This window comes from Microbacterium sp. NPDC057741, assembly GCF_042798735.1.
Classification (GTDB): Bacteria; Actinomycetota; Actinomycetes; order Actinomycetales; family Microbacteriaceae; genus Microbacterium.
Genome location: NZ_JBHVJW010000007.1, coordinates 110,804 through 166,959 on the forward strand (window position 1 = coordinate 110,804; position 56,156 = coordinate 166,959).

At 68.5% G+C, this 56,156-nt stretch carries 53 protein-coding genes and 1 tRNA gene (2 of these 54 running past the window's edge); 25 read left to right on the forward strand and 29 right to left on the reverse strand.

The window, feature by feature from the left end; translation table 11 throughout:
• The 4 genes in view from crtI to idi are tightly spaced (each overlapping or abutting the next) and all read right to left on the reverse strand, a layout consistent with a single transcriptional unit that may run on beyond the window.
• Positions 1–1,016: the 5' portion of a phytoene desaturase family protein gene (gene crtI / locus ACFVDO_RS18285; protein ID WP_378859046.1), read on the reverse strand. Its footprint begins 529 nt before the window's first position; the window shows 1,016 of its 1,545 coding nt (coding positions 1–1,016); the start codon lies at positions 1,014–1,016; the stop codon falls past the left edge of the window.
• Complete coding sequence (locus ACFVDO_RS18290) at positions 1,013–1,882, reverse strand: phytoene/squalene synthase family protein (protein ID WP_378859047.1); 870 nt, start codon at positions 1,880–1,882, stop codon at positions 1,013–1,015. The genes crtI and ACFVDO_RS18290 overlap by 4 nt, the downstream gene beginning before the upstream one ends.
• Entirely contained in the window at positions 1,879–2,922 is a 1,044-nt protein-coding gene (locus tag ACFVDO_RS18295; RefSeq protein WP_378859048.1) for a polyprenyl synthetase family protein, read from the reverse strand. Before ACFVDO_RS18295 ends, ACFVDO_RS18290 begins: the two co-directional genes overlap by 4 nt.
• Complete coding sequence (gene idi / locus ACFVDO_RS18300; protein ID WP_378859049.1) at positions 2,919–3,479, reverse strand: isopentenyl-diphosphate Delta-isomerase; 561 nt, start codon at positions 3,477–3,479, stop codon at positions 2,919–2,921. The genes ACFVDO_RS18295 and idi overlap by 4 nt, the downstream gene beginning before the upstream one ends.
• 79 nt (positions 3,480–3,558) lie before the next feature.
• Between idi and ACFVDO_RS18305 the strand changes: the two genes are divergently transcribed.
• The 4 genes from ACFVDO_RS18305 (at position 3,559) to ACFVDO_RS18320 (ending at position 10,577) form a co-directional block, all read left to right on the forward strand.
• Entirely contained in the window at positions 3,559–4,122 is a 564-nt protein-coding gene (locus ACFVDO_RS18305) for a MarR family winged helix-turn-helix transcriptional regulator (protein WP_378859050.1), read from the forward strand.
• A 105-nt stretch (positions 4,123–4,227) separates the two neighbouring features.
• Complete coding sequence (locus tag ACFVDO_RS18310) at positions 4,228–5,949, forward strand: Na+/H+ antiporter (protein WP_378859051.1); 1,722 nt, start codon at positions 4,228–4,230, stop codon at positions 5,947–5,949.
• Between the two features lie 1,861 nt (positions 5,950–7,810).
• Complete coding sequence (locus tag ACFVDO_RS18315) at positions 7,811–8,854, forward strand: hypothetical protein (RefSeq protein WP_378859052.1); 1,044 nt, start codon at positions 7,811–7,813, stop codon at positions 8,852–8,854.
• Between the two features lie 541 nt (positions 8,855–9,395).
• Positions 9,396–10,577: a MarP family serine protease gene (locus ACFVDO_RS18320; protein WP_378859053.1), complete on the forward strand. Its 1,182-nt coding sequence runs from the start codon at positions 9,396–9,398 to the stop codon at positions 10,575–10,577.
• A gap of 6 nt (positions 10,578–10,583) precedes the next feature.
• Here ACFVDO_RS18320 and ACFVDO_RS18325 read toward each other — a convergent pair whose 3' ends face one another.
• The 3 genes from ACFVDO_RS18325 to ACFVDO_RS18335 are packed head-to-tail and all read right to left on the reverse strand — an operon-like array spanning position 10,584 to position 12,805.
• Positions 10,584–11,516: a pseudouridine synthase gene (locus ACFVDO_RS18325; RefSeq protein WP_378859054.1), complete on the reverse strand. Its 933-nt coding sequence runs from the start codon at positions 11,514–11,516 to the stop codon at positions 10,584–10,586.
• Positions 11,517–11,521: 5 nt separating this feature from the next.
• Entirely contained in the window at positions 11,522–12,271 is a 750-nt protein-coding gene (locus ACFVDO_RS18330; RefSeq protein ID WP_378859055.1) for an SDR family oxidoreductase, read from the reverse strand.
• 39 nt (positions 12,272–12,310) lie between these two features.
• The gene (locus ACFVDO_RS18335; RefSeq protein WP_378859056.1) at positions 12,311–12,805 is read right to left on the reverse strand and encodes a MarR family winged helix-turn-helix transcriptional regulator; all 495 of its coding nucleotides are present in this window, start codon (positions 12,803–12,805) and stop codon (positions 12,311–12,313) included.
• Between the two features lie 78 nt (positions 12,806–12,883).
• Here ACFVDO_RS18335 and ACFVDO_RS18340 point away from each other — a divergent pair.
• From ACFVDO_RS18340 to ACFVDO_RS18365, 6 genes are all read left to right on the forward strand, one after another.
• Positions 12,884–12,955 (forward strand) — tRNA-Gln (locus ACFVDO_RS18340).
• A 1-nt stretch (position 12,956) separates the two neighbouring features.
• Positions 12,957–14,387, forward strand: a complete 1,431-nt coding sequence (gene glmU / locus ACFVDO_RS18345) for a bifunctional UDP-N-acetylglucosamine diphosphorylase/glucosamine-1-phosphate N-acetyltransferase GlmU (protein ID WP_378859057.1) — start codon at positions 12,957–12,959, stop codon at positions 14,385–14,387.
• Between the two features lie 8 nt (positions 14,388–14,395).
• Positions 14,396–15,430: a ribose-phosphate diphosphokinase gene (locus tag ACFVDO_RS18350; protein ID WP_378859058.1), complete on the forward strand. Its 1,035-nt coding sequence runs from the start codon at positions 14,396–14,398 to the stop codon at positions 15,428–15,430.
• A 62-nt stretch (positions 15,431–15,492) separates the two neighbouring features.
• Positions 15,493–15,906 (forward strand): hypothetical protein, encoded by a 414-nt coding sequence (locus ACFVDO_RS18355; RefSeq protein WP_378859059.1) that lies wholly within the window; start codon positions 15,493–15,495, stop codon positions 15,904–15,906.
• 14 nt (positions 15,907–15,920) lie between these two features.
• Entirely contained in the window at positions 15,921–16,781 is an 861-nt protein-coding gene (locus tag ACFVDO_RS18360) for an FAD:protein FMN transferase (protein WP_378859060.1), read from the forward strand.
• 107 nt (positions 16,782–16,888) lie between these two features.
• Positions 16,889–18,439 (forward strand): flavodoxin reductase, encoded by a 1,551-nt coding sequence (locus ACFVDO_RS18365; protein WP_378859061.1) that lies wholly within the window; start codon positions 16,889–16,891, stop codon positions 18,437–18,439.
• 55 nt (positions 18,440–18,494) lie between these two features.
• On the opposite strand, the gene ACFVDO_RS18370 is transcribed toward ACFVDO_RS18365, so the two are convergent.
• Both ACFVDO_RS18370 and ACFVDO_RS18375 read right to left on the reverse strand, forming a co-directional pair.
• Positions 18,495–19,970, reverse strand: a complete 1,476-nt coding sequence (locus tag ACFVDO_RS18370; protein ID WP_378859062.1) for a sensor histidine kinase — start codon at positions 19,968–19,970, stop codon at positions 18,495–18,497.
• Between the two features lie 28 nt (positions 19,971–19,998).
• Positions 19,999–20,727 carry a response regulator transcription factor gene (locus ACFVDO_RS18375; protein WP_378859063.1) on the reverse strand — a complete coding sequence of 243 codons (729 nt, stop codon included), beginning with the start codon at positions 20,725–20,727 and terminating at the stop codon, positions 19,999–20,001.
• A gap of 150 nt (positions 20,728–20,877) precedes the next feature.
• Between ACFVDO_RS18375 and ACFVDO_RS18380 the strand changes: the two genes are divergently transcribed.
• Entirely contained in the window at positions 20,878–22,104 is a 1,227-nt protein-coding gene (locus tag ACFVDO_RS18380; RefSeq protein ID WP_378859064.1) for an FAD-binding oxidoreductase, read from the forward strand.
• 76 nt (positions 22,105–22,180) lie between these two features.
• On the opposite strand, the gene gndA is transcribed toward ACFVDO_RS18380, so the two are convergent.
• Both gndA and ACFVDO_RS18390 read right to left on the reverse strand, forming a co-directional pair.
• Positions 22,181–23,629 carry an NADP-dependent phosphogluconate dehydrogenase gene (gndA, locus tag ACFVDO_RS18385; protein WP_378857353.1) on the reverse strand — a complete coding sequence of 483 codons (1,449 nt, stop codon included), beginning with the start codon at positions 23,627–23,629 and terminating at the stop codon, positions 22,181–22,183.
• Between the two features lie 82 nt (positions 23,630–23,711).
• A complete protein-coding gene (locus tag ACFVDO_RS18390; protein ID WP_378857355.1) occupies positions 23,712–23,837 on the reverse strand; it encodes a hypothetical protein in 126 nt (41 codons plus the stop codon).
• A gap of 235 nt (positions 23,838–24,072) precedes the next feature.
• Between ACFVDO_RS18390 and ACFVDO_RS18395 the strand changes: the two genes are divergently transcribed.
• Positions 24,073–24,684, forward strand: a complete 612-nt coding sequence (locus ACFVDO_RS18395; RefSeq protein WP_378857357.1) for a 50S ribosomal protein L25/general stress protein Ctc — start codon at positions 24,073–24,075, stop codon at positions 24,682–24,684.
• Positions 24,685–24,774: 90 nt separating this feature from the next.
• The gene (pth, locus tag ACFVDO_RS18400; protein ID WP_378857359.1) at positions 24,775–25,356 is read left to right on the forward strand and encodes an aminoacyl-tRNA hydrolase; all 582 of its coding nucleotides are present in this window, start codon (positions 24,775–24,777) and stop codon (positions 25,354–25,356) included.
• 24 nt (positions 25,357–25,380) lie between these two features.
• On the opposite strand, the gene ACFVDO_RS18405 is transcribed toward pth, so the two are convergent.
• The 4 genes from ACFVDO_RS18405 to ACFVDO_RS18420 form a co-directional block, all read right to left on the reverse strand.
• Entirely contained in the window at positions 25,381–25,956 is a 576-nt protein-coding gene (locus ACFVDO_RS18405; protein ID WP_378857361.1) for a hypothetical protein, read from the reverse strand.
• A gap of 32 nt (positions 25,957–25,988) precedes the next feature.
• Positions 25,989–26,921 carry a carbon-nitrogen hydrolase family protein gene (locus tag ACFVDO_RS18410; RefSeq protein WP_378857363.1) on the reverse strand — a complete coding sequence of 311 codons (933 nt, stop codon included), beginning with the start codon at positions 26,919–26,921 and terminating at the stop codon, positions 25,989–25,991.
• Between the two features lie 199 nt (positions 26,922–27,120).
• The gene (gene trpS / locus ACFVDO_RS18415) at positions 27,121–28,125 is read right to left on the reverse strand and encodes a tryptophan--tRNA ligase (RefSeq protein WP_378857365.1); all 1,005 of its coding nucleotides are present in this window, start codon (positions 28,123–28,125) and stop codon (positions 27,121–27,123) included.
• Positions 28,126–28,135: 10 nt separating this feature from the next.
• A complete protein-coding gene (locus ACFVDO_RS18420) occupies positions 28,136–28,678 on the reverse strand; it encodes a hypothetical protein (protein WP_378857367.1) in 543 nt (180 codons plus the stop codon).
• 155 nt (positions 28,679–28,833) lie between these two features.
• On the opposite strand from ACFVDO_RS18420, the gene ACFVDO_RS18425 reads away from it, so the two are divergent.
• Positions 28,834–29,160, forward strand: coding sequence for a hypothetical protein (locus ACFVDO_RS18425; RefSeq protein WP_378857369.1), 327 nt, complete (start codon positions 28,834–28,836; stop codon positions 29,158–29,160).
• Here the strand turns inward: ACFVDO_RS18425 and ACFVDO_RS18430 are convergent, their stop codons facing one another.
• From ACFVDO_RS18430 to sdhC, 6 genes are read right to left on the reverse strand one after another with little or no spacing between them, the layout of a single operon-like run.
• Positions 29,161–30,054 (reverse strand): exodeoxyribonuclease III, encoded by an 894-nt coding sequence (locus ACFVDO_RS18430; RefSeq protein WP_378857371.1) that lies wholly within the window; start codon positions 30,052–30,054, stop codon positions 29,161–29,163.
• Between the two features lie 9 nt (positions 30,055–30,063).
• Positions 30,064–31,374, reverse strand: a complete 1,311-nt coding sequence (locus ACFVDO_RS18435) for a YihY/virulence factor BrkB family protein (protein ID WP_378857373.1) — start codon at positions 31,372–31,374, stop codon at positions 30,064–30,066.
• A 21-nt stretch (positions 31,375–31,395) separates the two neighbouring features.
• Positions 31,396–32,184: a succinate dehydrogenase iron-sulfur subunit gene (locus ACFVDO_RS18440; protein WP_378857375.1), complete on the reverse strand. Its 789-nt coding sequence runs from the start codon at positions 32,182–32,184 to the stop codon at positions 31,396–31,398.
• Complete coding sequence (gene sdhA / locus ACFVDO_RS18445) at positions 32,184–34,010, reverse strand: succinate dehydrogenase flavoprotein subunit (RefSeq protein ID WP_378857377.1); 1,827 nt, start codon at positions 34,008–34,010, stop codon at positions 32,184–32,186. Before sdhA ends, ACFVDO_RS18440 begins: the two co-directional genes overlap by 1 nt.
• 16 nt (positions 34,011–34,026) lie before the next feature.
• Positions 34,027–34,470: a succinate dehydrogenase hydrophobic membrane anchor subunit gene (locus ACFVDO_RS18450; protein ID WP_378857378.1), complete on the reverse strand. Its 444-nt coding sequence runs from the start codon at positions 34,468–34,470 to the stop codon at positions 34,027–34,029.
• On the reverse strand, positions 34,470–34,892 hold the full coding sequence (gene sdhC / locus ACFVDO_RS18455) for a succinate dehydrogenase, cytochrome b556 subunit (protein WP_378857380.1): 423 nt from the start codon (positions 34,890–34,892) through the stop codon (positions 34,470–34,472). Before sdhC ends, ACFVDO_RS18450 begins: the two co-directional genes overlap by 1 nt.
• A 160-nt stretch (positions 34,893–35,052) precedes the next feature.
• Between sdhC and ACFVDO_RS18460 the strand changes: the two genes are divergently transcribed.
• The 9 genes from ACFVDO_RS18460 (at position 35,053) to ACFVDO_RS18500 (ending at position 45,478) form a co-directional block, all read left to right on the forward strand.
• Positions 35,053–36,168, forward strand: a complete 1,116-nt coding sequence (locus ACFVDO_RS18460) for a mannose-1-phosphate guanylyltransferase (RefSeq protein ID WP_378857382.1) — start codon at positions 35,053–35,055, stop codon at positions 36,166–36,168.
• A 137-nt stretch (positions 36,169–36,305) separates the two neighbouring features.
• Entirely contained in the window at positions 36,306–37,427 is a 1,122-nt protein-coding gene (locus ACFVDO_RS18465; RefSeq protein ID WP_378857384.1) for a BMP family protein, read from the forward strand.
• Between the two features lie 80 nt (positions 37,428–37,507).
• The gene (locus tag ACFVDO_RS18470; RefSeq protein WP_378857386.1) at positions 37,508–39,037 is read left to right on the forward strand and encodes an ABC transporter ATP-binding protein; all 1,530 of its coding nucleotides are present in this window, start codon (positions 37,508–37,510) and stop codon (positions 39,035–39,037) included.
• On the forward strand, positions 39,034–40,428 hold the full coding sequence (locus tag ACFVDO_RS18475; protein ID WP_378857388.1) for an ABC transporter permease: 1,395 nt from the start codon (positions 39,034–39,036) through the stop codon (positions 40,426–40,428). The genes ACFVDO_RS18470 and ACFVDO_RS18475 overlap by 4 nt, the downstream gene beginning before the upstream one ends.
• A complete protein-coding gene (locus tag ACFVDO_RS18480) occupies positions 40,425–41,705 on the forward strand; it encodes an ABC transporter permease (RefSeq protein ID WP_378857390.1) in 1,281 nt (426 codons plus the stop codon). Before ACFVDO_RS18475 ends, ACFVDO_RS18480 begins: the two co-directional genes overlap by 4 nt.
• 14 nt (positions 41,706–41,719) lie before the next feature.
• A complete protein-coding gene (locus ACFVDO_RS18485; protein ID WP_378857392.1) occupies positions 41,720–42,118 on the forward strand; it encodes a cytidine deaminase in 399 nt (132 codons plus the stop codon).
• Positions 42,115–43,428: a thymidine phosphorylase gene (locus tag ACFVDO_RS18490; RefSeq protein WP_378857394.1), complete on the forward strand. Its 1,314-nt coding sequence runs from the start codon at positions 42,115–42,117 to the stop codon at positions 43,426–43,428. Before ACFVDO_RS18485 ends, ACFVDO_RS18490 begins: the two co-directional genes overlap by 4 nt.
• Positions 43,429–43,491: 63 nt before the next feature.
• Complete coding sequence (locus ACFVDO_RS18495; protein WP_378857396.1) at positions 43,492–44,607, forward strand: adenosine deaminase; 1,116 nt, start codon at positions 43,492–43,494, stop codon at positions 44,605–44,607.
• Positions 44,608–44,626: 19 nt separating this feature from the next.
• Positions 44,627–45,478 (forward strand): carbohydrate kinase family protein, encoded by an 852-nt coding sequence (locus ACFVDO_RS18500; RefSeq protein ID WP_378857398.1) that lies wholly within the window; start codon positions 44,627–44,629, stop codon positions 45,476–45,478.
• A gap of 22 nt (positions 45,479–45,500) precedes the next feature.
• Here ACFVDO_RS18500 and ACFVDO_RS18505 read toward each other — a convergent pair whose 3' ends face one another.
• The 7 genes from ACFVDO_RS18505 to ACFVDO_RS18535 form a co-directional block, all read right to left on the reverse strand.
• A complete protein-coding gene (locus ACFVDO_RS18505; RefSeq protein ID WP_378857400.1) occupies positions 45,501–46,250 on the reverse strand; it encodes an alpha/beta hydrolase in 750 nt (249 codons plus the stop codon).
• 9 nt (positions 46,251–46,259) lie between these two features.
• Positions 46,260–47,207: an SDR family oxidoreductase gene (locus ACFVDO_RS18510; protein WP_378857402.1), complete on the reverse strand. Its 948-nt coding sequence runs from the start codon at positions 47,205–47,207 to the stop codon at positions 46,260–46,262.
• Positions 47,204–48,172 carry a bile acid:sodium symporter family protein gene (locus ACFVDO_RS18515; RefSeq protein WP_378857404.1) on the reverse strand — a complete coding sequence of 323 codons (969 nt, stop codon included), beginning with the start codon at positions 48,170–48,172 and terminating at the stop codon, positions 47,204–47,206. The genes ACFVDO_RS18510 and ACFVDO_RS18515 overlap by 4 nt, the downstream gene beginning before the upstream one ends.
• Positions 48,169–49,452, reverse strand: coding sequence for a flavin-containing monooxygenase (locus ACFVDO_RS18520; RefSeq protein WP_378857406.1), 1,284 nt, complete (start codon positions 49,450–49,452; stop codon positions 48,169–48,171). Before ACFVDO_RS18520 ends, ACFVDO_RS18515 begins: the two co-directional genes overlap by 4 nt.
• A 101-nt stretch (positions 49,453–49,553) precedes the next feature.
• Positions 49,554–50,276: a TSUP family transporter gene (locus ACFVDO_RS18525; protein WP_378857408.1), complete on the reverse strand. Its 723-nt coding sequence runs from the start codon at positions 50,274–50,276 to the stop codon at positions 49,554–49,556.
• Positions 50,276–51,943, reverse strand: a complete 1,668-nt coding sequence (locus tag ACFVDO_RS18530; RefSeq protein WP_378857410.1) for a phospho-sugar mutase — start codon at positions 51,941–51,943, stop codon at positions 50,276–50,278. The genes ACFVDO_RS18525 and ACFVDO_RS18530 overlap by 1 nt, the downstream gene beginning before the upstream one ends.
• Positions 51,940–52,773: a purine-nucleoside phosphorylase gene (locus tag ACFVDO_RS18535; RefSeq protein WP_378857412.1), complete on the reverse strand. Its 834-nt coding sequence runs from the start codon at positions 52,771–52,773 to the stop codon at positions 51,940–51,942. Before ACFVDO_RS18535 ends, ACFVDO_RS18530 begins: the two co-directional genes overlap by 4 nt.
• An 84-nt stretch (positions 52,774–52,857) precedes the next feature.
• Between ACFVDO_RS18535 and ACFVDO_RS18540 the strand changes: the two genes are divergently transcribed.
• Both ACFVDO_RS18540 and ACFVDO_RS18545 read left to right on the forward strand, forming a co-directional pair.
• Complete coding sequence (locus ACFVDO_RS18540) at positions 52,858–54,297, forward strand: NAD(P)H-quinone dehydrogenase (protein WP_378857414.1); 1,440 nt, start codon at positions 52,858–52,860, stop codon at positions 54,295–54,297.
• A 73-nt stretch (positions 54,298–54,370) separates the two neighbouring features.
• Positions 54,371–55,663: an amino acid permease gene (locus ACFVDO_RS18545; protein ID WP_378857416.1), complete on the forward strand. Its 1,293-nt coding sequence runs from the start codon at positions 54,371–54,373 to the stop codon at positions 55,661–55,663.
• Here ACFVDO_RS18545 and ACFVDO_RS18550 read toward each other — a convergent pair.
• A protein-coding gene (locus ACFVDO_RS18550; RefSeq protein WP_378857418.1) for an acetyl/propionyl/methylcrotonyl-CoA carboxylase subunit alpha crosses the window boundary here: on the reverse strand, positions 55,656–56,156 show its 3' portion. Its footprint extends 1,266 nt past the window's final position; only the last 501 of its 1,767 coding nucleotides appear in the window; its start codon lies beyond the right edge, outside the window — the gene reads right to left on this strand; its stop codon occupies positions 55,656–55,658. The two genes, ACFVDO_RS18545 and ACFVDO_RS18550, sit on opposite strands and share 8 nt — an antisense overlap.

The following is a 56,156-nucleotide window of genomic DNA, read 5'->3' on the forward strand; positions in this document are numbered from 1 at the left end:
CAGTCCTCCGCGAAGAGCAGGGTGTGGTGAGCGAGCTCCGGGAGTTCGCCACGGACGCCGAGCATCGCCAGTACCGCACCGGGACCCGGATCCCTGCGGCGCCACCAGCTCTCGGAACGGCTGCGGTGCGCCGGCGCGAGCAGCTGCCGCTCCGTGACGCGGAGATCGGCGGTCGAGACCACGACGTCGGCGGGGAGGACCTCGATCCCCTCGGGGCTCTCCACCTCCACGCCGACGGCGGCACCGTCCCTGACGATGATCTGTCGCGCCCTTGTCCCGGTCGTCAGCGTCGCGCCATGGTCGACGGCGAGACCGGCGATCGCGTCGATGACGGCGCTGAAGCCCCCGCGGGGATAGAGCACGCCCTGTCCGATGTCCAGATGGCTCATCAGGTGGTACATGCTCGGTGCCCGGGACGGTGACGTGCCGAGGAAGACCGCGGGGTATCCGAGGACGCGCTGCACGCGGGGATCGCGGGAGCTCCGCCGGATCATCCTGTCGAGAGGCTCTCCGAGAAGGCGGGCGAGTCGGGGGAGCCTCGCCAGGAGCGCGGGGTCGAGGAACGGCCGGAGGGACTCGTAGCTGCTGTAGAGGAACGAGGATGTGGCCAGCGAATACGTGTCCGCGGCCGAGGTCAGATACCGGTCGAGGCTCTCGGCCGACGCGGGGTCCAATTCGGTCAGCGCGGCGACGGCGTTCTCCGCAGGCAGGTCGAAGGGCGTCGGATCGCCCTCGAAGAAGACCCGGTATGCAGGATCGAGGCGGAGCAGGTCGAGCTGCTCGGCGGCGGAAGTGCCGAGCAGCCGGAAGAAGTGGTCGAAGACCTCCGGCATCAGATACCAGGACGGCCCGGTGTCGAAGACGAAGCCCCGGGACTCCCAGCGTCCTGCTCTGCCGCCGAGCTCGTCGCGGGCCTCCACGAGGACGACGTCCAGCCCCTCGTTCGCGAGCAGGGCTGCGGTGGCGAGCCCGGAGATGCCGCCGCCGATCACGACGGCGCGTTCGGCGGTGCTCACCCGATCACCCGCCCGAGGGCCGCTCCGGAGACGAGCCGCAGCTTGACGGACGTCGGCACGGATACGCGTCGTCGCCTCAGCTGTTCGACCGGGGTCGCTCTGAGTTGTTCGTTCAGGCGGCCGAACAGCGCGGCGGCGGCGGCGGTCGCTCGCCGGGAGCCCGGAGGCAGTCGTCGTATGGCGGAGCGCGCCGCCGTCAGATCATCGTCGATCTCGTCCACCATCGCGTTCTTGTCCGCCTCGGTGAGACGCCCTCCCCGCGTACCCGGGATGTACTGCCGTCCGAGGGAGTCGACGTCATCCGCGAGGTCGCGGAGGAAGTTCACCTTCTGGAAGGCGGCGCCGAGGCGACGAGCGCCCTCTTCGAGATGATCGTCGATCGGCGTCCCCGGCGACTCGGAGGCGAAGACGCGCAGGCACATCGACCCGACGACCTCGGCAGAACCGTGGATGTAGCGCCGGAAGGTCTCGCGGTCGTACTCGATGGGATCCAGGTCCATCCGCATCGATGCGAAGAACGGCCGCAGCAGCTCGGCGGTGATCCCGGTCTGGCGCGCGGTGACGGCGAACGCGTGCACGACGAGATTCGCACTGAAGCCGCGCGCGATGGCGGCGATCGTCTCCTGCTCGAGCTCGTCCAGGATGCTGCGCGTCGTGCCTGGATCGAGACCGGCCTCGAGGGCGGGACCGTCGACGATCTCATCGGCGACCCTGACCAGTGCGTAGACATCGGCGATGCCCTGTCTGACGTCGCGGGGGAGCAGACGGCTCGCCAGCCCGAACGACGTCGAGTAGGCATCGATGATGCGTCGTGAGGACGTGCGCGCCGTCGTCGTGTACAGGGCGAGCCCCTCCGCTCTGCTCATGACTGCCGCTCCGCGCACATCGCCGCGATGTCTGCCAGAGCGTCCTTCAGCGCGGACGGCAACGGCGCGGTATCGATCGCCCGGCGGGCTCTCGCGAACTGTTCCTCGACGGCACACTGCATACGTGCCGATGCGCCGGAGGCTGTCAGGGCACCGCGCATCCGTGCCGCGTCGCCCTCTTCGAGCGGCGCGCGCCCGAAGAGATGCTGCACGTCGCGCCATTCCGCGGTCTCCTCGGCGAAGGCGATCAGCAGCGTCCGCTTGCCCTCACGCAGATCACCGCTGACCGACTTGCCGGTGCGATCTTCTGCGCCGAACACCCCCAGCACGTCGTCGCGCAGCTGATAGAGCACGCCGAGTTCGCGCCCGATCCGCTCCACGGCGGTGACGCGTGCCGCTTCGGCTCCGGCGATGATCGCCCCCGTGCGCAGAGGGGCGGCACAGGAATACGTCGCGGTCTTCTGCGCCATCGTCTCGAGGATCTCGGCGGGCGACGGGGAGGCCATCCCTCGGCCTGCGGCCACGTCGGCGTGCTCGCCGGCGACGGCGTCGAACAGAGCGTCGTCGATCATGCGGTGCATCTCTCCGGCGACGCCGTGCGGCAGATCGGAGACGAGCGCGTGAGCACCGCTGATGAGGAGGTCTCCTGCGAGCATCGCCGACGCCGTGCCCCACGCGGTCGCGTCGTCCAGAGGTCGCCCGGCGTCGATCGCATCCGCGGTGAACAGTCCGGCGAGGTTGGGTCGACCACGGCGGACGAGGTCCCCGTCGAGGACGTCGTCGTGGAGGAGGAGCGCGGTGTGCAGGATCTCGAAGGCGGCACCGGCGACCTCGGCGGAGCGGCGGTCCGCGCCGCCGAGATGGTCGTGGGACAGCAGCACCAGCCTCGACCGCAGGCGCTTGCCACCATCGGCCGCCTCACGGGTTCTCCGCCAGAGAAGCGCGTGACCCTCGCTCCGCGTCCTCGCGCGCTCCTCGCGCTCCGCGAAGAAGCGGCGGATCGTCGCCTCGACGCCGGTCCTCTCCATCGTGGAGCTCATGCCGCCCGCTGCCATGCTGCGGCGCGGATCTCGCCGTCTGCACGTGAGAGCTCTGCGGCCTGGCTCACGAGCCAGGGGCTGAAGGCCCACGGGGCGGCCGTGAGCGCGATCGCGAGATTCCGGGGGTCGACCCAGCGCAGCTCCATCGCCTCCGCCGCCACGAGGACGGGGTCGCCGAGGGCACGGGCCGTGTACACGGGGCAGACCTCGTTCTCCACGGTGCCCGAGGCGTCCACCGCGCGGTAGCGGAAGTCGGGGAGCTCCAGGCGGATGTCTGCGAGTTCCAGCCCCAGCTCCTCGCGCGCCCTGCGCATCACCGCGTCGGGTATCGGCTCGAACGGCTGGGGGTGGCCGCAGAAGGCGTTGGTCCAGGTGCCGGGCCACGTGCGCTTGCCCAGAGCGCGTCTGGTGATCAGGACCCGGCCGTGCTCGTCGAGGACGTGACACGAGAATGCGAGGTGCAGCGGGGTGCGGTCGTGGTGCACCTCCGCCTTCTGGGCGACGCCGCAGGGCGTGCCGTCGTCATTGAGGAGCACGACGCGTTCCTGAGCCGTCATCATTTCTCTCTCCTGTCTAGTTGCTAGCCAGGCTAGCTTTCTCCGAATCATATAGCTTCGGTGAGCTAAAGTCATGGTCATGGCGAAGCCGATCCCGCCCAGAGCCGCGCCGGTCGCGCTGCACGACCCACGTCGTCTGGATCCGGACGAGGAGATCGTGCGACGGTCGCATCTCTCCGACGACGAGCTCGCGCAGGTCGTCCGGGTGCTCGATGCGATGCACCGGTGGCGTGAGGCGGAGCGCGCCATGAGCGAGGAATCGCAGCGGTACATGAAGCTGGGTGAGACCGACATGAGGGCCCTTCGGCTGCTCATCGCCGCGCAGCGGCAGGATGCCGTCGTGACACCCGGCGACATCGCCGCGCACCTCGGCGTGTCCACGGCGTCGGTGACAAAACTGCTCGACCGCCTCGAGAAGGGCGGGCATATCCGCCGCCGACCTCATCCGACGGATCGACGCCGTCTGTCGATCGAGGTGACGGCGCGGACGCGGCGGGCCGCCAGGGAGAGCGTGGGGCGCTCGCACGCGCGGCGCTTCGACGTCATCGCCGCTCTCTCGGCCGAGCAGCGTGCCGTCGTCGAGGGCTTCTTCGACGACCTTGCCGCGACCGCAGACCCTGACGGGGAGCGCGAAGGGCACTGAACGGCTGCGCCATCCGCGACGCGGGAATACTCTGATCGGGACGGCGCTTGGCACACTCAGCGGTCCGCTCCTGCGCGTCCCGTCGTCGTTCTCCCAGGAGGTGTCATGGAAGGTCTCGAGGTCACCGTCCTGCTGGGCGCGACCATCGTCGTCGGTGCGATCATCGCGCCGCGGATACGGCTCGCGCTGCCGCTCGTGCTCGTCGTGCTCGGACTGCTGCTCGGCTTCGTCCCTGCGATGCGCGAGATCCAGCTGCCGCCCGAGACGGTGCTGCTGCTGTTCCTGCCGGTCATGCTGTTCTGGGAGAGCCTGACCACCTCGCTGCGATCCATCCGCCGCGACTTCCGGTACATCCTGCCGATGAGCACCGTGCTCGTCGTCGCGAGCGCCTTCGCGGTCGCCGGCGTCGCCGTGCTGTTCGGACTGCCGTGGGAGGCCGCGCTGATCCTGGGCGCCGCCGTCGCGCCGCCGGATGCCACGGCTGTGGCTGCGCTCGGCCGCCTGCTGCCACGGCGGATGTTCATGAAGCTGAAGGCGGAGAGCCTCACCAACGACGGCACGGCCCTCGTGCTCTACGCGATCGCCGTGTCACTCGCGATGGGTTCGCAGATCACTCCGCTGTCGGTGACCTGGATGGTCGTCGTCTCCTATGCGGGCGGCATCGCCGCGGGCGTCGCGGTCGCCGGCCTCGGCTATCTGGTGCTGCGCCGCATGACCTCGACGATCGTGATCAACGTCACGCTGCTGCTCCTGCCGTTCACGGCGTTCCTGATGGCCGAGCTGGTCGAGGCGTCCGGCGTGCTCGCCGTGGTCGTCGCCGGACTCATCGTCGCGGCGATCGCACCGAGCATGACGACCGCCGCGTCGCGCAGGCAGGCGGATGCCGCCTGGCCGTTCGGTGTGTACCTGCTCAACGGCGCGCTGTTCGTGCTGATCGGCATCGAGGTGCAGTACGTCGTGCACGAGATCTCGGCGGCGATGATCGGATGGCTCGCTCTGGTGACGGTCGCGGTGTGGCTCGTGCTGCTGGGCGTGCGACTGCTGTTCCAGCTGCTCACCGCGCCGTTCAGCAGACACGCATCGACGCTTCCGCCGCGCACTCGGGCGCGAGCCTGGATCGTCAGCACGGTCGCGGGGATGCGCGGTGCGGTGTCGCTGGCGATCGCGCTGTCCGTGCCGCTGGCGACGGGCGCTGGGGATGCCGTCGAGGGGCGGGACTCGGTCATCTTCGTCACCGCCGGCGTCATCCTGCTCAGCCTGCTGGTGCAGGGCCCGCTGCTGCCCGCGATCGTGCGGTGGGCGAAGATCCCGGTCGACCATGTCGAGGACGAGGAGTACGAGATGGCCGAGCGCGCCATCTCGGGTGCGGCGCTGGCCGCACTGGACGAACTCGCCGCCGAGCACGGGGTCAGCGAGGAGGTGCGCGATCGCGCCCGCCGCGAGGGCTATGAGGCGCTCGAGCTCGCCAACGCCCGCACCCTGGAGCGCGAGCGCGCCCTCATCGACGCCGAGGTCGGCGAGATGGAGGCCATGCTCGACGAGCCGGACCCGCTCGCCCTGGAGTCGGCCGTCGATCCAACGATCACCGGCCCCGCGGCGCCACTGCAGATGCTCGCCGTCTCCACCGACGTCGACGTGCTGCAGCGGTCGCCGCTGGTGCGCCATGACGAGGCCACCCGTCTGAAGCTCGCCCTCATCGAGCGCAAGCGCACGGTGCTGCACGGGCTGCGCCGCTCCGGCACGGTGGACGACCTCATCGTGCGCCGGATCGCCGCGCGGATGGACCTCGAGGAGGTGCGCCTGCGCGGCATCGAGGAACTCGGCTGACCCAGGCTGTGACGTCGTGTGACGGGCTTACTCGGACGAGATCGGATGCCGCACGTTGTGTGCCCATGGGTCCCGATCCCAGACACCTTCAGCCGCAGTTGGGCACGTTCGCATCCACAGGTTCCCGAGCGGATGACGGATACGATCTGGATGCCCCGCCGGCTGAACGCCGGTACCGTCGAACACCACGACCCGAGGGCCGGAGACCCGCCACAGCAGCGCAACACCATGACTGTCGCACCCTAATGCCAGAATCAACACCGACACCCCGGCAACGACGGCGAACGATCCGTCGAGCGATAAAAGATCGAGGTTGGCGGACGTGGCGACAACAGTAATCGTGCTGGCGTGAGAATTATATCAATTATCCTTGTTGGAGTGGGGCTGGCGCCGTCAGATCAAACAGGGAGACACGGGAATGCATCTAAAAGGTCGCGCAACGCTAGGCGCGGCAATCAAGGTATCCATGGTTTCGGTGGGAGCTCTCTTGGCTTCAACTCTGACCTACAACGTCGTTTGCGAAATCCTCGCCAACTTGAATCGTCGTGAGTTTGCGAGCCGGCCTGAAGTGGAAAACTGGGCGCTCCCGTACTATGGAACGGAAGGCCCCGCATTGCTTGCGGCAGTGCTCTGCTCTCTCGTAATCGTGGTCACATGGGCCGTGGTCATTCTTGCCGCAAAACATAGTAAGGTTGGTCGGATAGGTGGTCAGGCCTGGGAGTCTCCTCGTTAGTAAGGACTATTGTATTCGTGTTGGCGAACAATCAGACCACGCCAGCGGAACAGGATAACTCAAGTGTTTCAAATCAGGAGCAGTACCGCATGGACGGATCTGGGCGCGATTCTCGGACAGTCAAGAGGAACCGCTCCTCGCGATTGCGAAGTGCGGTTCCTCTTGACGAATTAGGTTCCTCTTGACGAATCACATGTAGCCAGGCAGCCGCCTCCACGTTCCGCTAGGACATGACTTCGGACCCGTGTAGGCACCATACATGTAGTACGCGATCCCATCTGGACCCATTTTGCGCAGGTTCATGTTCCACCCGAGCTTGACGATGCAAGCATTCGGATTGAACGTGGTGGGAACCGTCGAAGTGGCGGCCGCGGGAGCCGCAACCGCCGCAGGCGCCGTCCCAACAAGAGCCCCGACGGCAAGCGCACCGACCAGAGTCAGGTTTGCCATCTTCACTGAGAGCCTCATATACATTCCCCCTGGGAAGTTAGTCACAATCAACAGGTTGATCGACAACGTAGCATAGATCGTAGCGCCCCCGCCCACCCCTGAACCTCAGGGGATGAGGCTCGCTAGGCGGGGACGAGATGTGCTCCGCAAACGGTCTGATGCGCCCCTCGGGCAGGGCTCGCGTAACAAGTAGCCCGTCACGAGGCATCCTGCTATAGAGTCGCGTGGAATCAAGTTCGGCTTCGAAGGAAACAACATGGGACATCCGATCAGGGAAGATAGCCCCAGGTCAGCGGGGTCGGCGTTTAGAGCGCACCGTACATTTGCAGCGACAATCCTTGCAGCGGTTTCCCTGCTGACCGTAGCGTGCTCCGCCGAGACTGAGAATCCATCTTTCAGTTGCGCCAACGAGTCGATCCGAACGCAGGCATCTAAGCTACTCGATCTCGAGAGCGACGGCGTTCTGGTGACACCGACCGAGATGAGGAGGCTCGGGGGCAACGAGGCGGACATTGACGCACTCGAGGAGAAATGGGATTCGCTCACGCAGCAGGAAAGAAGCATTCAAGAGTGCGCAAACCACTTGATGGAGGATCTCTCAGAGTAGTCAAATCGGACCAGATGAACCAACGACGTATTTTGGGGATCGACGCATCGCGAACGCTAGCAGTGTTTGGGATGATCGTTCTGCACTCGCTGCCGGGTGATTTAATAGCGAGCATTCCAGTACTCGACCTCATCACCTCGCAGAACCGTCCACAACTTCTCTTCGCAATCCTGGACGGGGTGTCGCTCGGAATAATTTCTCAGGGGTTACTGCCGGACCCAAACAGGAGCGCCGTCAAGAGGCAAGTCGCTTCAAGGGGTGTTTTTCTGATCGCGCTCGGACTCTTCCTGAGTTCTCTAAACTCCGGCGTAGTCATCATTCTCGACTACTATGGCATCTTCTTCATTCTGGCTCTGCCGTTGCTTTTCGCTCCCCTGAAAGTGGTCGCAACCTGTGCAGTATTTCTAGCGATCTTCGGTCCAGTGGTAGTGGGTCTCATTTCCCATCTTCTCGACGGAAGGATGATTCCATTTGTTCTGCAACAAACGATGTCCTGGCTATTCACGGGTCAGTACCCGGCGGTAACCTGGATGGCGTTTGTGCTCGCGGGGCTTTGGATGATACGTTTTGGCGTTTCCAGAATGCGCCCTTACGCTGCGCTTGGTATGGCGGTGTGCGCGCTTGCGATCCAGGTGGTTCTCAGCACAGATCCTCAAGAGCTGCACCCTATCGCGAGAGAAATAGGTGAGAACTCTTCTTCTGGCATGCTCGCAATGGTGTTGCTCTGGGCGCTAGTTGCTGCTCTTAGGCCAGCGCAGGGGCGAAAGTGGTCCTTGCGGATGTTTCGCTCCATCTCAGCAATGGGGATTATGCCATTAACGACGTACTCGCTGCACGTCGTTGCGATGTCTATGCTCGGTCTCGTATGGGGCATTGGCTCCCTCCAAGGGTGGCAATCGTTCTGGATCATCCTGAGCTCATCCGTGATATTGGCGTTTGTCTTCGAGCTTCTTCTAGATCGGGGCCCGCTAGAGATGTTGACGAGGTGGCTATCTTCGGGAGCGGCCCTGGAACGTTCGATGGATGTACCTGCGCCCGTTGACGGTCTCCTCCCTGTCGACGCGACCGGCTTCCTCCGGGAATCTCCGATTAACGATAATCAGCCTCGTTCGTGATACGACGCATCGATTTTGATTCAGAGATCCCGCTTGAATAGTGCGGTGTTTGGTGGCGCCGGGTGGCTTCTTCCGAATATACGAATCATTGTTTTCGTTTCGTTGGTGGCGGGGAGCGGTCTCGCATAGTTGAAGACCGGACATTCCGAAAGGCATCACAATCGGTCTGGCTGTCGCATTGGATGGTTTGAGCGAAGCCATATTCGCGTGATTGCGCGCCCATTCATGGCGAGCTGGAAGCCCGATGCGCTGTCCTGCTCCTCCGCCGTCGAGGCGATGATGGCGGTAGTTGGTCAGGTCATACCTCGGCTCGTGGGAGGCGTTCCCAAGTATCGTGCACGATTCCGGCGCTGGTCTGCCTGAAGGGTCCGCAAAGAGAGGCGATCCGCTTCGAGCCGGTCGTGATGTGGGCGGCGATCATCCTCATCGTCGTGTTCGTGCATCTGGTGCAGCTTCTCGGCACGAAACTGGCCCGCAAGGTCATGCGCCGCTGAGCGGTCCCTCGGGTTCCGCATAGCGACGTCGCGTAGCGTCCTGTGACATGAACGTGGTCGACGTGATCGTCGTGGTGCTGCTGATCGTGGCGCTCCTCAGTGGCATCCGTGCCGGCCTGTTCGCCGTGCTCGGCATGCTCTGCGGCCTGGTCGCCGCGGGGCTCGCCGCGCCCTGGGTGCTGCCCTGGGCCTCCGGTCTGACAGCGACGAGCGACTGGCACGGGTTCTCCGTCGTCGGCGCCGCGGTGCTGCTGCTCGCGCTCGGCGCGGGCATCGGCTCTGCGATCGGGGCCGTGATCAGAAACGGTGCCGACAAGCTCAAGCTGCGCGGCATCGAGCGTCTGCTCGGCGGAGTGCTCGCCGTGGTCACGGCGGCGCTGGCGCTCACCCTGACCGGAGCGGGCATCGCCGCCGCCGGTATCCCCATGGTGTCGTCCGCCGTCGCGTCTTCACTCGTGCTCCGCACGATCGAGGACACCACCCCGCCGCCGGTCGCCGACGCGATGGCTCGGCTGCAGTCGGCGGTGCTCGGCGACACCACGCTGCCGACGATCAATGGACTGCTCGACGAGAGTGACCTGGCGAAGGCCCCGGACCCCGCCGAGATCGACACGAACGATCCGGCGCTCGCATCGGCCGCGCGTTCCGTCGCCAGGGTCTCCGGCATGGCACCCGCGTGCGGCATCGTCTCCAGCGGCTCAGGGTTCGTCGTCGCCGACGACCTGATCGTCACCAACGCGCACGTCGTGGCCGGCGCGGACTCGCCGATCGTCGAGCTGCCGGGCGAGCCGGCGCGAGATGGCCGTGTCGTGTACTTCGACCCGGTCGACGACCTCGCCGTCGTCGCCGCCGACGTCACCGCCCGCCCGCTGAAGCTGGCGGATGCGCTGAAGCCCGGTGACGGCGCCGTCGTGCAGGGGTATCCGCACGGCGGCCCGTTCCGCACGGTTCCCGCAGGCGTCATCAGCTCGAGCACACCGCTGATCGACGACATCTACGGCGCGAACGCCACCGAGCGCTCGGTGTACACGCTGCGCGCGGACGTGCAGCCGGGCAACTCCGGCGGTCCGCTGCTCACCCAGGGCGGTGCAGTCGCCGGCGTGGTCTTCGCCCGCGACGAGGTGCAGCCGCAGGTGGGATACGCGATGACGAATGCCGAGCTGCTGCCCGTGCTCGCCCGGCTCGACCCGGCCGCTCGCGCCGTGACGACCGGCAGCTGCCGGACCTGACCGCGGCTAGGGACGCTCCTGCAGCGTGCGCTTCGTCACGAACTCGCGCGGCACACCGCTGAGCGGGTCGACGAACCGCAGTTCCCGTGCGAGCAGCTTCAGCGGCTTCGTGAAGTCGTCGGGCGCCTCCGGCAGCAGATCCGGATAGAACCCGTCGTTCAGGATGCCCGCGCCGAGGGCGGACAGGTGCACACGCAGCTGATGCATCTTGCCGCTGTGCGGCCGCAGCATCGTGTGCACGACGCGGTCGTCGAAGTCGATCAGCTCGATCAGCGTCTCGGAGTTCGGCGCGCGCTCCGGGTCCACGCGCACACACACGTGCGCGCGCAGCTTCTCGATGTGGTTGCGGTACACGATCGGGAATCGGATGCCGGTGAGTGCCGGTGCTGCGGCATCCCAGTCCGCAGGCCTGGCGGAGACGGCCTCATAGACCTTCTCGACCGTCCGCCTCTCGAACAGCAGCTGGTAGGCGCCGCGGGTCTCGGGTCGCGTCGAGAACATCAGCAGGCCGGCGGTCGCGCGATCCAGCCGGTGGATCGGCGTGAGATCGGGGTTGTCCAGCAGGTTGCGCAGCCGCACCAGCGCGGAGTTCTGCAGGTACTTTCCGCCAGGCGTCGTGGGCAGGAAATGTGGCTTGTCGACGACGACGAGGTCGCGGTCCTGATGCAGGATCTCGACGTCGAACGGGATGTCGCGCTCCTCGGGCGGCTCGCGGTAGTACCAGACGAACTCCTCGGCGCCCAGGGGCGTGTGTCGCGTGAGCGTGGAACCATCGATCGCGACGATCTCTCCGCGGTCGAACCGCTGCAGCAGGCGTTCGGGATCGAGGTGTGAGAACCGCTCGGCCATGTACTGCGAGACCGTGCTCCACGGTCCCTCCAGCGGCACGTGCAGCCGCGTCGCCCCGACGCCGTCGCGCACCGGGAGCGGTGACGCCATCGCCATCAGCGTGCGCCCGCGGCGAGCCAGGCGTCGAACGACGTCCGCGCGATCCTGGCGTCGGCCGGCGGCAGCAGCACCTCGCCGGCGAAGTCGAGTCCGAGCGCGGCTCCGGCCCAGGACGCGCGGATCGCGTGATCCGCACCTCGGGCGGCGAAAGTGCGGCGCGCCATGTCCACGGCATCCTCGGTGCGGGGTCCTGCGATGACGAGCCCCTCCGGGCGCGGCGCCCCGAGGGCAGTCTCGACCAGCACGGATGCCACATCGGCGGGAGCGATCGGCTGCAGCAGGAGCGGCGGCACCACGGCCTCTCCGCCTGACACCGCCCGCTCCGCGATCATCGCCGGGAAGTCATGGAACTGCGTGGCGCGCACGATGGTGTGCGGAACGGCGCCGGCGCGGATCGCGCGCTCCTGGGCCCGCTTGCCGAAGTAGTGCGGTCCGCCCTGCACTGCGTCGATGGCAGCGATCGAGAGCGCGACATGGTGCCCGATACCCGCGGCGATCTCTGCCGCGAGCAGGTTCTCCGAGACGACCGTGTAGACGCGTTCGGCCTCCGCGGCGTCGGCCGAGGGCGGGTTCGAGACGTCGATGACCACGTCGACGCCGGTGAGCAGCCCTTCCAGGCCAGCACCGCTGACCAGATCGACGCCCTCGCCGCGACTCAGCGAGATCGCCTCATGGCCGCTCTGCGCGACCAGCGCGACGACCAGTCGTCCGATCCGTCCGGTCCCGCCGGCCACCGCGATGCGCATGGGTCCTCTGTCTCCGTCCGTCGTCTCTCCGGCGCCCTGTCAGACGTCGAAGCTCAGGCTCAGCTTGCGCAGCAGACCGGCCAGCCGTTCCCGGTCGGCACGGGGGAGCGCCGAGAGCAGCGTGGCCTCCGCGTCGACCAGGCGGGTGATCGCGGCGTCCACTCGCACCTTGCCGTCGTCGGTCATCGTGACCAGCACGCTTCGACCGTCGGCGGGATCGGCCTCGCGACGCACCAGGCGCCGGCCGACCAGCCGGTCGATCCGGTTCGTCATCGTCCCGCTGGAGACGAGGGTCTGCTGCAGCAGCTGCTTCGGCGAGAGCTGGAACGGCGCGCCCGCGCGGCGCAGGGCGGACAGCACGTCCCATTCCCACGACTCCAGATCGCTGCGCCGGAACACCTCCCGGCGCGCGCGATCGAGGTGCCGGGAGAGGCGGTCGACGCGCGAGAGCACCTCGAGCGGGGAGAAGTCGAGGTCGGGTCGCTGCGTCGTCCACGCGCCGACGATCCGGTCGACCTCATCCGCTTCGCTCATCCGACCATTATCGCGTGCTTCGGGTACCCAGCCGCGAGGTGGCAGACTTGACGGGCGGCCCGCACCGGTGGGCCGCGGTCCGCCGTGGTGTAATGGCAGCACGACAGCCTTTGGAGCTGTGAGGTTCAGGTTCGAGTCCTGGCGGCGGAGCATGACGCAGAACAATCTCGCCATCATCGTCCTGGCCGCAGGGCAGGGCACCCGCATGAAGTCCCGCCGGCCCAAGGTGCTGCACGAGATCGGCGGACGCCCGCTGGTCGGCCACGTGCTCACCCAGGCGGCCGCGCTGGACGCGTCGTACGTCGAGGTCGTCGTGCGCCACGAGCGCGACCAGGTCGTCTCGGCGCTTACCGCGCAGTACCCCGACGCCCTGATCGTCGACCAGGACGAAGTCCCCGGCACCGGCCGTGCCGTGCAGGTCGCGCTGGACGCCCTCCCGTCCGATTTCGACGGCGACGTGCTGGTGCTCTCCGGCGACGTGCCGCTGCTCGAGGCCGACACGCTGCGCGCCCTCATCGACGGCCACCGTGCGGCATCCGCCGCAGCCACCCTGCTGAGCGCGGTCCTCGACGACCCGACCGGCTACGGCCGCATCATCCGCGACGCCGCGGGCGGCGTGCAGCGGATCGTCGAGCAGAAGGACGCGGATGCCGCAGAGGCGGCTGTGCACGAGATCAACGCCGGCGTCTACGTGTTCCGCGCGCCGCAGCTGCGCACGCACCTGGCCCGCATCACGCAGGACAACGCCCAGGGCGAGCTGTATCTCACCGACGTGATCGGCTTGCTGCGCGACGACGCCCAGCCGGTCGCCGCCGAGATCGCCGTCGACGCGGCATCGACCTTCGGCATCAACGACCGCATCCAGCTCGCTGAGGCGGGCAAGGTGCTGCGGCAGCGCATCATCCGGCGCTGGCAGCGCGAGGGCGTCACCGTCGTCGACCCGGAGACCACCTGGATCGACGACGACGCCGTGCTGGCACCCGACGTGACGATCCTGCCGAACACCCAGCTGCTGCGCGCCACCAAGGTCGAATCCGGGGCGATCATCGGTCCCGACACGACCCTCGTGGACTGCGAGGTCGGTGAGGACGCGGTGGTCAAGCGCACCGACGCCACCCTCGCGGTGATCGGCGCACGCGCCACCGTCGGCCCGTTCTCGTACCTGCGTGCGGGCACCGTGCTCGGTGAGGGCGGCAAGATCGGCGCCTACGTCGAGACGAAGAACGCCCAGATCGGCGACGGCTCCAAGGTGCCGCACCTGTCCTACGTGGGCGATGCGACGATCGGCCGGGGCGTCAACCTCGGCGCCAGCACGATCACCGCCAACTACGACGATGTGAACAAGCACCGCACCGAGATCGGCGACGAGGTGCACACCGGCTCGCACACGGTGCTCGTCGCGCCCGTTAGGCTTGGTGCTGGAGCGAAGACCGGGGCCGGTGCCGTCGTCCGCAAGGACGTTCCGGCGGGTGCACTGGCCATGAGCGTCGCCCCTCAGCGCAATGTCGAGGGGTGGGTCGAGAAGAACAGGGCCGGCACGGCTGCGGCGGATGCTGCGGCACGGGCCGAATCGGCGGAATAGGCGGACCCATGGGGCGCAAGAAGAAGACGATCGAACTGGACCGCGAGAACGGCGTCGCGCCGGGTCTGATCGCGAAGACCAAGAAGCGACTCGTCGTCGCGGGCGGGCGATCGGTTCCCGAACTGACGCGTCAGGTCGCCGGTGCCCTCGGCACCGAGATCGCGCCGGTCGAGCACCGCACGTTCGCCTCGGGCGAGATCTACGCCCGATTCGAGGTCTCGATCCGCGGCTGCGACCTGTTCATCGTGCAGTCGTTCGGCGAGCCGGTGAACGAGTGGCTGATGGAGACGCTGATCATGCTCGACGCCGCCAAGCGTGCGTCGGCCAAGCGCATCACCGTCGTCGCCCCGTACTACCCGTACTCCCGTCAGGACAAGAAGGGCCGCGGCCGTGAGCCGATCAGCGCCCGCCTCGTGGCCGACCTGCTGAAGACCGCCGGCGCCGACCGCGTGATGAGCGTCGACCTGCACGCTGCGCAGATCCAGGGCTTCTTCGACGGTCCCGTCGATCACCTGTTCGCCAAGCCCGTGCTGCTGAAGCACTTCGAGGAGACCCTCACTGCGGAAGACCGTGAGACGCTCACGATCGTCTCTCCCGACATGGGCCGCGTCCGCGTGGCGGACACGTGGTCGGACAGCCTCGACGCGCCGCTCGCGATCATCCACAAGCGCCGCGACCCGAAGGTCGCCAACCAGGTCTCGGTGCACGAGATCGTCGGCGCCGTCGACGGCCGCACCTGCCTGCTGGTGGACGACATGATCGACACCGGTGGCACGATCGTCAAGGCCGCCCAGGCGCTCAAGGCCAACGGTGCCCGCAAGGTGATCGTCGCCGCGACCCACGCGATCTTCAGCGACCCGGCATCCGATCGTCTGCAGGACTCCGCGATCGACGAGGTCGTCGTCACCGACACGATCCCGCTGACCGAGTCGCGCCGGTTCCCCGGCCTCACGATCCTGCCGATCGCGCCTCTGCTGGCGACCGCGATCAAGCAGGTGTTCGAGGACGGCTCGGTCACGAGCATGTTCAACGGCGAGGCGTGAGGTTTACGCCCCGCATCGCCTTCGTGTGGCCTTCTCATAGGTCGGCATCGGATGCTGGTTCCATGACCTCCCAGACGACCCGCACAGTGACCGCTCTCGCAGGCGCCGCCGGCGTGCTGCTGCTGGCCGGGTGCTCCGGCGCCGCGGATGCCCAGGATGGCGGATCCGCGGCATCCGCCGAGTACAAGGACGGCACCTACACCGCCGAGGGGTCGTACCAGACTCCTGAGACGGTGGAGCAGATCTCGGTGACCCTCACCCTGACGGGTGGGGTCGTCAGCGACCTCGCGGTGACCGGCGACCCGCAGGCACCTGAGACCGAGCAGTACCAGGGGCAGTTCATCGACGGCATCGATGCGGTTGTCGATGGCAAGAGCATCGACGATCTGAGTGTGGATCGCGTCGCCGGATCGTCGCTGACCAGCGGCGGTTTCAACCAGGCGATCGAGAAGATCAAGCAGCAGGCCGCCGAGTAGTCTCCGCTTCCCCCATGGACCTCTGGCGCTTCGAGGCGATCGGCACGCTGTGGGAGATCGAGGCCGAGCAGCCGCTGGATGCAGCAAGCATCTCGACGGTCTCGGCACTCATCGACCGGTTCGATGGGACGTGGTCTCGGTTCCGCGCCGATTCCGTGGTGTCGCGGCTCGCCGACGGGGGAGAGGCCCCCGCGCCGGAGGATGCCGCGGCGATGCTCGATCTGTACCGGGAACTCTCCGATGCGACGGCCGGAGCGGTGAATCCACTCGCAGGCGGCAGCCTCGCGGCGCTCGGCTACGGTGCCGACTACTCGCTGGTGGCCGGCACCGCGCAGGCCGCGCCGGCGGACTGGATCGAGACGCTGCACTGGACGGATGCTGCGCTGTCGCTCTCCGCGCCCGCCGTCATCGATGTCGGTGCTCTCGGCAAGGGGCGCCTTGTCGATCTGGTGCTCGCAGCGCTCTCGTCCGTGGGCGGCGGGGTGGTCGTGGACGCCGGAGGCGACCTCGCCGTCCGCGGCGGCAGCATCCGCGTCGCCCTGGAGCATCCGTACGACCCGGCGCGCGCGATCGGTGTGGTCGAGGTGGGAGAGCGGGCGCTCTGCGCCTCGGCGACCAACCGCCGGGCCTGGGGCGACGGCCTGCATCACGTGCTCGACGCGCGCACCGGCATCCCTGTGCGCAGCTGGGCGGCGACGTGGGCGCTCGCACCCGATGCGATGCTCGCCGACGCGGCGACGACGGCCCTGTTCTTCGACGGCGGGCCGGCATTCGCCGACGCTCACGGCCTCGACTGGGTGCGCATGACCACCGACGGTCGCGTGCAGGCATCCGCCGGTTTCCCCGGCGAGCTGTTCCTGAGACCCGATCGCTGAGCGAGCGGAGCGAGACGAAGTGAGGAAACGCGCCTGTCGATCTGAAAGCGTTCCGTCTCGCTCGTTCCTCGACTCGCGGGGCGACCCGATAAGGGAGACTTGAGACCGTGATCAGTTCTCTCACCGCGTTCCGTCAGCGTGTACTGGCCGTGCTCGCCGCGATCTCGATGTACAGATTCGTGCTGTTCGCGCTGATCGGGCTCGCGCTCATCGCTCTCGGACTGTCGTTCTTCGGCGAGGTCGGCCCCTCCGCGGTCGAGCTCCTGGCGACATTCGCGGTGCTCGCGATCGTGATCTCGGCAGTCGACGCCGCCGCGCAGCGCATCCTGCGGCTGCCCTGGCGCATCGAGTCCTCGCTGGTCACGTCGCTGATCCTGCTGTTCGTGCTGCAGCCGCAGCTGACGCTGCCCGGGCTGGGCGGGGTCGCGCTCGCGGGCGCGCTCGCGAGCCTGTCGAAGTACGTGATCGCGTGGCGCGGCAGGCACATCCTCAACCCGGCGGCTTTCGGCGCTGCGGTCGTGTCGGTCTTCGGCCTCGGCACGACGGCGTCATGGTGGGTGGGTACGCCGGCGATGGCCGTGCCCGTCGCCGCGCTCGGTCTGCTCGTGCTCTGGCGCACCGAGAAGGTGCGCGTGGTGCTGCTGTTCGCCGTGATCGCGGTCGGCACGTCCGTGGTGCGGCAGGCGGTGCAGCTGTCGGCGGCGGGACTCGACTTCGCTCTCGGCGACGCGATCGGTATGGCACTGCTGCAGTCGCCGATCCTGTTCCTCGGCGCGTTCATGCTCTCCGAGCCGCTGACGCTTCCGCCGCGGCGCTGGCAGCAGTTCTGGGTCGCCGCGTTGGTCGGAGTGCTGGTGGGCTGGCCGATCCCGATCGCCGGCCTGTTCACGCTCGGTCAGGAGCGCGCTCTGCTGATCGGCAACCTGCTCGCCTTCGCGTTCGCGCTGCGCGGTTCTGTGCGCCTTGTGCTCGAGAAGCGCGAGTTCGTGACGCCCACCGTGCAGGAGCTCACGTTCCGCACGAAGAGCCGGCTGCGCTTCCTCGCGGGGCAGTACCTCGAGCTCGATGTGCCGCATCACCGGCCGGATGCCCGTGGTACGCGCCGCGAGTTCAGCATCCTGTCGGCGCCCTCCGACCTGCCGATGCTGCGTGTCGCATACAAGAACGGCGATCAGCGGCATCCATCCAGCTACAAGCGCGCGCTCGCCGAGGCGCAGCCCGGCGCCGTGCTGGCGGTGACCGGCACGTGGGGCGACTTCGTGCTGCCGCGCGGCGAGGCACCGGTGCTCATGGTCGCCGCCGGCATCGGCGTCACACCGTTCGTCTCACAGCTGCGTGAACTGCACAGCACCGGTGCGGATCGCGACGTGGTGCTGATCTACGTCGCCTCGGATGCCGCCGAGCTGGCGTTCCGCGAGGAGCTGGCCGAGACCGGGGTGCCGGTGATCGTGTTCACCCGCGATCGTCCGCAGGACCTGCCCGCGCACTGGGTGTGGGCGCGCGGCGTACGTCTCGATTCCGACGGCCTGGAGCAGATCGTCCCCGATCTGCCGGCCAGGCACGCGTACATCTCCGGCCCGCCCCGCCTGATCGCCGATCTGGCGCCGGCGCTTCAGAAGGCCCACTCCCTCACCACCGACGCCTTCGCCGGCTACTGAGACCCGGCCGCGAGACTTCCGTTCGGGCGTGAGGCGGGGCGCTCGCGTACGAGTCTCATAGCGCAGAGAAAGTATCGCCGGGAGCAGTGGGAAGCCGCACGATGAACGTCGTGTCGCCGGGCTGGCTCTCGACCTCGATCGTGCCGCCATGGCCCTCGACGATCGCCTTGGCGATCGCCAGGCCGAGGCCGGTGCCGCCTGTCTGGCGCGCACGGGAGGCATCGCCGCGCGCGAAGCGGGCGAACAGCTCCTCGCGCACCTTAGGGTCGATTCCCGGTCCGTCGTCATGCACGCGCAGCTCTGCTCCGCCCGGCACAGCCGCGAGGCTCAGGGTGATCGTCGTTCCGGCCGGAGTGTGGGTGCGGGCGTTGGCGAGCAGGTTCCCGACCACCTGGTGCAGACGGCCGGCGTCGCCGTCGACGACGATCGGCTCCTCCGGAACGTCGAGCTCCCAGGTGTGGTCGGACGCCGTGGGCCGCGCATCGGACAGCTCCTCGACGGCCAGCATCGTGAGGTCGACCGGGGCGTGGCCGAGTTCGCGGCCCTCGTCGAGGCGCGCCAGCAGCAGCAGGTCCTCGACCAGGCGGGTCATGCGCAGGGACTGCGCCTGAATGCGCTCCAGTGCGGTGTGCGTGTTCTCCGGAAGCTCCTTGTCGCGCAGCGACAGCTCGGAGTAACCGCGGATCGACGCCAGCGGCGTGCGCAGCTCGTGGCTCGCATCGGCGACGAACCGCCGCATCCGCTCCTCGTTCTGCTGGCGCGCGGACAGCGACGTGTCGACGTGATCAAGCAGCGTGTTCAGGGCGGCACCGACCAGGCCCATCTCGGTGCGGGGATCGGCCTCCTCGTCGGCGACGCGCTCGGTGATGGACACCTCACCGCGATCCAGCGGCTGGTTCGCGACACGGGTCGCGGTGGCGACCACGGCGCGCAGCGGACGGAGTCCGACGCTGATCGTGACGGCGGTGGTGAGCGCGAGCAGGATCAGCCCGCCGAGGGTCGCCAGGGCGATCACGGTGAACAGGCGGGCCATCGTCGCCTGGATGTTCGCACGGGACAGACCCGTGACGACGGTCGTCCCATCGGGCGTGCGAGTGACGACCAGGGAGTACGAGCCGAAGTCGGGCAGGGACACGGTCGCCGTGTTGGTGTTCTGCAGCGCGTTCTGGATCTCGAACAGGTCGCCCGCACTCAGCGTCTTCAACGTGGACGGCGGCGTGAGGACGACGCCGGACGGCGTGCCGCCCCGCGGAGCGATTGCGAGGAGCAGGCCTGATCCGCCCTGGAACGTCTTGCCCTGGAGGACCTGCTGCGCGGTGAAGTCATTGTTCGGTCCGGCGAGCAGCTCTGCCTGAGTGACGAAGCGGGTCGTGGTTGCCGAATTCGCCACCAGTTGGTCGCTCAGCTGCTCATTCAGTGTCGTGCCGAGGGTGACCGTAGTGATGATCGCGACGATGGCGAGGATCAGCGACACGAAGCCGATGACCGCGGCCATCAGCCGCGCCTGCAGCGTCAGTGGGCGGCGCGACACGGGTACTGCCTCACGGCTGCGCCGCGGGTCACTGCGGCGCCTTGATCATGTAGCCGACCCCGCGCACGGTGTGCAGCAGGGGAGTGCGCCCGGCATCGATCTTCTTGCGCAGGTACGAGATGTACAGCTCGACGACCGAGGACTTTCCGCCGAAGTCGTAGCTCCACACGCGGTCGAGGATCTGCGACTTCGACAGCACCCGGCGCTCGTTGCGCATCAGGTATCTGAGCAGCTCGAACTCGGTGGCTGTCAGCTCGATCTCGTCGTCGCCGCGGAACACCTCGTGGCTGTCCTCGTTCAGAGACAGGTCGGCGACGCGCAGGATGGCCTGCTCGTCGTCGGTGCGCACCTGGCCGGAGCGGCGGATGACGGCGCGCAGGCGCGCGATGACCTCCTCCAGGCTGAAGGGCTTGGTGACGTAGTCGTCGCCGCCGGCGGTGAGGCCGGAGATACGGTCCTCCACGGCGTCCTTGGCGGTCAGGAACACCACGGGGACGAGGTTGCCGGACTCGCGCAGCCGGCGCAGCACGCCCATGCCGTCGAGGTCGGGCATCATCACGTCGAGCACGAGAGCGTCCGGCTCGAAGTCCCTGGCCACCTGCAGCGCTTCCAGGCCGCTCGCCGCGGTCTTCACCTCCCAGCCCTCCATGCGCAGGGCCATGGCGAGCAGATCGGTCAGCATCGGCTCGTCGTCGACGGCCAGGATGCGCAGCGGAGAGCCGTCGGGACGGCGCAGCTCGGGGTGTTCGTTGGACATGCCTCCATTGTCATACCGCAGTCATCGAGAATCCATAGGTTCTGCTATGCGGCGGCTGTGAGCCACGGATCGTCCGGATGATCCGACCGTTCGTCCGGCATCGGCGCACCGCCGTTTCGGATGTCGGAAGCGCGGTCTATCGTCTGGGAGATGACAGAGCAGCTGATCATCAGAGCGCGTTCCGTCGCCGACGTCGTCGAGGCGGTCGGCCGGGCGCGGCAGGAGGAACTCAGGATCACGGTCGTGGCCGGCGGGCACGGACCGTGGTCGCACACCCCAGATGCGGGGATGCGCATCGAGCTGTCGGCGATCGACGACATCGACATCGACGGCACGACGGTCCACGTCGGAGGAGGTGCGACCTGGGGAGCGGTCGCCGCCCGGATCGGAGCGGAAGGGCTGGCGATCAGCTCGGGCGACACGGCGTCGGTCGGGGTCGGCGGCCTAACGTTGGGCGGCGGCATCGGCTGGATGACGCGGCTCTGGGGCCTCGCCGTCGACCAGCTGGTCGGTGCGCAGGTGGTGACGGCCGACGGTGCGGTGGTGGAGACCTCCGCGACGGAGCATCCGGATCTGTTCTGGGCGCTGCGCGGCGGCGGCGGCAACTTCGGCATCGTCACGCGGTTCGACTTCGCAGCTCACCGACTTCCGGCGATCGTGCACGGAGAGTACTCCGGTGCGACCGATCCGAAGGCCGTGCTGCGCGGCGTGCGCGACGTGCTGCGCGACGCGCCGCGCGAGCTCACGGTGACGTACATGGACGTGCCTGCGATGGATCCGAGTGCGCCGGCCGGGGCACGCCTCGCGGCGGTCTGGGCCGGGGCCGAGGAGGACGGGCTGCGCGAGGCGCTGGCGCCGATCGGTGCGCTGGAGGGCGTGGAGGCCACGATCACGACTCCGGCGTACCGCGACATCCTCATGGAGATGCCACAGCCGGAAGACCCCGACCAGCGCCCGCCGGGCTTCATCGGAGGCAATGGTCTGTTCGCCGAGCTCGACGACGACCTCATCGATCGGCTGATCGCGTTCCGCGCCGCTCATCCGGCGTCGGTCGTGTTCCTGCGGTCCCTCGGGGGCGCCTATGGAGACGTGCCGCAGAACAGCACGCCATTCCCCGCACGGCACGCCACCTGGTTCGTCATGGCCGGTGGTTTCGACATCCCCGGCCTGGTCGACGACGAGACGCGCGCGACCATCGCCGCGGACTGGAATCGCATCGAGGCAGGGCGTCTCGCGGAGTACGGCAACTTCGCCGACACGGAGCGGCCTGCTGCCGTGCCGGGCATGTTCGGCGACGCGGCGTACGAGCGGCTGCGGGCGGTGAAGGCGCAGTGGGATCCGCAGAACGTGTTCCGCCGCAATCACAACATCGTCTGAGCAGACGGAACGGGGCCGGATGCGTCAGCATCCGGCCCCGTTCGAGAAGGCGCTGCGCCCGGAGCGGGCGCAGCGATCAGTGGGTGTCCTCGGCTTCGATCTCGGTGCGGTCGCCCGACCACAGCGTGTGGAACGTGCCGGGCTTGTCGATGCGCTTGTAGGTGTGCGCGCCGAAGAAGTCGCGCTGGCCCTGCACCAGGGCGGCGGGCAGGCGGTCGGCGCGGATGCCGTCGTAGTACGACAGCGACGACGAGAACGCCGGAGCGGGGATGCCGGCGGTCGCGGCGGCCACGACGACGCGGCGCCACGCGGACTGCGCGCGCGTGAGCGCCTCGGCGAAGTACGGCGCGGTCATCAGCACCGGCAGGCCGGGCTCCGCGGCGTAGGCGTCGGCGATGCGGTTCAGGAACTGCGCTCGGATGATGCATCCGCCGCGCCAGATCTTCGACACCGCGCCCAGGTCGATCGACCAGTCGTACTCGGCGGCGCCGGCACGGATCTCATCGAAGCCCTGCGAGTAGGCGACGATCTTCGACGCGTACAGCGCCAGGCGCACGTCCTCGATGAAAGCGGCTTCGTCGGCGACGGTGAAGGTCTCGTCCGGGCCGGGGAGGGTGCCGGCGACGGCCCGCTGCTCGGGGTGGCTGGACAGCGACCGTGCGAACGTCGCCTCTGCGATGCCCGAGACCGGGGTGCCGAGCGTGAGAGCCGTCTGCACTGTCCACGCACCGGTGCCCTTGGCACCGGCCTGGTCGAGGATCACGTCGACCAAGGGCTGGCCGGTGGCGGCATCCACCTGACGGAGCACCTCCGCGGTGATCTCGATGAGGTAGGACTCCAGCTCGCCCCTGTTCCACTCGGCGAAGATCTCGGCGATCTCCGCGGGGGACTTGCCCGTGCCGCGGCGGATCAGGTCGTAGGCCTCGGCGATCAGCTGCATGTCGGCGTACTCGATGCCGTTGTGCACCATCTTCACGAAGTGACCGGCACCGTCGTGACCGATGTGCGTGACGCACGGCTCACCCTCGGCGACGGCGGCGATGGAGCGCAGGATCGGGCCGAGCGTGACCCACGACTCGTCCGAGCCGCCGGGCATGATCGACGGGCCGAGCAGCGCACCCTCCTCGCCCCCGGAGATGCCGGCGCCGACGTAGTTGATGCCGGTCTCGCGAACGGCCTTCTCGCGGCGGATCGTGTCGGGGAAGAAGGCGTTGCCGCCGTCGACGATGATGTCGCCGGGCTCGAACACCCTGACCAGCTCGTCGATGACGGCATCGGTCGGTCCGCCGGCCTTGACCATGATGATCGCGGTGCGGGGCTTCTGCAGGCTTGCGGCGAACTCCTCGTAGGAGAACGCGGGGATGAATCCGGCCTCGGGGTGCGCGGCGACGAGTTCGTCGGTCTTCGTGCGGGAGCGGTTCAGGACGGCGACCGTGTTGCCCTCGCGGCTGGCGAGGTTGCGGGCCAGGTTCGACCCCATGACGGCGAGTCCGACGACTCCGATGTTGGCTGCGGCTTCGGGCACGTGTGCGCTCCTCGATATCGCGGAAGGAAGAACCTTCAGGATATCGCCGCGAGCGTCCGCGGGCCGGACGTGTGACGCGGGCTCAGTCCTTGCGGTAGCCCGAGCGGCCCATGGAGAACAGGGCGCCGATCGTGACGACGGTGGCGCCGACGGCCATCAGGCCGATCAGCCAGGCGATCGCGTGGGACCAGAAAGCGGCGTCGAACATGCGAGTGGCTCCGTTCAGCAGGACAGGGTGTCCCCAGCGTATCGGGTCTTCGGGTACGATGGAGGAGTTCCTCGGCGAGGGATGCCTTGCGCGTGCGCAGCATCCGTGATCGACGTGGCGATGTGAGCTCTGCGGTCCTGCCGACCGGGTGGGTTTCGCTTTCCCGTGTCTGTGCCGAGAGAACGACCACCAGACCATCGCGCGGCACGCGTCGCGTGTTTTGAAGGAGAACCTCATGTCCGAAGAGAACACGGTCCACGCCGAGCTCCGCTCGAGCTTCGGCAAGGGCTTCGCCCGCCGCCTCCGCGCAGCAGGCAAGATCCCCGCCGTCATCTACGGCCACGGCACCGAGCCCGTGCACGTCGCACTGCCCGGCCACCAGGTCGGCCTGATCATCCGTCGCGCCAACGCGGTGCTCGACCTCGACATCGAGGGCAAGGGCCAGCTCGCCCTGGTCAAGGACGTGCAGAAGGACCCGGTGCACCAGATCATCGAGCACATCGACCTGCTGGTCGTGAAGAAGGGCGAGAAGGTCGTCGTCGAGGTTCCGCTCGTCGTCACCGGTGAGTCCTTCTCGGGCACCATCGTGACCGTCGACGTCGCGACCATCAACCTCGAGGTCGAGGCCACGCACATCCCCGAGCACGTCGAGGTCAGCGTCGAGGGCCTGCAGGAGGGCGCTCACATCACCGCCGGCGACGTCACCCTGCCCAAGGGCGCATCGCTGGTCGGCGACGCAGACCTGCTGCTCGTCGGCATCTCCGTTCCGGCTGCCGAGGTCGCAGAGGAGAACGAGGCGGAGGCCGCCGCTGAGGCTGCTCCGGCCGAGGAGGCCGCCGCGGAGTGATCCGCGCGTGAATTCGACGGAGGGGACGCGAGCATCGGTTCGCGTCCCCTCCGGCGTATCACCGACACTGTCTGCTGAGAGAGGACGACCATGGCATCCACCTGGCTCGTGATCGGTCTGGGCAACCCCGGCCCGCGCTACGAGGCGACCCGACACAACATCGGGCAGATGGTCGTCGACGAGCTCGCCGCGCGTCGAGGCGAGCGGTTCCGTGAGCACAAGGCTGGGGCGCGGGTCGTCGAGACCTGGCTGCGCCCCGGCGGCGACAAGCTGGTGCTGGCCAAGCTCAACTCGTTCATGAACGTCTCAGGGGGACCTGCGGCTGGACTCGCGAAGTTCTACTCGGTCGATCCCGAGCGCGTCATCGTCGTGCACGACGAGCTGGACATCCCGTTCGACACTCTCAAGCTCAAGACCGGCGGCGGTCACGGGGGGCACAACGGCGTCCGCGACATCGCCAAGGCGCTGGGCACCCCGGAGTTCCCGCGCGTGCGCGTCGGCATCGGACGCCCGCCCGGCCGGCAGGACCCCGCAGACTGGGTGCTCGCGCCGTTCGGCACGACGGAGCGCAAGACGCTGCCGGTCCATATCTCGGATGCCGCGGATGCCGTCGAACTGCTGGTCTCTGAGGGCCTGGTCGCGGCGCAGCAGAAGCATCACGCGCCGCGCTGAGCGGGCGGCACGGGGTGCGGCCCGTCAGAACGACGAAATGGTGCTCGCCGCCCCGAACCCCGCTCCGATGCCCGTGGCAAGAAGGAAGGCGATCGGGGCGATGGCGGCGAGGACGAGCCCGGTGATGCCCAGCCCGCGTCCTCGTCGTCTCACCGCCGAAGCGATGCCCAGGACGATCGCCGTGATGCCGAGGATCGTGCCGATCCAGAACACGATCTCCGCCCACAGCACCTGCGTGCGCGCCGGGGCGAGCGCGGCGAGGTCGTCGTAGGTCCCGGAGGTGTTCAGGAAGAAGTCCGGCGCCGCGGCGCCGATCTGTGCGCCGAACACGGCGCCGATGATCGGGATCAGGATGAGCGCGACCAGCCCGAGCGCCAGTGACACCCCTCCGAGCATCGAGGAGCCCGCGGCCGGTGCCTGCGGCGGGATGTACCCGCCTGTGGGCGCCTGGTAGCCGCCCACCGGCACGGCGTACGCTCCCGGCGGGGGAGCGTAGCCTGGCTGAACCGGCGGCACGACTGGCGCCTGCGGCACGGGTGGCACCAGGGCCGGACCCGATCCGGGGTAGGCGGGCGGCTGCGGCGGGAAGGGATCGATCACGCCACAATCCTAGGCGCGACCGATCCCGAACCTCAGCCTTCTGCGGAGGTGGACAGGGCCGCGCGCGAGGCCCGACGCCACTCCCGTGCGATCCGCCCCGCGGCGGTGTCCAACTCGGCGACGACGATCGATTCGCTTCCGTCACCGCGCGCAGCCCACTGGCCGTCCGGTGCGACGACGCCGGACGGTGACACCTCGTCGCCGACGCCGCCCGCGTACGCGACCCAGTACGAGTTCGTCGCGGCGTGCCCGGCCGCCTCGACGGCGAAGACCCCCGGTGCCTGGGAGAGCCCTGTCGTGGCGAACAGGACGCAGTCGACGCCGGCCCGCTCGTAGTCGGAGAACAGCTCCGGATAGTGGCTCTCCATGCCCAGCGTGCAGCCGAAGCGCACCCCCGCGACATCGAAGATCACAGGGCGGGTCCCGGCGCGGTACAGATACGTCGCCTTGGTGTGCGACAGCATCCGCTCCTCGTAACAGTCGACGAGCACACCCTCGTCGGAGAACACGAACAGGGCGTTGGCCGGTCGGCCGTCGTCCTCGGATAAGCGGATGCCGCCGACGACGGCCCAGATCCGATGCTCGGCCGCTGCGGCGGATGCTGTTGCCAGTTGCTCCGCGACCGCCGCGCGATCCACGGTGCTCCAGTCAGCCTCGTCGTCTGACAGGCGGTCTGCCATTCCGCGGCGGGTCGGCGAGGTCAGGGCCCCCTCCGGGAAGAGCACGAGGGCCGCACCGGCCGCCGCCGCGGCGGCGATCAGCCGGCGCACTCGCCCACCGGCGGAGCGGAGCTGCTCCGCCGAGCGCGGGTCGTCATGAAGCGTGGTCTGCGCCACGGCAACGGTGATCCGCCGTCCTTCGGGCTCATCGGAGCCGACGAGATGGCGCCGGGCGGAGGTGTAGGACTCTCCGGTGTGCGCCGAGCGCGCCCGGATCCGGCGCTTGAGATTGCTGTTCTTGGTCATCACGAACCTCCGCGTCGAGGACCGGTGCATCCCAGCTGCGGGTTCCCGACGGAATGAGGAACGTGAGCGGCTCGAGCGCGGAAGACCCTTTGCCCCCATGGCCGTCGGCGCTGGGAGCCGACTGCGGAGGTTCGGCGGGAGCCCCGCCAGTCAGGAAGCTATCACGCAGTTCCGACAGTGCGACGAAGCGCGCTGCGTGTCACACGCGGCGCAGCAGTCCGACCTTGTCGTACACGTCGCTCAGCGTGGCATCCGCCACCTCGTCGGCCCGGGTCGCGTTCGCCGCGAGGATGCGGTCCAGTTCTGCGGGGTCGTCGAGCAGTTCGAGCACACGCTCGCGCACCGGACCGAACTCGTTCACCACGACCTCGGCGAGACCCTTCTTGAAGTCGCCGTAGCCGCGACCTGCGTACTCGTCCTCGATCGACTCCATCTGACGACCGGTGAGGGCCGCGTAGATGGTGAGCAGGTTCGAGACCCCGGGCTTGTTCTCCCGGTCGTACCGGACCGATCCTTCAGCATCCGTGACGGCGCGCATGATCTTCTTCGCCGATTTGGCCGGGTCATCCAGCAACCACAGCACGCCGGCGTCGCTCTCGGCCGACTTAGACATCTTCGAGTTCGGGTTCTGCAGGTCGTAGATGCGCGCGGTGTCCTTCTGGATGACAGCCTTGGGCACCGTGAACGTCTTGCCGAAGCGCTTGTTGAAGCGCTCGGCGAGGTCGCGGGTGAGCTCGACGTGCTGCTTCTGGTCGTCGCCGACCGGAACCAGTTCGCTCTGGTAGAGCAGGATGTCGGCCGCCATCAGCACCGGGTAAGTGAACAGTCCGACCGAGGCTGAGTCCGCGCCATAGCGGGCGGACTTGTCCTTGAACTGCGTCATCCGGCCGGCCTCTCCGAAGCCCGTGATCGTGGAGAGGATCCAGGCGAGCTCGGCGTGCGCGCGCACGTGCGACTGCACGTACAGCGTGGACTTCGAGGGCTCGATGCCCGCCGCGATGTACTGCGCCGCGGTGCGACGGGTCTTCTCGCGCAGCTCGGCGGGATCCTGCGGCACGGTGATCGCGTGCAGGTCGACGACCGAGAAGAATGCGTCGTACGAGCTCTGCATGTCGCGCCACTGCAGGAGCGCCCCGATGTAGTTGCCGGCCTGGAGGGAGTCGGCGGAGGGCTGCATTCCTGAGTAGAGGCGAGGTTTGGTCACGCTGTCAATCCTATGGGGCGGATGCCGGGGCCCTGAGCGCAGCGGCCCGTTCCGTGGCACGCAGCAGAGCGGCGTACAGGGCGACTGCGAGCGTGGTGGCCGCGTACAGCACGACCGCCTGCAGGGCGTAGGCCGGATAGTGCAGGATCCATGGCGACTGCGTCGGGTCGGTCACGTGCGCCGGATTGTCCTCGATGTACGGGACGATCACGCCGACCCCGTACCCCACGGCCTGTCCGAACGCGTAGACCGCGATCCCGGCGACCAGCGCCGCCGCGGCGCGCCCCGTCCGCTTCCGCCACACCTCGCCCCCGGTGCGCATGCCCGTCCGGCGATCCCAGCGGCCGGACTCCGGCGCGGCGACGGAGGACAGCACCGGAGCGAACACGAACGCCACGATCAGCAGCGCGAGCAGCAGGCCCGTGCCGAGGAACAGCAGCTGCTCGCTGCCGGCCCGACTGCGCATCAGCTGCGGGACGAGCAGCAGCGCGAGCAACGGGAGGAGGACGAACAGGCAGACGAGCCAGGTGCGCAGCAGGATGCGAAGGTGCATGGAGCCCACGATGCCTCGGCCGACTGGCGGTGACCACCTGGGCAGCCGTCGAGAGAGGTAGGGAAAACCCTCACTTCCGACGACGAAATCTCGTTACGGCACCGATCAGGGTGAGCCCGTTCCGTCCCGTACGCCTCTCGTGCGACACTCTGCACATGACCGGCGCTCCGCCAACGGACAGACGTGCTCAGAGGATGCGTGTGCTCTCGAGCATGGTCGGCGGGACTCTCGGGGTGGTCACCCTGGTCGTGTTCGCTTTCCTGATCGTGATCACAGTCACCCCAAGCGGATCGCCCTACGAAGACAACAGCATCTTCTTCGCGGTCTTCCTGGCTCCGATCGCCGTTCTGCTCGGAATGCTGTCCGCGGTCTTCATCGCTTTGGCCTTCCAGACGGGACGTCGTGCGATCGCGTTTGGGGCGAGCATGCTCGTCGTCGTCTTGCTCATCGGGTTGACGGTCGCGCTCTGGGTCCTGACCTGATCAGTACGTGTAGTCGACGACCACAGGGGAGTGGTCGCTCCAGCGCTCGGCGTAGGTGGCGGCGCGGGCGACGTGATAGCCGGTGGCACGCTCGGCGAGCGCCGGGGTCGCCAGATGGTAGTCGATCCGCCAGCCGGAGTCGTTGTCGAACGCCTGGCCGCGCATGGTCCACCACGTGTACGGGCCGTCGACCTCGCCGTGCGTCGCGCGACCCACGTCGATCCAGCCCAGCCCCTTGCCGCCGCCCTCGGCCACGTAGGGACGCGTGTCACTGAGCTGACCGACCATGCCCCGGCCGACGCCCTCCTGCCCCACCACAGGTTCGCCTGTGGCACCGAGGAAGCGATCGAAGTAGGCGCGCTCGCGCGCCAGGTAGCCGGATTTCTTGACGTTGCCCTTCCAGTTCAGGATGTCGAGGGGGCGGTGCCCGACGTTGAGGTCGCCGGTTACGAGTGCCAGTGCGCCGTCGGCGCCGAGCTGCGCCATCCGCTGCTCCATCGCGTCGAGGAACTTCCACTTCTCGACCTGTTTGGGGGAGTCGGCCTCGCCGGAATGCACATAGGCGCTGACGACGGTGAGCGGATGGCCGCCGAGGTCGAAGTCGGCCTCGAGCCAGCGGCCCGCGGAGTCGAAGTCATCCGGTCCGAGCACGGTGCGCGAGGCGATCGCGGGCGCCCGGCTCACGACGGCGACGCCGGCGCGCCCCTTCGCCGATGCCTCGTCATGCAGGATGGACCAGCCGGGGAAGGCGGCCTCGATGTGCTCGTCCTGTGCGCGCACCTCCTGCACGGTGAGGATGTCGACGCCGGCGTCGTCGAGCCAGCCGTGCATCCCGTTGCGGACGGCGGCACGGATGCCGTTGACATTGACCGAGGCGATACGCAGATGTGGCATCCACCCAGCCTATCGACGGGGACGGACATCCCCTTCTGCGGGGGAGGCCTCGCCAGCCTCGCGCTTCGGGGCGGGGGAGAGCCTCTTCTTCGGCGCGGGTGGCGGAGGCGTGGCGTCCTCGACCTGCTTGAGCTCGTCCTGCGCGTCGCGCAGCGCACGGTCGGCAGCCCAACGGCGGTACCAGGGCGCACTCGCGCGCTCGTCCACGGCGGTGCGCAGCCGCACCTGGGCGGCGAGCAGCAGCGCCTGATGCTCTTTCGCGAGGCGCTCCGCCTCGGTCTGCGGGATCAGCGCGACGTGGTTGTCGTGCGCACCGACGGCGATCCACGAAGCCGCGACCAGCAGCACGATGCCGATCAGGCGGAACCACAGCAGCAGCACGATGAAGAAGATGAACGTGATCAGCAGGGTGTTCGTCGGGGTGTACCCGAGGAAGAGACCGAAGCCGAGCTGCAGCACGGTCGTCGCCCCGGCGCCGAGGAACGCACCCGGAAGGATTCGTCGCCAGGTGAGCTTCGTCCCGGTCAGGAACCGGAACAGACCCGCCATCAGGGCGGTGTTCACTGCGTAGAGCACCGCGACGGTCAGCAGCCACACCGCCAGTTTGAACAGCGCCGAGGAACTGCTCATGCCGATCAGACCGAAAAGGAAATCGAGCGAGACCGTGCCGGCGGTACCGAGCGCGGTGCCGATCAGCAGACCGGCGCCGAACGTGATCGCCGCCAGGAAGTCGAGGGATTTCAGCAGGAAGTAGTTGCGCCGGTCCGGTGGGATGCCGAACACCCCACGGACGGCGCGACGTGCGAACGAGATCGCCCCGATCGCGGTCCAGATCAGGGTGCCGAGCGCGATCGCACCGGTGATGCTCAGCGTCCCGGCGGAGTTGGCGGCGATCTGCTTCACGTCATCGGCACTGGCAAGACCGTTGTCGCTGATCAGGTTGGGGACGTAGTGGTTGATGATCCCGATGAGATCGTTGATGGCATCCTTATCGTTGCCAAGCCACAGCCCCGCGAGAGCGAAGGCGACGTACACGGCCGCGAAGGTCGCGAACAGGGTCTGGTAGCTGATGCCTGCGGCGAGCAGGAAGCCCTCGTGCTGCAGGAAGTTGCGCCAGACCCGCACCGGGAACCACGCCAACGTGCGCTGGGTCAGCTCCGTGGCGCGGGAGATCGGCTCGTCGAATCGTTCGCGCAGACTCTCCTGCGTGGCCTCCCAGCGCTCGCGAAGATGCTGCTCCTCGCGAACCGCCCGCGCTGCAGCGCCCCGCTTGGCGCGGGCGCTGGGCGCGGGCGTGTTCGAGGACTCCGAGTCGGTCACGATCTCAGAGTAGCGAGCGGATCAGCGTCCGCCGCGCAGCACTGCCTGCTTGACCTCGGCGATCGCCTTGGTGACCTCGATGCCGCGGGGGCACGCCTCGGTGCAGTTGAAGGTGGTGCGGCAGCGCCACACACCCTCCTTGTCGTTGAGGATGTCGAGGCGCACGCCGGCGTTGTCGTCGCGCGAGTCGAAGATGAAGCGGTGCGCGTTGACGATCGCGGCCGGGCCGAAGTACTGACCGTCGGTCCAGAACACCGGGCACGACGAGGTGCATGCCGCGCACAGGATGCACTTGGTGGTGTCGTCGAAGATCGCGCGGTCAGCGATGGACTGGACGCGCTCCTTGCCCTTCTCGGGAGTGGAGTTCGCGACCAGGAAGGGCTGAACCTCGCGGTAGGAGGCGAAGAACGGCTCCATGTCGACGATGAGGTCCTTCTCGAGCGGAAGTCCCTTGATCGCCTCGACGTAGATCGGCTTCGAGATGTCGAGGTCCTTGATCAGCGTCTTGCAGGCCAGGCGGTTGCGTCCGTTGATGCGCATCGCGTCGGAGCCGCAGATGCCGTGCGCGCAGGAGCGGCGGAAGCTCAGCGAGCCGTCCACCTCCCACTTGATCTTGTGCAGGGCGTCCAGCACGCGGTCAGTCGCGTACAACTCGACGTCGTAGTCCACCCAGTGCGGCTCGGCATCCTTCTCGGGGTCGAAGCGGCGGATGATGAAGGTGACGAGGAACGACTGCACACCGCTGTCTGCGGCCGCGTCAACGGCTTCGGCCGCGGCGTCGAGATCGGGTGCCACGAGAGCGTCGGACATCAGTACTTCCTCTCCATCGGCGGGTACCGCAACTCGCCGTCCTCGTTCTTGGTGAAGACGACGGGCTTCCAGTCCAGTTTGATGTGGTCGGCCGGCGTGGACGAGTGCGGGTCGCCGGTCAGATACGCCATCGTGTGCTTCATGTAGTTCTCGTCATCGCGTTTCGGGAAGTCGTCGCGCATGTGACCGCCGCGGCTCTCCTCGCGGTTCTGCGCGGCGTACACGACGACCTCGGCGATGTCGAGCAGGAAGCCCAGCTCGACGGCCTCGAGCAGGTCGGTGTTGAACCGGCGGCCCTTGTCGTCGACGTGCACGTTCTTGTAGCGCTCGCGGAGTTCCTTGATGACGCCGAGGACGTGCTCGAGCGACTCGTGGGTGCGGAACACCTGAGCGCCCTTGTCCATCTCGTCCTGCAGCTTCTTGCGCAGCACGGCGATGCGCTCGGTGCCGGCGTTGTTGCGCAGGCCCTCGATCATGTCGCGCACGCCGTCCACCGCGCCATCCGGCATCGGCACGAAGTCGGCGGTCTTGACGTATTCGACCGCGTTGCGACCGCTGCGCTTGCCGAACACGTTGATGTCCAGCAGCGAGTTGGTGCCCAGTCGGTTCGAGCCGTGTACCGACACGCACGCGCACTCGCCGGCGGCGTACAGGCCGGGGACGATCGTGTCGTTGTCGGCGAGGACCTCGCCGTTGTTGTTGGTCGGGATGCCGCCCATCGCGTAGTGCGCGGTCGGCATGACCGGCACGGGCTCGACGACCGGGTCGACGCCCAGGTAGGTGCGTGCGAACTCGGTGATGTCGGGGAGCTTGGTCTCGAGCACCTCGGCGCCCAGGTGCGTGCAGTCCAGCAGGACGTAGTCCTTGTGCGGGCCGGCGCCGCGGCCCTCCGCGACCTCCTGCACCATGCTGCGTGCGACGATGTCGCGCGGGGCGAGGTCCTTGATCGTGGGGGCGTAGCGCTCCATGAAGCGCTCGCCCGAGGCGTTGCGCAGGATCGCGCCCTCACCGCGGGCGCCCTCGGTGAGCAGGATGCCGAGGCCGGCGAGGCCGGTCGGGTGGAACTGGAAGAACTCGAGGTCCTCTAGCGGCAGGCCCTTGCGCCACACGATGCCGACGCCGTCACCGGTGAGGGTGTGCGCGTTCGAGGTGGTCTTGAAGATCTTGCCGAAGCCGCCGGTCGCGAAGATCACGGCCTTGGACTGGAACACGTGCAGCTCACCGGTGGAGAGGTCGTACGCGACGACGCCCGCGATCTGGGTCTTGCCCTCGGCATCCTTCACGGTGACGAGGTCGAGCACGTAGAACTCGTTGAAGAAGTTGATGCCGAGCTTGACGCAGTTCTGGAACAGCGTCTGCAGGATCATGTGACCGGTGCGGTCTGCTGCGTAGCAGGCGCGGCGCACCGGTGACTTGCCGTGCTCGCGGGTGTGCCCGCCGAAGCGACGCTGATCGATCTTGCCCTCGGGAGTGCGGTTGAACGGCAGCCCCATGTTCTCGAGGTCGATGACGGCGTCGATCGCCTCCTTGGCGAGGATCTCCGCTGCGTCCTGGTCGACCAGGTAGTCACCGCCCTTGACGGTGTCGTAGGTGTGCCACTCCCAGTTGTCGTCCTCGACGTTGGCGAGCGCCGCCGCCATGCCGCCCTGTGCCGCACCGGTGTGGGAGCGGGTCGGGTACAGCTTGGAGATGACGGCCGTCTTCGCACCGGGGCCGGCCTCGATGGCCGCCCGCATGCCGGCGCCACCGGCACCCACGATGACGATGTCGAACTGGTGGTAGTGCACGCCGTCGCGGACGACGGAATCCTGGGTCTGCGAAGTCACTCGTATGCCTATCTCTTTACTTGCCGACTGCCTGGCAGGTGTCCCACAGGGCGCCGCTCTCGAGCACGCCGTTGCAGGGGTCGAAGGTGAACACCACGAGGGTGCCCAGCACGATCAACAGGGCGGCTGCGAGGCCGATCGCCCAGACGAGCGCCTTGCGCGCGCCCTCGTGCGTCACGTAGTCGTTGACGATCGTGCGCATGCCGTTGCCGCCGTGGATCAGAGCGAGCCAGAGCATCAGCACGTCCCACCACTGCCAGAACGGTGTGGCGTACTTGCCGGCGACGAAGCCGAAGTCGATCGCATGGATGCCGCCGCCGACCATGAGGTTGACGAACAGGTGGCCGAAGATCAGCACGATCAGCACGACGCCGGATAGGCGCATGAACAGCCATGCCCACTTCTCGATGTTGAAGCCGCGGCGGGTGCGGGCCGGGGCGGGAGCGACGGTGGTGGTCATCAGTTGCCTCCGAACGCGAGCATGAGGTGACGCGGCACGAAGCCGGCCATCAGCACGACCCAGACCGCCAGCACGCCCCAGAACATCTGGCGCTGATAGCGCGCGCCCTTCGACCAGAAGTCGATGAGGATGATCCGGAGGCCGTTCATGGCGTGGAACACGATGCCCGCCACGAGCACGATCTCGCCGAACGTCATGAAGGGCAGCTTGTAGGTGCCGATGACCGCGTCGTACGCCTCGGGCGAGACGCGGATCAGGGACGTGTCGAGCACGTGCACCAGAAGGAAGAAGAAGATGGCGACTCCGGTGATCCGGTGAAGCACCCAGGACCACATGCCTTCGCGGCCCCGATAGAGGGTGCCGCGAGGGGTCTTGGATGTCGTCTCCGAAATCGACGGTGTCAAGCGAGTGCTTGCGGACACGTTCGTCCTCCCTGATCGATCCTGATCGATGTGACTCGGGGCGCGCCACAGCGGGCACGCGTGATCGGCTCCATCCTATTCCTGTTCGTTCGCTGGGAGCGAGCAAGGCACACCTAACTATCTTGATGTCAAGATTTCTTCGCGCCGGTACCCTGAAGGCATGAGAGAGCCCATCGAGGACTTCTACGCGGTCATCCCCGCCGGCGGCATCGGCAGCAGGCTGTGGCCGCTGTCCAGGGCGGATGCCCCGAAGTTCCTGCACGACCTGACCGGATCCGGGCACTCCCTGCTGCGCGACACCTGGGACCGTCTCGAGCCTCTGGCCGGTGCGGATCGCATCGCCGTCGTCACCGGGCGGGCGCACCGCGCCGCCGTCGAGGAGCAGCTCCCCGGCATCCCCGACCACAACGTCTTCCTGGAGTCCGAGCCGCGGGAGTCCGCAGCGGCCATCGGCCTGGCGGCCGCCATCCTGCACCGCCGGAACCCCGACGTGATCATCGGCTCGTTCAGTGCGGATCACGTGATCCGTGGCTCCCGCGTGTTCGAGTTCGCCGTGCGGGATGCCGTGGAGGTGGCGCGCGAGGGCTACATCTGCACGATCGGCATCTCGCCGACCGAACCAGCCGTGGGTTTCGGCTACATCAAGCGCGGCGCCGAGCTGCTCGTGGAAGGAGCGCGCGAGGCCGCGCTCGTCGAGCGCTTCGTGGAGAAGCCCGATCTCGAGACGGCCAAGAGCTATCTCGCCGAGCGCACCTACCTGTGGAACGCGGGCATGTTCATCGCCAAGGCGAGTGTGCTGCTGGAGGAGCTCGCGCTGAACGAGCCCGAGCTGCACGCCGGCCTGGTCGAGCTCGCCGAGGCCTGGGACGACCGAGACCGACGCGGACCTGCCGTGGACCGGATCTGGCCGCGACTGAAGAAGATCGCGATCGACTACGCCGTCGCCGAGCCCGCAGCCGAACGCGGCCGCCTCGCGGTGGTGCCGGGCCACTTCGACTGGGACGACGTGGGCGACTTCGCCTCGCTCACCAAGCTCATCACGAACGGTCGCAAGAACGACCTGGCCGTGCTGGGGCCGAAGGCCCGTGTGCTCAGCGACGCCGCGAGCGGCATCCTGGTCAGCCAGACGACGCGCGTGATCAGCCTCGTGGGCGTGAAGGACATCGTCGTCGTGGACACTCCCGACGCCCTGCTGGTCACGACCGTCGAGCACGCCCAGCGCGTGAAGGGCGTCGTCGAATCGCTGAAGCTGACCGGCCGCGGCGACGTGCTGTAGTGCGGCGCGCCCAACGGATGCGGGCGCGCATCATCTCAGCTTTGTAACCTTTCGCCACCCGATACAGTGGTGTGTTCGAAACAGTAGGTAACTTTGATCGATCCGCGATGGGCGCGGATCTTTCCCGGGAGGCTCGAGTGACCATCTCCACCACCAAGAAGCTCATCGGCGCTACCCTCGCCGCGGGCGTCGTCTTCGCTCTCGCCGGCTGCGGCCAGGCGCCGGAGGCATCCAGCACCGGCGACGCCACGAAGCCGGTCGACAGCAACTTCAAGCCCTGCATCATCTCGGACGACGGCGGCTGGAACGACCGCTCGTTCAACCAGTCCGCCAAGGAGGGCCTGGACAAGGCCACCAAGGAGCTCGGCGTCAAGTCGGTCGAACTGCAGTCCGACTCGGCCGATCAGTACGGTCCGAACCTTGAGCAGGCGGTCAGCCAGGGCTGCACCTACATCGTCACGGTCGGATTCAAGCTCTCCGCCGACACCATCAAGTCGGCCAAGGCCAACCCCGACATCAACTACGCGATCATCGACGACAGCGCCGATGCCGACGGCGACGGCAAGCCGGACGCCCCGAACATCAAGCCGCTGCTGTTCGACACCGTGCAGGCCGCGTACCTCGGCGGCTACGCCGCAGCGTCCTGGTCGCACGAGGCCGGCGTCGACAAGGTCGGCACCTTCGGTGGCCTGCAGATCCCGCCGGTGACGATCTTCATGGACGGCTTCGTCCAGGGCGTCGCCAAGTTCAACGAGGACAAGAGCGCCGACGTGAAGGCGGTGGGCTGGAACGCCGACACTCAGAAGGGCTCGATGACAGGCGGCTTCGCGGCGAACGACACCGCCAAGCAGACCGCGCAGTCGATCCTCGATCAGGGCGTCGACGTGCTGCTTCCTGTCGGTGGCCCGATCTACCAGTCCGCGGCCGCCGCGATCACCGCGCAGGGCAAGGACACCCTCATGATGGGTGTCGACTCCGACCTCGCCGTCTCCGACCCGTCGGTCGCCGCGATCACGCTGGTCTCGATCGAGAAGAAGATCGGCGAGGCTGTCCACTCCGCCGTCACCGACGCGGCCAAGGGCAAGGTCGACACGACCGCGTACATCGGCACGCTGGAGAACGGCGGCGTCGGCCTGTCCAGCTTCCACGACTTCGAGTCGAAGCTGCCGAAGGGGCTGACCGACGAGCTCAAGGCGCTGCAGGACAAGATCATCTCGGGCGACATCAAGGTCACGTCGGTGGCCTCGCCGAAGGCCTGACGATCCACTTGATGCGGCCGGACGGCCTGACCGTCCGGCCGCATCTGTCGTGTCACGCAAGTCCTGGGTAGGGTGCACATATGAAGCTCGAGCTCCGCGGAATCACCAAGCGATTCGGCAGCCTCGTCGCCAACGACCACATCGATCTCGTGGTCCAGCCGGGGGAGATCCACGCCCTCCTCGGCGAGAACGGCGCGGGCAAGTCCACGCTGATGAACGTCCTGTACGGCCTGTATCAGCCCGACGAGGGTGAGATCCTCCTCGACGACGTCGTGCAGCATTTCGCCGGTCCCGGCGATGCGATGGCCGCGGGTATCGGCATGGTGCATCAGCACTTCATGCTGGTGCCGGTGTTCACCGTCGCCGAGAACGTCATGCTCGGTCACGAACTGACCAAGCGCGCCGGTGGTCTCGACACCGGCATCCTGAACATCGCCGAGGCCAGGCAGCATGTCCGCGACGTCGCGGCGCGCTTCGGCTTCGACATCGACCCGGACGCCCTCGTCGAGGACCTTCCGGTCGGCGTGCAGCAGCGCGTGGAGATCATCAAGGCGCTCGCCAGAGACGCGAAGGTGCTCGTGTTCGACGAGCCCACGGCCGTGCTGACGCCGCAGGAGACCGACGAGCTGATGGAGATCATGCGTCAGCTGCGTGACGAGGGCGCTGCGATCGTCTTCATCACCCACAAGCTTCGTGAGGTGCGCGAGGTCGCGGATCGCATCACGATCGTCCGGCTCGGCAAGATCGTCGGTGATGCGTCGCCGACGGCGTCGAACACCGAGCTCGCTTCGATGATGGTGGGTCGTGCGGTCGAGCTGACCGTGCACAAGGATCCGCCGCAGGTACGTGATGGCGCAGGGCTGAAGGTGCGCGACCTGACGGTCGCGCTGCCCACGGGGCAGCTGGTCGTGGACAGCCTCAGCTTCGATGTGCGACCGGGCGAAGTGCTCGCCATCGCCGGTGTGCAGGGCAACGGCCAGACCGAGCTCATCGAGGCGCTCGTGGGCATGCAGACCAAGGGCGTCACCGGGTCGGCGACGCTGAACGGCACCGAGCTGCTCGGCCGGTCCGTGCGCGGTGTGCTCGACAAGGGCGTCGGCTTCGTGCCGGAGGACCGTTCGGTGGACGGCCTCGTCGGCACGTTCAGTGTCGCGGAGAACCTGATGCTCGATCGCTCCTCGGCGCCGGAGTTCGTCACGGCCGGGACGATCAGCCGATCCCGGCTGGACACCTTCGCCCGCGATCGCATCACCGAGTACGACATCCGCACCCAGGGCCCGCAGACGCCCGCAGGCGCGCTGTCCGGCGGCAACCAGCAGAAGGTGGTCATCGCGCGTGAGCTCAGCCGTGAACTGACCCTGTTGATCGCCTCTCAGCCCACCCGCGGCGTCGACGTCGGATCCATCGAATTCATCCACAAGCGGATCGTCGAGACTCGAGATTCCGGCGTACCCGTCGTCGTCGTCTCGACCGAACTCGACGAGGTCGCCGCACTCGCCGACAAGGTCGCGGTGATGTACCGCGGTCAGATCATGGACATCGTTCCGGCGTCGACCCCGCGCGACGTGCTCGGACTCCTGATGGCAGGAGAGAAGGACGCAGCAGCATGAGCGACGAATACCCTCGCGGCGCGGATCGCATTCCGTCCGGCCCGAACGCCGCATCCGAGGCGGTTGCGGCCGAGAAGACCTCCACCGGAGGGGTGGCGGACGCATCCGCCGCACAGATGGCGCAGCCCGGACCGGGGGAGCACGCGCAGCCGCCGGAGTCGCGGTCCGCGGTGTTCATGCGCGAGCTGCTCCGCGGCAGCGTCGTCACGACGATCCTCGCGATCGTCGCGGCATTCATCATCGGCGGCGTCCTCATCGCCGTCACGGATCCTGCGGTGCAGCAGGCGGCGGGCTACTTCTTCGCCAAGCCCGGGGACACGTTCGTCGCGATCTGGCAGGCCGTCGCCGGCGGCTACAGCGCCCTGTTCCAGGGATCGATCGTCAACTTCCAGGCCAACAGCTTCGTCGGCTTCATCCGGCCGCTCACCAACACGGCGATGTTCGCCGCGCCGCTGATCATGGCGGGCCTCGGCGTGGGACTCGCATTCCGCGTGGGCCTGTTCAACATCGGCGCTCAGGGACAGATCCTCATCGCCGGACTGTTCGTCGGCTTCCTGTCCTACCAGCTGCCGTTCGAACTGCCGATGTGGCTGCACATCCCGTTCTCCGTCATCGTCGGCATGCTCGGCGGGGCCATCTGGGCGGGCATCGCCGGTCTGTTGAAGGCCCGCACCGGTGCGCATGAGGTGATCCTCACGATCATGCTGAACTGGATCGCGCTGTACCTGGTCGGATACCTGGTGCGCACTCCTGGACTGCAGAAGCCGGGGTCGAACCAGTCCCAGTCCGTTCCGACTCCGGAGACAGCGCAGTTCCCGCCGCTGTTCGGACCGCAGTTCCCCGGCCTCACCGTGGGCTTCCTGTTCGCGATCGCGCTAGCGATCGCCGTGTGGTGGCTGATGGAGCGCTCCGGACTCGGCTTCCGGATGCGCGCGGTCGGTGAGAACCCGTACGCCGCACGTGCCGCAGGCATCAGCGTCGAGCGCATGTACGTGTACGCGATGGTCTTCGCCGGCGCACTCGCCGGAGCCGCGGGCGTGAACCAGCTCAGCACGACCACCGTGTCGGGGTTCGACAACGGCTTCGACGCCGGCATCGGCTTCGACGCGATCACGGTCGCGCTGCTGGGCCGGAGCCGGGCCGGTGGCGTGTTCGCCGCCGGGATACTCTTCGGCGCGCTGAAGGCCGGATCGTTCGCGATGGCCGGGCAGGGCATCCCGAAGGAGATCGTGATCGTCGTGCAGTCGATCATCGTGCTGTTCATCGCCGCGCCGCCGCTGGTGCGCGCGATGTTCTTCCTGCCGAAGAGCGACGCCGAGCGCGCCGCGAAGGCGAAGGCGAAGGCTGACAAGCAGGCGGCACGCGCCGCCGCGAAGGAGGTGGCAGCATGACCGCGATCGCCGAGGCACCGGTGGTGGCCCGTACCGTGCTTCCCCCCATCGCCAAGAAGCTGCCGATCACGCTGAGCATCGCCACGGTGCTGTTCGGAGCGCTCTTCCTGCTCGTGCCGCGGCACGGAACCGCCGTGTTCCGTCTGGACGACGGCACCACGGCGCTGAAGATCCCGGACTGGAGCGTCTCGGCCGACGTCGTCATCGCCGTCGTCTCCGTCATCCTGGTGCTGCTCACGATCTGGTCGTGGTTCGCCGCGCTGCGACGGATCAGCGCGGGCAAGTGGGTTCCGATCGTCTTCGCGGTGCTCGCCGTGTTCGCGTTCGTGACCTGGGCCGCCGCCGACGCCAACGGCCAGGTGCCGGTCGTCAACATGCTGTATGGCTCGATCTCGCTGGCGGTTCCGCTGGCGTTCGGCGCGCTCGGCGGCGTCATCGGTGAGCGCGCGGGCGTCGTCAACGTCGCCATCGAGGGTCAGCTGCTGCTCGGCGCCTTCCTCGGTGCGGTGTTCGGCACCCTGGCGCACAACCCGTTCTTCGGTCTGCTCGGGTCGATGATCGGCGGCATGCTCGTGGCCTTCGTGCTCGCGGCCTTCGCCATCAAGTACCTGGTGGAGCAGGTCATCGTCGGCGTCGTGCTGAACGTGCTGGTCGCGGGCCTCACCGCGTTCCTGTTCACGATCCTGCTGGTCCCGAACTCCGAGACGCTCAACAACACCCCGCAGTTCGACAAGATCAAGATCCCGCTGATCAGCGAGATCCCGGTGATCGGGCCAGTTCTGTTCAACCAGAACCTGATCGTCTACCTGCTCTACATCACGGTGCCCGTCGTGGCGTTCAGCCTGTACCGCACGCGCTGGGGCCTGCGGGTCCGCGCGGTCGGCGAGTACCCGAGGGCTGCCGACACCGTCGGCATCAAGGTCAACCCGACCCGGTTCTGGAACGTGATGCTGGCGGGTGCGCTGGCGGGCATCGGCGGCGCGTACTACACGCTCGTGTCGGTGCCGCACTTCAACCGCGACATGACCAACGGCGCGGGCTTCATCGCTCTGGCCGCGGTGATCTTCGGCCGCTGGGACCCGGTGCGCGCCACGCTGGCCGCACTGCTGTTCGGCTTCGCGACCAACCTGCAGAACACGTTCAGTGCCATCGGCACCCCCGTGCCGGGCGAATTCCTGCTGATGCTGCCTTATGTGGTGACGCTGATCGCCGTGGTGGGCTTCGTCGGGCAGATCAAGGCGCCTGCAGCTGACGGCAAGCCGTACATCAAGTCCTAGGAGGACGTAACGAGATGACCGACATCGACTGGGACGACCTGCGTCAGGTCGCGACCGAAGCGATGCAGAAGGCGTACGCGCCGTACTCGCGCTACAAGGTGGGTGCAGCCGCGCTCGTCGACGACGGCCGCGTGGTCGCCGGATGCAATGTCGAGAACGCCTCCTACGGCGTGACGCTGTGCGCGGAGTGCGCGATGGTCGGCGACCTGCACATGTCAGGCGGCGGCAAGCTCGTGGCGTTCGTGTGCGTGAACGTGGACGGGAAGACGATCATGCCGTGCGGCCGTTGCCGTCAGCTGCTCTCCGAGCACGCGACGCCGGGGATGCTGCTCGAGACGGTGGCAGGCATCCGGACGATCGACGAAGTGCTGCCCGACCGCTTCGGTCCGGCTGATCTGGAGGACGTCCGATGACCCTTCGTCAGTCTCAGGAGGCGATCGAGCCCTTCGACGCCGTCGACGTCATCCGCGCGAAGCGCGACGGCGGGGTCGTCCGCGAGGACGCGCTGCGCTGGATGGTCGACGCCTACACGCGCGGCTACGTCTCCGACGCGCAGATGGCGTCGTTCGCGATGGCCGTGTTCCAGCGCGGCATGGAGCGTGACGAGATCCGCGTGCTCACCGACGCGATGATCGCGACGGGGGAGCGGATGAGCTTCGCCGCCCTCGGCAAGCGCACCGTCGACAAGCACTCCACCGGCGGTGTGGGCGACAAGATCACGCTGCCGCTCGCCCCGCTGGTCGCCGTGTTCGGCGTGGCCGTGCCGCAGCTCTCCGGCCGAGGCCTCGGACACACCGGCGGCACCCTGGACAAGCTCGAGTCGATCCCCGGATGGCGCGCGGCGCTGTCGAACGAGGAGATGTTCGCGCAGATGAAGTCCGAGGTCGGCGCGGTCATCTGCGCCGCCGGCTCCGGGCTCGCTCCCGCTGACAAGAAGCTCTACGCGCTGCGCGACGTCACCGGCACGGTCGAGGCGATCCCGCTCATCGCCTCGAGCATCATGTCGAAGAAGATCGCCGAGGGCACGGACGCACTTGTTCTGGACGTGAAGTTCGGCTCAGGGGCGTTCATGCAGGACATCGACCGCGCCCGCGAGCTGGCCCGCACGATGGTTGCGCTCGGCACCGACTCCGGCGTCGCCACGACCGCGCTGCTGACCGACATGAACGTGCCCCTCGGCCTCGCCATCGGCAATGCCAACGAGGTGCGGGAGTCCGTCGAGGTGCTCGCCGGCGCCGGCCCCGCCGACGTGCGCGAACTGACCGTCGCGCTGGCGCGCGAGATGCTCGCGCTGGCCGGTCAGCCGGACGCCGACGTCGAGGCCGCGCTGGACGACGGTCGCGCGATGGACCAGTGGAAGGCCATGATCCGCGCGCAGGATGGCGACCCGGATGCCGCGCTGCCGACGCCGCGCGAGACCCATGTCGTCACCGCGCCAGAGCACGGCGTCGTGACCCGCATGGACGCGCTGCCCTTCGGCATCGCCGCGTGGCGCCTCGGTGCCGGGCGCGCACGCGCCGAGGACCCGGTGATCCACGCTGCGGGAATCGACCTGCACGTCAAGCCGGGCGAGGCCGTGGCCGCCGGGCAGCCGGTGTTCACGCTGTCCGCCGAGGACCCGGCGCGGTTCGCCCGCGCACTGGAGGCGCTGGACGGCGCCTGGGCCGTCGGGGCCGAGGCCCCGGCATCCGGCCCGCTGGTGCGCGAGCGCATCACCGCCTGAACCGAACGCACCGCTGAACCGAACGCACCGCTGAACCGAACGCTTCCCTGGAGGGACGACGACATGACCATCGACCAGAACGGTGACGTCCGCGTGCAGGGCGCCTCGCTGCGCGGCCTGCCTAAGGTCTCGCTGCACGACCACCTCGACGGCGGTGTTCGCGCCGAGACGATCCTCGAGCTGGCGGATGCGCACGGCGTGAGCGCCCCGGCATCCGATGCCGCCGCCCTGCGGCGCTGGATCTCGAAGCAGAGCGACTCCGGTTCGCTGCCGAAGTACCTCGAGACCTTCGCGCTGACCACCGCGGTCATGCAGAGCGCCGACGCGCTGGCGCGTGTGGCGCGCGAGTTCGTCACCGACCTCGCTGCCGACGGCGTGATCTACGGTGAGGTGCGCTGGGCGCCGGAGCAGCATCTGGCCGGCGGCCTGTCCCTGACCGAAGCGGTCGACGCCGTGCAGCGCGGCATCGAGGAGGGCGAGGACGAGGCGGATGCCGCAGGCCGCAGCATCCGCGTCAGCCAGATCCTGTCTGCAATGCGCCAGGACGATCGCACCCGCGAGATCGCCGAGCTCGCCGTGTCGTACCGCGGTCGCGGCGTCGTCGGCTTCGACATCGCCGGTCCGGAGGACGGTTTCCTCCCCGCCGCCCACCGTGACGCGTTCGACTACCTGGCCGGGGAGTTCTTCCCCGTGACGGTGCATGCGGGAGAGGGCGCTGGGCCGGCATCCATCCGCTCCGCGCTGCTGGACGGCCGCGCCCTGCGCCTCGGGCACGGCGTGCGCATCGCGGAGGACCTGCAGGTCATCGACCATGAGGGCGACGAGGTGCAGGTGCAGTTCGGCGACCTCGCCCGCTGGGTGCGCGACCGGGAGATCCCGCTGGAGCTGTCGCCGTCGTCGAACCTGCAGACCGGAGCATCCGCGCTGTGGGGCGACGACCTGGCCGACCACCCCTTCGACCTGCTCTACCAGCTCGGCTTCGCGGTCACCGTGAACACCGACAACCGCACGATGAGCGGTACGTCGCTGACGCGCGAGCTCGCGCTGCTGGTGGACGCGTTCGGCTACGACCTGGAGGATCTGGAGACGTTCCAGTTCAATGCCGCCTCGGCGGCGTTCCTGCCGGTCGAGGAGCGCGAGGAGCTCGTGGAGATCATCGCAGAGGGCTTCGACCGCTGAGTTCTGCCAGGGTGGGGTGATGAGCTCCGTCTTCATCGCCGGCCCCGCCTCGTGGAACTCCCTCGTCGTGCTCGATCGGCTCCCTGAGCCGGTGCCGCACATGCAGTTCGCCGAGGACTCCTGGGAGACCGTCGGCGGCACGAGCGCAGGCAAGGCGTTGAGCCTGACCGCTCTCGGCCGCCCCGTGCTGCTCTACGCGATCAGCGCGACAGACGAGCCGGGCACGCGGGTGCGCTCCGCGCTGGCGGACGCAGGGGTGCCGTCGCTGTGGGCCGACGGTGCGACCGAGAGGCATCTCAACCTGATGACGAGGGCGGGGGAGCGCGTGTCGCTCTACCTCGCGTCACCCGATGCCGCGGACGGTGCCGGCGACGAGGTCCTGGCGGCTGCGATGGCGGATGCCGACGTGCTGGTGCTCGACCTCGCCGCCGAGCCACTGCGTCTGCTTCCGCTGGCGCAGCGCTCCGGCCGGCCCATCTGGGTGGACGTGCACGACTACGACGGCGACGCGGAGTTCCACCAGCCGTTCCTTGCCGCGGCGGATGCGGTGTTCTGCAACGCCGACCGGCTGGGTGACCCGGTCGCGTTCCTGCGCGCGACGGTGGCTGCCGGCGCGTCGTTCGCCGTCTGCACTCTCGGCGCGGAGGGCGCCGTTGCGGTGGATGCCGCGGGAAGCGTCCACAGCATCCCCGCCGTGCCCGCCGAGGTGCTCGACACCAACGGCGCCGGCGACGCGTTCCTCGCCGGAGTGCTGCACGCGCACCTGGAGGGCGCCGCGCTGCCGGACGCACTGGCCGCCGGAGCACGCTCCGCGTCGACCGTGCTGCGCACACGGCACCTGCATCCCCTCCTGGACGACGTGCTCGGCTGAGCGGGTCCTTCCCGGACGCCGATCAGCGCAGCGCGTCGGAGAACGGCCCGATGTGCTCGGTGAGCTGCGCGCGCATGTCCACGTCGGAGATCGTCGGTGTGCCGTCGCCCGGTTGCGGCCCGTAATCGCCGAATGAGGCGTGCGACGCGCCCGCGATCTCGACCATCTCGGCATCCTCGGGCAGCAGGTGCCGCGCATCCGCGATCTTCTGCGGGGTGGAGAGGCCGTCCTCGCTGCCGGACAGACTCAGTGCGGGAAGGTCGGAGTCCGCGAGGTCGTTCGCGCAGTACGACGCGAACAGCACCAGGGCGTCGGCGTCCGGCGCCAGCTGGCAGGCGCGCACGCCGCCGAGGGAGTGCCCGCCGACCATCCAGGTGTCGATGCTCGGCGCGGCCGAGGTGAAGGCGTCCAGGCCGCGCAGGTCGAAGAAGGCGAGATTCAACCACGGTCTGGTGATGACGACGGTGATCCCGTCCGCGGCGGCGAGATCCTGCAGCTTGGCGATGTATGCCTCGGGCTGCACCTTCGCACCGGGGACGAACACCAGGCCGACGTCGGAGCGGCCGTCGGCGGGTGAGAGCACGATGCCCTCCGGCGCCTCGTCGTCGACAGTCAGCGCCGGGTTCGCCTCCGCCGCGGCGAGCGGCCCGGGTTCGGCCTGCATGACGCCGACCTGACTCCAGATCACGGTTCCGCCGACCACCAGCACGACCACTCCGAGCAGACTCCACAGCACCCAGCGGAGGGCCCGCCTCCCGCGCTTCTTCGGCATCGCTCCAGGCTATCCTCGGGCGATGCCGGGGTGGGTGCGCAGGTACTCCTCGAACGCCTCGCGCGTGCTCAGGACAGGCGTGTACTCGAAGTCGCGCTTCAGCCGGTCGTTCGCGAGGACGGGGCGCCAGCGCAGGAAGGGCACCTTCTCGGGGCCGTGCTCGGTCAGGTGCAGCATCCGGCCGACGCGCAGGCCGGTCGACAGAGCCCATGCGGGGATCGTCAGCATCGGCTTGCCCAGGCGCGCGGCGATCTCGGGGACGGTCATCCGGCCGTCGCCTGCGACGTTGTAGATCCCGGCGGGCCCGCCGGTCGCGGCGCGCACCATCGCACCGGCGACATCATCCACCCAGACGAAGACGAACGGCGAGTCCGATCCGGCGATGCGCAGTAGCCGGCTGCCGTCCCAGAGCGCGGTGATCTGGTTGTGCACGGTCGGCCCGAGGATCGTGCCGATCCGGAAGATCACCTGCTCGAGCTCGGGATGCGCGGTGCGGGCGTCCGTGAGCATCTCCTCGACCAGCCGCTTGTGCCTGGAGTACGGGAAGGCGTCGTTGCCGCGCAGCGGCTGGTCCTCGGTGATCCACTCGGGGTTGTCAGCGTGATAGCCATAGGCGGCGCCGGAGGAGGAGACCACGAGGCGTCGCACACCCGCCTCGACGCAGGCGGCAAGCACGTTCGCCGAGCCGTCCACGTCGACGCGATATTCGATGGCGACGTCGCGGCCGGGGTTGACGATCGCGGCCAGGTGCACCACGGTGTCGATCCGGTGCTTCTGCAGGACCGGAGACAGCGAGGAGGGATCGGTGACGTCGAAGGGTTCGGAGACGACCCCGGCGACGGAGGAGGCGCGCAGGTCGCCGCTGACGACGAGCTCCACGGCGGGATGCTGCGCCAGCAGCGCCGTCACGTGCGAACCGAGGAAGCCGGCTCCACCTGTGACGAGTACGCGGGTCATGCGGGTTCTCCTGCGTTCGGGGCGATGGCGGCCGCGTGCCGCGAGGCATCGCCGGTCGCCGAGCCTGTGCGGCGCTTCGTGTGGGCGGCCCAGAGCGCCGCGACGATCAGGCCGGCGATGATGTCCCAGATGCCCCACCAGCCGGCGACCACGGCCATGCCGCCGAGGCCGCCGAAGAAGGCGAACACGATGCCAAGGCCCAGCCCGGAGTTGCGGATGCCGACTTCGAACGTCAGAGCCTTGCGCTCCCTGGTGCCCATCCGGCCGGCCACAGCCGTGCCGTAGCCGAGCGCGAGCGCCACCGCGTCGTGCGCGGCGACCACGAGCAGGACGGTGCCGATCACACTGATGAACACCGCCCAGTTGCCCACCAGTGCGCCGACGATGAAGCCGAGCAGGGCGATCAGGCTGAACCAGCGCACGAACGGCTGCACCTTCGCGGCGAACCGGGGAGTCTTCGCGCGGAGCAGCAGGCCGATGGCGAAGGGCACGCCGATGATCAGCACGATCTCGAGCAGCATCTGCCACGGGTTCAGCTCGACGGCGTGCAGCAGGGTGCGCGCCTTCGGGTGCAGCGAGCCCCAGAACGCGATGCTGAGCGGCATCGCGACGATGTAGATGAGGTTGCCGACGGCGGTGAGCGACACCGACAGCGCCACGTTGCCGCCGGAGCGGTGCGTGAGCACCTGGGAGATGTTGCCGGGAGGGCAGCACGCCACGAGCAGCATGCCGAGGGCCATCGACGGCGTCACCGGCAGCACCAGCGTCAGCACGAACGTCACGATCGGCAGCAGGAGCAGCTGCGCGATGATCGCGAACGCGAAGGGCTTCGGATGCTTCGCCACCACGCGGAAGTCGCGCGGCGCGGTGTCCAGCGCGATGCCGAACATGATGAGCCCCAGCACCACGTTGAGGATCATCAGCGTGCCGGGGGTGAAGTTCAGGACCACGTCGTCGACGTTCATGCCTTCTCCAGGGCCTTCTTCTGCTTGCGCACCGCCGTGCGGTAGGCATGCTTGTTCACGTAGTACGACATCCGGTCCAGCGCCAGATAGCGGTATCCGCCGGTCAGGTCGGGCCACGGTGATCCGGTGACCCGCTCGCGGAACCTCCGCGCGCGCTCCGGTGAGTGCTCCTCGGCGGCGAGGTAGGCGGCCACCAGCTCGGCCTGCTCATAGCGTCCCTGCCAGCCGATTCCGGACGCCTCGATCATGCCCATCACGTACAGGCCGTTGAACGACGGAGGGAAGACGTTCAGGAACAGCTGCGGCGCGGCGCCCTGCCAGTGCAGATGCTCGCGGTCGACGAACGGATAGTCCAATGTGTAGCCGGTTGCGAGCAGAATCAGGTCGTAGTCGCCCGAGGTGCCGTCTGCGAAGTGCACGGTGTGCCCGTCGAACCGGTCGATGCCCGGACGGATGCGGAGGTCGCCCTGCCCGAGATGGTTCAGGATGAGCGTGTTCACGATCGGGTGCGACTCGTAGATGCGGTAGTCCGGCCGCGGGAAGCCGAAGTGCACCGGGTCACCGGTGAACGCCTTCAGCACCCGGGTGTCGATCGCCTGCTTGATGCGGGCCGGCAGCGGACGGCCCTGGTTGAGCAGGTCGCTCGGCCTTCCGAGCAGGTAGCGCGGCACGAAGTAGTAGCCGCGGCGCACGCTCATGTCGACGGATGCCGCATGGTGCACCGCATCGACGGCGATGTCGCACCCCGAGTTGCCGGCGCCGATGATCAGCACCCGCTTCCCACTGAGCTGCGTCGCGCTCTTGTAGGCGCTGGTGTGCATGATCTTGCCGGCGAAGTCGCCGGGGAAGGACGGCACGTGCGGCTCGGCGAGCGTGCCGTTGGCGAGGATCACACCGTCGTAGTGCACCGGATCGAGCCCGGCGGCATGCAGCTTCCAGCCGCCGTCCTGCGCAGGCGCGAGGTGCTCGACCTTCGTGCCGAACCGGAACAGCGCGCGCAGTCCGAACTCGTCCGCGTACGCGTCGAAGTACTTCTTGAGCACCCGGTGCCCCGGGTAGTCGACGTCGGAGTCCATCGGGAACTCGGTGAACTCGGTCGTGGTGCGTGACGAGATCAGGTGCGCGGACTCGTACATCGTGCTGCGCGGATTGCGGATGTCCCACAGCCCGCCCACGTCGTGCGAGGCCTCGTATCCCTCGACCGTGATGCCCTGCGCCTGCAGCGCTCTGGCTGCTGCGAGTCCGGAGGGGCCGGCGCCGATGACGGCGTATCTCTTCATGTCTCTCCCGCACGACGACGTGCTGCTTCTGTCGCCCCCCGGTCTCAGTGATCCTAACCCGGGCGGAATCCGGTTCCGAAACCGGTGGCACTCGGAACAGATCAGGCGAACAGGGCGACGACGCCGCGAATGAGCACGACGACCGTCCCCGCCCAGGCGCACAGCAGCATCACGCGACGGGCGAGGGCGACGGGAATACGGCGGGCCAGCCAACCGCCGAGCAGCATCCCGGCGGCCGTGCAGACGCCCAGCAGGACGAGGTCGGCCGGTGGCGAGGAGGGCAGACCCCTGAGCGCCACCGAGACCAGCCCGTAGCCCAGGAAGATCACCTGCGCGCTCGCGGCGAACCGCCGCTGCGGCCAGTCGTCGCCCAAAGCGTACGACGCCAGCGCGGGGCCGGACAGTCCGCTCGAGGCATGCATGAACCCGGCGAGGGCGCCGGCCCCGACAGCGCCACCCCGTCCGTGCAGGTGCCGTGCGACGCCGCCGAGGCGCTGTGCGCTGAGGGCGAGCAGGCCCATCAGCCCGATGAGCAGCAGCAGTGCGGCATCGGGCAGCGCGAGCGCGGTGAGCGCGCCGAGCGGAGCCGCCACGAGGCCGGCGCCGAGCAGCCACCGCGTGGGCGGCCAGTCCACCTCTCGCCAGGCGCTGGGGAGTGCGAAGAGCGAGGCGACCACGGCGAGGAGCACGGCGATCGTGACGCCCTCGACCGGTCCGTAGACGAGGACGACGGGGCCGATCAGGACGAGCACGAAGGCGAGCCCCGTGACACGCTGGATGACCGCGGCGATCACAGTGACCGCCGCGGTCAGAGTGAGCAGCACTACGAGCGCTCCTCCAGCAGGGTCCGGACGGCGGCCTCGAGGTCGGCGACGGCGGCGTGCGCGGCTTCCGCATCGTCGGCCCTGGCGTCGATGTACACCTTGAGCTTCGGTTCGGTGCCGCTGGGGCGCACGATCACGCGCGACCCGTCGGCGAGCCGGTAGCGCAGCACATCGCCGGCGGGCATGCCGGATGCTCCGGCCGCGAGGTCCTCGACGGATGCCACGGACCGCTCGCCGAACGCAGTGGGCGACGCCTCACGCAGCGATGCCATCAGCCCCGAGATCACCGTGAGGTCGTCCACGCGGATGGACACCTGGCCGCTCGCGAACCACCCGATCTGGGCGGCGAGCTCGTCCAGGAGACCCGCGATCGTCGTGCCGCGCACGCGGGCGTCGGCGGCGAGACCCAGCATCGCGACCGCGGCGGAGATGCCGTCCTTGTCGCGCACGGTGTCCGGGTTGACCAGATAGCCCAGCGCCTCCTCGAAGCCGAACACCATGCCAGGAGCCCGCGAGATCCACTTGAACCCGGTGAGCGTCTCATGGAAGTCCAGGCCGTGGGCTGCGGCGATCGCGCCGAGGCCCGGGGAGGAGACCAGCGAGCATGCCAGCGACGCACCGGGGGTGCCCTGGGCGGCCTTCGCGGCCCGCAGGCCCAGCAGCAGACCGACCTCGTTGCCGGTCAGGCGGCGCCAGCCACCCGCGGCCGCGGCATCCGGGATCGCGACCGCAAGGCGGTCGGCGTCAGGGTCGTTCGCGATGACGAACTCGGCGTCGGCGGCGCGAGCGCGCTCGAACGCGAGGTCCATCGCGCCGGGCTCCTCGGGGTTCGGGAACGACACCGTGCGGAAGGTGGGATCGGGCTCGCGCTGCTCTTCGACGACGCGCGGCGCCGGGTAGCCCGCCTTCTTCACGACGCGGGAGAAGGTCTCCCAGCCCACGCCGTGCATGGCGGTGTACACCCAGCGCATCTCCTGCACGCCCAGCGGCGCCGGCGCGAGGGCGGCGGTCTCGCTGATGTAGGCGTCGACCAGGTCCTCCCCGGCGGTCTCGTAGGCGTCGGAGCGCGGCAGCGCACCGACGTCGCCGGCATCCGACACCCGCTGGATCTCCGCGGCGATCTCGGCGTCGGCGGGCGACACGATCTGCGATCCGCCGTCGTCGCCGCCGAGGTACACCTTGTAGCCGTTGTCGTTCGGCGGGTTGTGGCTTGCGGTGACCATCACACCGGCGTCCGCGCCCAGGTGCCGCACCGCGAAGGCGAGTACCGGGGTGGGCAGCAGCCGCGGGAGCAGGATCGCGCGCAGGCCGGCGCCGGCGAAGAGCTCGGCGGAGTCGAGGGCGAACCGGCGCGAGTTGCGGCGGCCGTCATAACCGATCACGACGGAGGGCGTCCCCGCTGAGCGGGTCTTCAGATAGGCGGCGAAGCCCGCAGCGGCCTGGGAGACCAGCACCCGGTTCATCCGGTTGCTGCCGGCGCCGAGGGCACCGCGCAGCCCCGCGGTTCCGAACGCGAGGCGGCCGGCGAACCGGTCGGCCAGATCGGCGGCGGCCGCGGCGTCGCCGTCGGCTGCGCGGGTGATCACGCCGGCGAGCTCGTCGCGGGTCTCCGAGTCGGGATCCTGTCGCAGCCAGGCGCGGGCGGTGGCCAGCAGTTCGGTGTTCACAGCGCCTCGATCACGCGGGCGAGCAGAGCCGAGATCACCGGCTCGGCGGCCTGACCGGCCTCGATCACCTCGGCGTGGCTGAGCGGCGTCTTCTGGATGCCGGCGGCGAGGTTGGTGATCAGCGAGAAACCGAGGATCTCCATGCCGGACTCACGGGCTGCGATGGCCTCGAGCGCCGTGGACATGCCGACGATGTGCCCGCCGATGGCCTTCGCCATCTGCACTTCGGCCGGGGTCTCGTAGTGCGGACCGCGGAACTGCGTGTACACACCCTCGTCGAGCGACGGGTCGACGGTGCGCGCGACGTCGCGGAGACGCCGCGAGTACAAATCGGTGAGGTCGATGAAGGTCGCGCCCTCGAGCGGCGAGTCCGCCGTGAGGTTGATGTGGTCGCTGATCAGCACCGGCTGACCGGGCTTCCACGTCTCGCGCACACCACCGGCGCCGTTGGTGAGCACCATGATCTTCGCCCCGGTCGCCGCGGCCGTGCGCACGGAGTGCACGACCCGGCGCACGCCGTGGTCCTCGTAGTAGTGCGTGCGCGCCCCGATCACGAGCACGTTCTTGCCGTCGGGGGTGCGGATGCTGCGCAGCGTTCCGACGTGGCCCTCCAGAGCGGGCTTGGAGAAACCGGTGACCTCGGTCGCCGGGATGGTCGCGACGGTCTCGCCGATGAGCTCGGCGGCCTTGCCCCAGCCCGAGCCGAGCGTGAGGGCGATGTCGTGATGATCGACCCCGGTCAACCGCGCGATGTCCGCGGCGGCCTGTGCTGCGATCTCGAACGGATTGGCGTTCGGGTCGTCGAGGGGGTTCGTGAGAGTGTCTGGCATGAGACCACTCTAGGAATGTGCGGGCCGCGCTGCCAGCTTCGGGCGGTGTGCGGCAGTCCGGCGGGTACTGCGAGAATGGTACCCATGGCTCATTCCCCCTTCGTGAACAGGCAGAGCGTCGCCGTCCTCGGCGGCGGCCCCGGTGGTTACGAGGCCGCGCTCGGTGCGGCCCAGTTGGGGGCGGATGTCACCCTGGTCGAGCGCGTCGGGGTGGGCGGCTCTGCGGTGCTCACCGACGTCGTGCCGTCGAAGAGCCTGATCGCCACGGCGGATGCCGCGGTCGCGATCTCCGAGGCATCGGATCTCGGCGTGCAGTTCTACGCGAAGGGCGAGCACGGCAAGCCGCTCAAGCCCGAGATCGCGATCAACCTCGCCGCCGTCAACAAGCGGCTGATGGCTCTCGCCGGCCAGCAGTCCGAGGATATGCGCACCGCCCTGCTGGATGCCGGGGTCAAGATCCTGTCCGGTCATGGACGGCTCGACGGGCACAACGCGATCGTGGTGTCGACCGCTGAGGGCGGTACGGACTTCGACCGCGTCGAGGCGGACACCATCGTCGTCGCGGTGGGCGCCGCGCCGCGCGAGCTCGACTCTGCCAAGCCCGACGGCAGGCGCATCCTCACGTGGACTCAGCTGTACGACATGAAGCAGCTTCCCGAGCACCTCATCGTGGTGGGGTCTGGAGTGACGGGCGCGGAGTTCGCCTCGGCGTACATGAACCTCGGCGCGAAGGTCACGCTGATCTCCAGCCGCGACCAGGTGCTCCCCGGCGAGGATCAGGACGCCGCAGCGGTGCTGGAGCGCGTGTTCAAGCGCGGCGGCATGCAGGTGCTGGCGAAGTCGCGTGCCGACAAGGTCGAGAAGACCAAGGACGGCGTGGTCGTGACGCTCTCCGACGGCCGCACCGTCGAGGGCAGCCACTGCCTGATGGCCGTCGGCTCGATCCCGAACACGCGCGGCATCGGGCTGGAGCAGGCCGGAGTCGAGCTGACCGAGTCCGGGCACATCCGGGTGAACAAGGTGGCCCGCACCTCGGTGTCGAACATCTACGCCGCCGGTGACTGCACGAACTTCTTCCCGCTGGCATCCGTCGCCTCGATGCAGGGTCGCACCGCGGTGTTCCACGCACTCGGCGACATCGTGATCCCGCTCGAGCAGCGCAGGATCACCGCGAACATCTTCACCGCGCCCGAGATCGCGACCGTCGGATATTCCGAGAAGGACGTGCAGGAGGGCGTGATCGAGGGCATCGTGCACAAGCTGCCGCTGGCCGCCAACCCGCGGGCGAAGATGATGGGCATCCGCGACGGCTTCGTGAAGCTGATCGCCCGACGCGGGTCGGGCACGATCATCGGCGGCGTGATCGTCGCACCGAAGGCATCGGAGCTGATCTACCCGATCGCGATCGCGGTCGAGCGTCGGCTCACCGCAGACCAGGTCTCGCGCGTGTTCGCCGCCTACCCGTCGCTCTCGGGCAGCATCACGGATGCCACTCGGGCGATGCATCAGGTCGCGACCTCGTAGTTTGGCGGTTTTCCTGCGTGAGGTGGCAATCCTGCCACTCGCGTGATTCCGGCGATCGTCCTTGACTGGGTGCATGACCTCTCGGACCCAGGCCACGCCGCATACGGTCGTCCCGGTGCCGGCGCAGACGATCGGCGTGGGGCAGGGCGTCGCACTGTACGTCTGCGCGATCCTCGGCGCAGGCGTGCTCGTGCTGCCGGGACAGGCGGCGTCGCTCGCGGGGCCCGGGGCGCTGATCGCGTGGGGCTTCAGCGCCCTGCTCGGGGTTCCGCTCGCGTTCACGTTCGCGTCGCTCGCCACGCGGTTCCCGGATGCCGGCGGCGTGGCGACCTTCGCCGCGAAGGCGTTCGGCCCCTCCGCCGGCGGCATCGCCGGGTGGTGGTACTTCATCGCGGGATCGGTCGGGCACACCATCGTGCCGCTCACGGCCGGGTACTACGTCGCCGCGGCGCTGGGAGTCGATCAGCGCTGGGCGCCGGCGTTCGCGGCAGTGGTGCTCGCGGCGGCCATCGGCGCGAACCTGGTCGGGATCCGCCTCGGTGCGCGGCTGCAGATCGCCCTCGCCCTCGGCGTCGCGGCGATCCTGATCACGGTGATCGCCGTCGCCGCGCCGCGCATCGAGCCGGAGAACTTCACATCTTTCGCCCCGCACGGCATCCTCGGCATCGGCCAGGCAGTGGTGCTGCTCTTCTTCGCGTTCGCGGGCTGGGAGGCGATCGCGCATCTGTCTGCGGAGTTCCGCGATGTGCGCCGCACACTGCCGCGCGCCACGCTGCTGACGATCGTCGTCGTCACCGTGCTCTACCTCGGCGTCGCGGTCGCGGTCGTCGGGACCGGCGCTTACGGGTCGAGGGAGCAGGACCGCATCTCGCTGGGCACGATCGTCGAGCAGGGCTGGGGCGTCTCGGCCGGGGCCGTGATGGCGGTCGCGGCCGTGGTGATCTGCCTCGGCACGACGAACGCCTATGCGGCCTCGCTGTCGCGCCTCGGTGCCGCCCTGGCCCGCGACGGGTGGGCTCCGGCGGCGCTGGCTCGCCGCAACGCGCACGGAGCCCCGCATCTTGCCCTGCTGGCGATCGCCGGGGTCGGGGGAGCTGGGCTGATCGGCGCGGCCGTGTTCGGCTGGGGCACCGACGACTTGGTGTTCATCCCGTCGGTGCTGGTGATCGCCACATACCTGCTGGGCACCGCCGCCGCAGCGAAGCTCTTCCGCGGCCGGTCCCGCTCGCTGGCGATCATCTCGATCGTGCTGCTCGCACTGGTCGCACCGTTCGCGGGCTGGCACCTGGTGGTGCCGCCCGCGATCGCGGTAGGGGTGCTGCTGTTCGCGCGGAAGGGCCGGGCGGGCCCAGGAGTCGTCAGCTGATGGTGAGCAGCTGGTGGCCGGCGGCGACCGTCGCGCCGGCGTCCGCGTTGATGTTGCCGATCACGCCGTCCTTGTGCGCCTGAAGCGGCTGCTCCATCTTCATCGCCTCGAGGACGACGACCAGGTCGCCCTTGACGACCTGCTGCCCCTCCTCGACGGCGATCTTGACGACCGTCGCCTGCATCGGCGACTTCACGGCGTCGCCGGACGCGCCGGAGTTCGCGGTGGTGGCGTGGCTGCGACGCGACGGCGGCACGACCGCAGGGCGGCCGGCGGTGCCGGACGCCACGGCCACGCGGTCGGGCAGGCTGACTTCGAGACGCTTGCCGCCCACCTCGACGACCACGGTGTGACGTCCGGGCGCGGCGGCGGGGTCTTCCAGCTCGCCGTCCCAGGCGGGGATGTCGTTGACGAACTCGGTCTCGATCCAGCGCGTGTACACGCCGAACTCGCCGTTCTCGGCGGTGAAGGCGGGGTCGCGGACGACCTTGCG

What these genes read in the sequence shown, in the direction of transcription:
- ACFVDO_RS18290 (WP_378859047.1), bottom strand. Translation starts at nt 1,882, where the DNA reads ATGAGCAGAGCGGAGGGGCTCGCCCTGTACACGACGACGGCGCGCACG.
- ACFVDO_RS18295 (WP_378859048.1), bottom strand. Translation starts at nt 2,922, where the DNA reads ATGAGCTCCACGATGGAGAGGACCGGCGTCGAGGCGACGATCCGCCGC.
- idi (WP_378859049.1), bottom strand. Translation starts at nt 3,479, where the DNA reads ATGACGGCTCAGGAACGCGTCGTGCTCCTCAATGACGACGGCACGCCC.
- ACFVDO_RS18305 (WP_378859050.1), top strand. Translation starts at nt 3,559, where the DNA reads ATGGCGAAGCCGATCCCGCCCAGAGCCGCGCCGGTCGCGCTGCACGAC.
- ACFVDO_RS18310 (WP_378859051.1), top strand. Translation starts at nt 4,228, where the DNA reads ATGGAAGGTCTCGAGGTCACCGTCCTGCTGGGCGCGACCATCGTCGTC.
- ACFVDO_RS18315 (WP_378859052.1), top strand. Translation starts at nt 7,811, where the DNA reads ATGATCGTTCTGCACTCGCTGCCGGGTGATTTAATAGCGAGCATTCCA.
- ACFVDO_RS18320 (WP_378859053.1), top strand. Translation starts at nt 9,396, where the DNA reads ATGAACGTGGTCGACGTGATCGTCGTGGTGCTGCTGATCGTGGCGCTC.
- ACFVDO_RS18325 (WP_378859054.1), bottom strand. Translation starts at nt 11,516, where the DNA reads ATGGCGTCACCGCTCCCGGTGCGCGACGGCGTCGGGGCGACGCGGCTG.
- ACFVDO_RS18330 (WP_378859055.1), bottom strand. Translation starts at nt 12,271, where the DNA reads ATGCGCATCGCGGTGGCCGGCGGGACCGGACGGATCGGACGACTGGTC.
- ACFVDO_RS18335 (WP_378859056.1), bottom strand. Translation starts at nt 12,805, where the DNA reads ATGAGCGAAGCGGATGAGGTCGACCGGATCGTCGGCGCGTGGACGACG.
- glmU (WP_378859057.1), top strand. Translation starts at nt 12,957, where the DNA reads ATGACGCAGAACAATCTCGCCATCATCGTCCTGGCCGCAGGGCAGGGC.
- ACFVDO_RS18350 (WP_378859058.1), top strand. Translation starts at nt 14,396, where the DNA reads ATGGGGCGCAAGAAGAAGACGATCGAACTGGACCGCGAGAACGGCGTC.
- ACFVDO_RS18355 (WP_378859059.1), top strand. Translation starts at nt 15,493, where the DNA reads ATGACCTCCCAGACGACCCGCACAGTGACCGCTCTCGCAGGCGCCGCC.
- ACFVDO_RS18360 (WP_378859060.1), top strand. Translation starts at nt 15,921, where the DNA reads ATGGACCTCTGGCGCTTCGAGGCGATCGGCACGCTGTGGGAGATCGAG.
- ACFVDO_RS18375 (WP_378859063.1), bottom strand. Translation starts at nt 20,727, where the DNA reads ATGTCCAACGAACACCCCGAGCTGCGCCGTCCCGACGGCTCTCCGCTG.
- ACFVDO_RS18380 (WP_378859064.1), top strand. Translation starts at nt 20,878, where the DNA reads ATGACAGAGCAGCTGATCATCAGAGCGCGTTCCGTCGCCGACGTCGTC.
- ACFVDO_RS18390 (WP_378857355.1), bottom strand. Translation starts at nt 23,837, where the DNA reads ATGTTCGACGCCGCTTTCTGGTCCCACGCGATCGCCTGGCTGATCGGC.
- ACFVDO_RS18395 (WP_378857357.1), top strand. Translation starts at nt 24,073, where the DNA reads ATGTCCGAAGAGAACACGGTCCACGCCGAGCTCCGCTCGAGCTTCGGC.
- pth (WP_378857359.1), top strand. Translation starts at nt 24,775, where the DNA reads ATGGCATCCACCTGGCTCGTGATCGGTCTGGGCAACCCCGGCCCGCGC.
- ACFVDO_RS18410 (WP_378857363.1), bottom strand. Translation starts at nt 26,921, where the DNA reads ATGACCAAGAACAGCAATCTCAAGCGCCGGATCCGGGCGCGCTCGGCG.
- ACFVDO_RS18420 (WP_378857367.1), bottom strand. Translation starts at nt 28,678, where the DNA reads ATGCACCTTCGCATCCTGCTGCGCACCTGGCTCGTCTGCCTGTTCGTC.
- ACFVDO_RS18425 (WP_378857369.1), top strand. Translation starts at nt 28,834, where the DNA reads ATGACCGGCGCTCCGCCAACGGACAGACGTGCTCAGAGGATGCGTGTG.
- ACFVDO_RS18430 (WP_378857371.1), bottom strand. Translation starts at nt 30,054, where the DNA reads ATGCCACATCTGCGTATCGCCTCGGTCAATGTCAACGGCATCCGTGCC.
- ACFVDO_RS18440 (WP_378857375.1), bottom strand. Translation starts at nt 32,184, where the DNA reads ATGTCCGACGCTCTCGTGGCACCCGATCTCGACGCCGCGGCCGAAGCC.
- ACFVDO_RS18450 (WP_378857378.1), bottom strand. Translation starts at nt 34,470, where the DNA reads ATGACCACCACCGTCGCTCCCGCCCCGGCCCGCACCCGCCGCGGCTTC.
- ACFVDO_RS18460 (WP_378857382.1), top strand. Translation starts at nt 35,053, where the DNA reads ATGAGAGAGCCCATCGAGGACTTCTACGCGGTCATCCCCGCCGGCGGC.
- ACFVDO_RS18470 (WP_378857386.1), top strand. Translation starts at nt 37,508, where the DNA reads ATGAAGCTCGAGCTCCGCGGAATCACCAAGCGATTCGGCAGCCTCGTC.
- ACFVDO_RS18475 (WP_378857388.1), top strand. Translation starts at nt 39,034, where the DNA reads ATGAGCGACGAATACCCTCGCGGCGCGGATCGCATTCCGTCCGGCCCG.
- ACFVDO_RS18480 (WP_378857390.1), top strand. Translation starts at nt 40,425, where the DNA reads ATGACCGCGATCGCCGAGGCACCGGTGGTGGCCCGTACCGTGCTTCCC.
- ACFVDO_RS18485 (WP_378857392.1), top strand. Translation starts at nt 41,720, where the DNA reads ATGACCGACATCGACTGGGACGACCTGCGTCAGGTCGCGACCGAAGCG.
- ACFVDO_RS18490 (WP_378857394.1), top strand. Translation starts at nt 42,115, where the DNA reads ATGACCCTTCGTCAGTCTCAGGAGGCGATCGAGCCCTTCGACGCCGTC.
- ACFVDO_RS18495 (WP_378857396.1), top strand. Translation starts at nt 43,492, where the DNA reads ATGACCATCGACCAGAACGGTGACGTCCGCGTGCAGGGCGCCTCGCTG.
- ACFVDO_RS18500 (WP_378857398.1), top strand. Translation starts at nt 44,627, where the DNA reads ATGAGCTCCGTCTTCATCGCCGGCCCCGCCTCGTGGAACTCCCTCGTC.
- ACFVDO_RS18505 (WP_378857400.1), bottom strand. Translation starts at nt 46,250, where the DNA reads ATGCCGAAGAAGCGCGGGAGGCGGGCCCTCCGCTGGGTGCTGTGGAGT.
- ACFVDO_RS18510 (WP_378857402.1), bottom strand. Translation starts at nt 47,207, where the DNA reads ATGACCCGCGTACTCGTCACAGGTGGAGCCGGCTTCCTCGGTTCGCAC.
- ACFVDO_RS18515 (WP_378857404.1), bottom strand. Translation starts at nt 48,172, where the DNA reads ATGAACGTCGACGACGTGGTCCTGAACTTCACCCCCGGCACGCTGATG.
- ACFVDO_RS18520 (WP_378857406.1), bottom strand. Translation starts at nt 49,452, where the DNA reads ATGAAGAGATACGCCGTCATCGGCGCCGGCCCCTCCGGACTCGCAGCA.
- ACFVDO_RS18535 (WP_378857412.1), bottom strand. Translation starts at nt 52,773, where the DNA reads ATGCCAGACACTCTCACGAACCCCCTCGACGACCCGAACGCCAATCCG.
- ACFVDO_RS18540 (WP_378857414.1), top strand. Translation starts at nt 52,858, where the DNA reads ATGGCTCATTCCCCCTTCGTGAACAGGCAGAGCGTCGCCGTCCTCGGC.
- ACFVDO_RS18545 (WP_378857416.1), top strand. Translation starts at nt 54,371, where the DNA reads ATGACCTCTCGGACCCAGGCCACGCCGCATACGGTCGTCCCGGTGCCG.